The organism is Oerskovia merdavium, assembly GCF_014836755.1.
In the GTDB taxonomy this organism is placed as follows: domain Bacteria; phylum Actinomycetota; class Actinomycetes; order Actinomycetales; family Cellulomonadaceae; genus Oerskovia; species Oerskovia merdavium.
In genome coordinates, this window is record NZ_JACSQF010000002.1 from 142,154 (window position 1) to 183,404 (window position 41,251).

The following is a 41,251-nucleotide window of genomic DNA, read 5'->3' on the forward strand; positions in this document are numbered from 1 at the left end:
TGAGCGCCCGCCGCTCAGACCGTCGACGCCTCGCGCGCGGCGACGATCCGCTCGCCGTTGGCCTCGGACCAGGCACGGATCGCGTCGACCGGGCCCAGGAGCGAGCGGCCCAGGTCCGTGAGCGAGTACTCGACGCGCGGGGGGACCTCGGCGTAGACGGTCCTCGTGACGATCCCGTCGCGCTCGAGAGAGCGCAGCGTCTGCGTGAGGACCTTGGGGGTCACGGCGCCGATCTTCTCGCGCAGCTCCCCGAACCGCAGCACGCCCGTCCGCAGCGCCATGAGGACGAGCAGCGTCCACTTGTCCCCGAGGCGTTCGACCACGAGCCGCGACGGGCAGGTGGGGGAGAAGACGTCGGGCACCTCGTCGACCGTTCCCACAGTATCCACAAGGTAATAATGGCACGTTGAAGTCATTGGTACCTGTTGGATACCGTCAGGATCCTCACGGCGCACCGGGCGTCGTCGGCGCCCCGTGGGGGCGGGTTCGAGGAGGCTCACATGAAGGTTCTGCTGACGGGCGGCACGGGATACATCGGGTCCGCGGTGCTCGCCGCGCTCGTGGCTCGCGGTCACGAGGTGACGGCCCTGGTCCGCAGCGAGGGGTCTGCACGCACGGTCGAGGCCGCGGGAGCGACGCCGGCCGTCGTCGACCTCACGGACACCACGGTGGTCGCCACGCTCCTCGCGGACGCCGACGCCGCGGTCCACGCCGCGGCTGCGAGCGACGGCTCGAGCCCCACGATCGACGCCTCGGTCGTCGACGCGGTCCTCGCCACGTTCGACGGCACGGCCAGGCCGTTCGTCCACACGAGCGGGATCTGGGTCTACGGGAGCGGGGACGCGATCGACGAGGGCTCGCCCCTGGACCCGCCCGCGATCGTCGCATGGCGCCTCCCGATCGAGGAGCGGCTCCTCGCGGCCACGGCCCAGGGGCGCGTGGTCGGGTCGGTCGTGGTCCCCGGCGTCGTCTACGGCCACGGTGCGGGTATCCCGGGGATCGTCGCGGGTGCGCCGCGCCGCGAGGGGCCCGACGGCGCATCCCTCACCCTCGTGGGCAGCGGCACCCAGCACTGGGCGACGGTCCACGTCGACGACCTCGCCGAGCTCTACGTGCTCGCGGTCGAGCGAGGCCTGACCGGCCGCCTCCTCGGCACGACCGACGAGCCTGCCTCCGTCACCGACCTCACGCGTGCGGCGAGCCGGGCCGCGGGGCTGGGCGGCGCCGTCGGGCCGGAGAGCGACGACGCGACCCGCGAGCGCCTCGGCGCCCCCTTCGCCGACGCGCTGCTCCTCGACCAGCGGGTCGCGCCCGAGACGCGTGCGCGCTCCCTGGGCTGGAGCCCGCGCCGCCCGTCCCTCGTCGAGGAGCTCGAGACAGGGAGCTACGCGCCTGCAGCGTCTCCGCGCTGAGCGCGGGCGTCCACGCGGCGTTCATCCGATCGTCGCGCGGACGCCCGGCCGGGGACACCGTGACGCTGGACGCCGGGGCTAGTGTCGCGAGCGACAAGACACCGGACCACCGGAAAGGGCACCACGACGATGACCCTCACCCTCACGCTCGTCCGCCACGGGCAGACCGTCCTCAACGCACGCCGACACCTCCAGGGGGCGTGCGACTCCCCGCTCACGCGCACCGGGCGAGCCGGGGTGCGCGTGACCGCGCAGCACCTCGCACGCCACGACTTCGACACCGCGTACTCCTCGCCCCAGGGCCGTGCGGTCCTCACGGCCATGGAGATCCTGCGCCACCACCCCGACCTGCCCATCACGGTCGACGCCGACCTGCGCGAGCTGTCGTTCGGCTCGTTCGAGCGGCGACCCGAGCACGAGCTCGACGGGGTCGTGCCGTGGTCGGTGCTCGTGCCCGCGGTGCTCGCGGGCACGCACCCCGGGGTCGGCGGGGGAGAGCCGGGAGCCGAGTTCATGGCACGGGTGCGCGGGGTGTTCGGGCGCATCGTCGCCGCGCACGACGACGCCTCAGGGCCGGGGGCGGGCCGAGACCGGAACGTGCTCGTCGTCGGGCACGGGCTGACGCTCGGTGCCTACCTCGCGACGATCGACCCGACCGGGCTGGCGGCGCTGCCGAACGCCTCGGTCTCGACCGTCGAGGTCACCGACGGCGTCGCGCGCGTCGTGGCCGTGGGCGTCGACGTCGCGGGGCACGGCGCGGTCGCGGCGCGTCCCGCGCCCGTCTCGGCCTGAGGCCCACGCCCGGCGGCACCGTTCAGCCGGGTGAAGTGCTTGCGCGCAGTCGGTCGGATCCAGCCCCTCGTGGCACCCTGGAGTATTCGGCTCATCGCGACGCACTGGGGGAGTGGTGCTGTGACGACAAGAAACGAGACCGACGGAGATCTCGAGGCGGTGCTCGACGCCGTCCTGCGCGGCGACGGGCCACAGCCCGTCGGTCGCTACGCGCTCGACGTCCCGGCGGGGAAGTGGTGGTGGTCGGACGAGCTGTTCGCGATGCACGGGTTCGTCCCGGGCGAGGTCGTCCCGACGACCGAGCTCATGCTCGCGCACAAGCACCCGGACGACCTGTCGCGCGTGCAGGGGGTGCTCGCCGAGGTGACCAGCCGTGGGACGCCGTTCAGCTGTACCCACCGGATCATCGACGCCCACGGCCGCACCAGGACCCTGGGCGTGGTGGGGCAGGGCGACCTCGACCCCGGTACGGGAGCCGTCACCCGGGTCACGGGGTACTTCATGGACCTGACGGAGACTCACGGTGCGCGCGTCCGGGAGGAGGCCTCGGCGGCGATCCGGGCGTCGGCCTCGCACCGGGCCGCGATCGAGCAGGCCAAGGGCGCGGTCATGGTCCTCTACGGCCTGAGCGAGGACGAGGCGTTCGCGCTGCTGCGCGACCACTCGAGCATCACGAACGAGCCCGTGCGGTCGATCGCTGCTCGACTGATCGCGAGCATGGCGGATCTCGGGGGGAGCACCGCGACGCGGGAGGACCTCGACGCGTTCTTCGCGCCGCCGACTCCGACGCTGCCTCCCGACGTCAGGCTCCCGACGGCGCCGCTCGCCGGGAGCGCGCCACGTCACCGAGGATCACGGCGAGCAGGACACCGTTCGAGATCCAGTTGATCGCGAGCGGGGAGAGCACCGGGTAGGTCGCGTAGAGCAGCCCGAGGGCGCCGACGCCTGCGACGTGAGGCAACGACCAGGATCCGCCGGTCGCGCGACGGAACAGGGTGTTGCCCGCCAGGTAGACCATGCCCGCGCCGCAGATCAGCCCGGCCGTCCACGGGTCGGCGTGGCCCGAACCCTCGTGACCGAGCGGGTGCAGCAGGACCAGCTCGTCGGCCACGGCCGTGAGCACGATCCCGACCACGAGCAGGTACGGCACGTAGGTGTACGCGGTCTGGGCGATCATCCCGGTCGACGCCGACCCGGCGAAGTACGCGGTCGCGCGCCGTTCCGAACGGTCGAAGTACAGCAACCACATGAGCACGGTCGAGGCGAACGCCGCGAGGAACGCGAGGACCACGGTCGCGGTCAGCTCCAGGTCGCCGAACCCGGTGCCCGTGACGATGATCGACTCGCCCAGGCTGATGATGATGAACAGGCCGACGCGCTCGGCCATGTGCTCGCCGCGCACGACCCACGTCGAGGGGTCGGTGGGGCCCAGCACGGGTACCCGGAAGAGCGCTCGCGGCCCCGAGTAGTCGACGAGCACCGCGACGATCCACAGGATCAGGCGCCACGAGTCGTCGGGCACCAGGGCGCCCGCGACCCAGAAGACGCCCGAGGTGACCTGCCACACCGTGATGCGCACGAAGTTCGTGCCGTTCTCGGGCCAGTGCCGGTGGAGCGCGTAGGTCGTCCAGGCCGAGCGCCCCACCTGGATCGCGACGAACGTCAGTGCGAACAGCAGGGCCTTGTCGCCGAACGCCTCCGGGATGGCGCTCGACATGAGCAGACCCAGCAGCATGAGCACGAGGAGCATGGTCCGCACCGGAAGGCGCTCGGGGTCGAGCCAGTTGGTGACCCACGTGGTGTCGATCCACAGGTACCAGACCGCGGCCCCCAGGATGAGCGTCTGGACCAGGGTGGTGCCGTCGGGGTGGGCGATGAGCGAGTGCGAGAGCTGGGTGACGGCGAACACGAACACGAGGTCGAAGAACAGCTCGATGTAGCCGACCTTGTCCGAGTCGTGCCCGTGCCCGTGACGCAGGACGTCGGTGCGCATGCCCCACGTGCCCGGCCTGCGGGCGTCGGGCCGGCGGGTGCTGGGAGCGCTCATGGGCGCGATCCTCGCACGCCGGGCGAGCGGCGGCGCGCGCTCACTCGACGGTGAACGCCTTGCCCGGCCAGTAGGCCCACTCCTCGAAGTCCGCGACGCGGCCGTCGTCCGCGAAGCGCAGGATCCACAGGTCCCGGTACTCCTGAGGTGAGGGGCCGCCGTAGCGGACCTCGAGCCGCACCACGGCCGTCGTGCCCTCGACCGCGACGGGCGCGGCCGTCAGGGTGAACGTCTCCCCGGAGTCGACGAGCCAGAAGTCCCGGATCTCGCCGTGACCGTGCAGGGGCTCGTCGTAGGGCGAGCGAGCGTAGCGGGCGTCCTCGGTGAACAGGGTCTCGACGGCGCGCAGGTCCTCCTCGCGCCAGGCCGCCTCGTACGCGGCGACCCAGGTCATGACGGCCTCGTGGTCCATGCGTGCCTCCGCTCGTCGGTCCCTCGACCGTAGTCCGGGCCGCGCGCGCCCGCATTCGCCTGGTCGTGCGGGCTCCGCCCCCGGCACAATGGCTCTCGGCGGGCACGATCGTCGCGACGCACGCACGCCACCCGACGACAAGGAGGCCCGGCATGGTCGGCACGGCAGCGGTCCTGGGCATGACGGCGGTCGCCCTGGGCATGGTCCTGACCCCCGGACCCAACATGGTCTACCTGGTCTCGCGCAGCATCAGCCAGGGGTGGCAGGCGGGCATGGTCTCGCTCGCGGGGACCGCGGCCGGGTTCGTGGTCTACATGACCCTGGCGAACGTGGGCCTCGCAGCGGTCTTCGTCGTGGTGCCGTGGCTGTACGTCGGCCTGAAGGTCGCGGGCGCGTGCTACCTCCTCTATCTCGCGTGGAGGACGCTGCGCCCGGGTGGGCGCTCTCCGTTCGAGGCGCAGGACCTCCCGCGCGACTCGCGCGCGACCCTCTTCCGCATGGGCCTGCTCACGAACCTGCTCAACCCCAAGGCCGCGATCATGTACCTCGCGCTCATCCCGCAGTTCATCGACCCGACCGCAGGCAGCGTCATGGGGCAGGGGTTCGTGCTGGGCGGCGTGCAGATCGGGGTGAGCGTGCTCGTCAACGCGGGGATCGTGCTGGCCGCGGGCAGCATCGCGGTGTTCTTGCGCTCGCGCCCCACGTGGATGCGCTGGCAGCGGCGCGCGACCGGCACGCTGCTGGGCGCGGTGGGGGTCAAGCTCGCGATGGACGCGCCTGCCCCGGCGACGGCATGAGGACGCGCCGCGACCGCTCCGTCCTCGTACTCCGCGGACCTCTACGGCCCGTAGGGCGGCGCGCCGATCGTCTCGCTCGCCCACGAGGCGACGTCGTCGGGCGTCCGGGCGACAGAGGGGCGGGTCGCCCAGGTCGAGCGGGTCGGCGGCAGGGACCGGTTGGTCCCCTCACGGAGTGGCACGCCCGCCGCGAGGCCCGACGGCGCCGCTCACCGCACAGGTCGGCCTCACCCGGGTCCTGACCGGGGGAGAGGCGTGGTGACGTGCGGGTGGTGCGCTCCGCCGTCGGGCCGAGGCCCGTGCCCTGACGACGATCCGCGGGCGCTGGTACGGTCGGCGCGCAGCCGGCACCGTCGCGGGCTCGGGGGCTGGAGGGGCACGAGATGGAAGAGGCCGATCGGGGGATGTGGACCCGGCTCGCGGTCCTTGCGGTCGTGGTGCTGGGGGCGGCCGTGTGGTGGACGACCTCCGACGCTGCGCTCGTGGCCCGCGGAGGTGAGGAGCTCGATCTGATGTACGACTACTCGTCGCTCGAGGAGCTGGCGGTCGAGACCACGGACGTCGCCGTCGTCGAACCGACCGGGGAGACCTGGACCGAGCACGTCAGCGAGGCTCCCTTCGTCGTGACCGAGCTCAGGGTCGTGAGCTCGGACGACGGCCCGCTGGTCGCCGACGACCTCATCACGATCCGTCAGGACGACGGGCGCTATGTCAACGCCGCGCCCGTCCCGCGCGCGGGGGAGCGCTACGTGATCTTCCTCGACCGGTCCGAGAGCGATCCGGGCGGGACGAGGTACGGGATCGTCGGCGCTCAGGCGGTATGGCACCTCGACGGTGCGCGGGGCAAGCTCACGACGCCGAAGAGCTCCTTGCCGCGACGGGTGACGGTGTCAGGTTCTGAGGGTGGGCTGCGCGTCTCGTCGCGGTAGCGGTTCGCGCAGGGACCGCGACCCCAGAGCGAGCAGCGGTGCCGCGAGCGTCGCCCCGGCGACGAAGAGAGCGACGCCCGTCCACCCCGCGTGCACCCATGCGACGCCCCCGAGCCAGCCGAGCAGGCTCGACGCCGTGTAGTAGAAGACGTTGTAGAGCGACGTCGCCTGCGCCCGCCCCACGACTGCCCGGTGCCCCACCCACCCCGACGCGACCGCGTGCGCCCCGAAGAAGGCCGCGGTCAGGACCACGAGGCCCAGCAGGATCACGGGCAGCTGCGGGGCGAGAGTCAGGAGCGCGCCTGCGCTCATCGTGGCCCCCGCCGCGACCAGGACGCGGCGGCGCCCCCACCGGACCGTGAGGCTTCCCGCGAGCCTCGACGACACCGTCCCGCCCAGGTAGGCGAAGAACACGAGCGACGTGACCGCGGGCGACAGCAGGTACGGCAGGGCCTCGAGGCGGAACCCGAGGTAGTTGTAGGTCGTCACGAACCCTCCGATGACCAGGGCGCCGTTGGCGTACAGGACGAGCAGGCCGCGGTCGCGCAGGTTCGCGATCACCAGCGCGCCCACCTCGCGCAGGCTCGCTCCGCCCGGCGAGAAGCCCCGTGCGCGGGGCACGAGCAGCACGAACGCCACGGTCGCGACCGCGCACAGCGCCGACACGGCTGCCAGGCCCGGTCGCCAGCCCGCCGCCTCGGCGACCGCGACCGCGATCACCCGCCCACCGAGCCCGCCCACCGACGCCCCACCGACGAACAGCCCCGCGACCACGGCCGTGTGCGCGGCGTGGACCTCCTCGTGCAGGAGCGTGACGGCCAGCGCGGGCACCCCGCCCAGCGCGACCCCCTCGAGGAAGCGGCCCGCGACGAGCAGCTCGGTCGTGGGCGCGAACGGGACCAGGACACCCAGGGCGCTCGCGGCCACGAGCGCGGCCCGCACGGCGCGCACGCGTCCGACGCGGTCGGCGACCACGGACCAGGGCAGGACCGCGAGCGCGAGGCCGAGCGTCGCGGCGGAGACCGTGAGCGAGGCCGTCGGGGCCGAGACCCCGAGGCCCGCCGCGACCGCTGGGAGGATGCCCTGCGGCGAGTAGAGCTGCGCGAACGTCGCGACCCCTGCGCACACGAGCGCCACGACCGTCCGGCGGTATCCCCGGGAGCCGCGCCGGTGGCCTGCCCACGCTGCGGGCGGGAGAAGGGCGGGCGCCAGGGTCGTGGTCATGCGCCCGACGCTAGGAAGCGCCGACTCTTGCGTCCAATGCATGTGTGGCCGTCAACGCATACGCTCAGCGCATGGATGCCGCCCTGGACGAGCAGACCCGCCGCCTCCTGCCCCTGCTGCCCGCGTTCGTCGCGGTCGCCGAGGTCGAGCAGGTGACCCTCGCCGCCGCGATGCTGCGGGCCCCGCAACCCACCGTGTCCCGGGCGGTCGCCCGGGTCGGAGAGGTGCTGGGCGTCCCCGTCGTCGAGCGGCACGGACGCGGCATCCGCCTGACCGACGCGGGCCGCGCCCTGCTGCCCCACGCACGCCAGGCGCTCGCGGCCCTCGGTGCGGGCGTCGACGCGGTCCGATCGTCCGAGGCGCTCGCGCGCGGCACCCTGTCGGTCGCGTTCCAGACGTCCCTGGGCGAGTCCGTGGTCCCCGCGCTCATCAAGGAGTTCCTCACGGGGCACCCTGCGGTCCGCTTCACCATGAACCAGGGCGCGCGCCGGACGTGCCTCGATGCGCTCGCCGCGGGCGAGGCGGACATCGCCCTGGTCTCGCGCCTCGTGCCGGCCCCGACCGGTCTCGACACCCTCACGCTCTTCCAGGAGCCGCTGGTCCTCATGGTCCCGGCGGGGCACGAGCTCGCGGGGAGGACGGGGGCCACGCTGCGTGACGCGGCGCGCTCGACGTTCATCACGCTCAAGCACGGGTACGGCCTGCGCGGGACGGTCGACGCGCTGTGCGCCGCAGCGGGCGTGCGCCCGACCATCGGGTTCGAGGGCGAGGACCTGCACACCGTCCGGGGGCTCGTGGCCGCGGGACTGGGAGTGAGCGTCCTGCCGCCCGCGCGTCACCCCGTGCACGAGGGCGTCGAGCTCCGCCTCGACGAGCCCGTCACGACGCGCGACATCGGCGCGGCGTGGTCGCCGCAGAACACGTCGCCCACGCTGGCCGCGTTCGTCGCGATGCTCCGCGCGGGGACGCCGGTCGCAGGGGTGGGGGTCGTGGGGGCGCGGGCGGTCGGGGCGCCCGACGGCGGAGCGCCCTCGCGCTGAGGCCTCGCCGTGGTCCCCGGCCGCGGAGGTCGTTCCCGGGTGAACTGCCGGGTGTGATCCGCGTCGCTCCCAGTGTCGGAGGGCAAGAACGACGGGCCGCGCGACATGATGTGGGTGACGGGTGACGCCACCGCGGGCCCGCGACGATGCCTCGAAGGAGTACCGCCCATGACTTCCCTGCGCCGCCTCGCCCCCGCCGTCTCGCTCGTCGCGCTCCTCGCGCTCACCGCGTGCGGCACCGACACCGACTCGGGCGGCACGACGCCCACCGAGGAGAGCAGCAGCGCCGAGGAGACCACGCCGGCCGAGGAGACGCCCGAGGCTCTGCCCGACGCAGCCGACCTGACGATCGAGGCGGGGGCCAACGGCGTCGACCTGCCCGACGGGATCGACGCGCCCTCGAACGGTGGCACGGGGGCGGCCTGGACCGCCGAGGACGGCTACCTGTACGTCGTGACGTTCGGGTCGAGCACGTGCCCGACCGTCGCCGAGGGCGAGGCGACCCTCGAGGGGAGCGACGTCGTCGTGACCTTCGAGAAGGTCGAGGACAACAAGCCCTGCACCATGGACATGCGCGCCTGGACCACGGTCGTCAAGGCGCCCGAGGGCGTCGACGAGTCGGCCGACGTGACCGTGAAGCTGGACGAGGCCGGGTCGGTCGTGCTGACCCCGCGCGCCGCAGCGGGCCAGGTCGGCGAGGCCGCGTGGGTCGAGCAGTCCTGACCTCCTGACGGCGCCGGCGGGCGGCACGGGCCGCCGCCCGTGAAGTTCGCGTGAAAGGGCTGGGCGCGGGGCCTCGAACGAGGTCCCGGCCCAGCCCGACCCGTTACCGTTGCCGGGTGAAGACGCCCTCCCGCCGCACGTCAGCGCTGTCCGCTGCGACGCTCGCCCTCGCCCTGCTGCTCGGCGCGTGCGCCCCCTCGCCCAAGGTGCAGAGCCCCGCACAGACTGCGTCGTCGGGTTCGACGGGAACCGGGGAGGAGGTGCCCGCAGAGCTCGCCGAGTTCTACGGCCAGACCCTCCAGTGGGAGGACTGCGGTGGCGGGTTCGAGTGCACGACCGCGATCGCACCGCTGAGCTGGAAGGACCCCGAGCAGGGCACGATCGAGCTCGCGCTCAAGCGGCTGCCGGCCGAGGGCGAGAAGATCGGGTCGCTGCTGACGAACCCCGGGGGGCCGGGCGGCTCGGGCGTCGAGTACATCACGAGCGCCGCCGCCGGGATCGGGGAGCCCGTGCGCGAGGCCTACGACCTGATCGGGTTCGACCCGCGCGGCGTCGGGTCCTCGACGCCCGTGGTCTGCCTCGACGACGCGGCCAAGGACGAGTCGCTCTCTCGCTCGTTCGAGGACAGCGACGAGGGGCGCGCCGCGATGGCCGCCGACCTCAAGGCATGGGCCGATGCGTGCGCCCAGAACACCGGAGACCTCCTGGGCAACGTCGACACCCAGAGCGCCGCGCGCGACATGGACATGCTGCGCGCGGTCCTGGGGGACTCGACGCTCAACTACCTCGGCTTCTCCTACGGGACCCAGCTCGGCGCCACCTACGCGGGCCTGTACCCGGAGAAGGTCGGGCGCATGGTGCTCGACGGCGCGATCGACACCACGCTGTCCTCCGACGAGATCGGGGCGCAGCAGGCCGTCGGCTTCGAGAACGCCCTGCGCGCCTACGTCGAGGACTGCCAGGGCGGCAAGGACTGCCCGCTCACGGGGACCGTCGACGACGGCATGGCGCAGATCCGCGCGTTCCTGGACCAGGTCGGCGAGCGGCCCCTCAAGACGAGCAGCGACCGACGCCTGACGCAGACGCTCGCGTTCTACGGGATCGCGCTGCCGCTCTACAACAACGAGAACTGGTACGCGCTGACGGCCGCCCTCGACGCCGCGATCAACGGCAACGACGGCACCATGCTGCTGAGCTTCGCGGACCTCTACAACAGCCGCAACACCGACGGGACCTTCAGCGACAACTCGGCCGAGGCCTTCCGGGCCGTCAACTGCCTCGACGCGCGCGGCAACCCCGACCCCGAGTTCATGAAGGAGCAGGCCGCCCAGATCGAGGAGGCCGCCCCGACCATGGGCTCGTTCTTCACCTACGGCGGCATGGCGTGCGTCGACTGGGCCTACCCGGTCGCGGACCAGGAGTTCGACCTGCACGCCGAAGGTGCTGCGCCCATCGTCGTGATCGGGACCACGAACGACCCCGCGACCCCCTACGTCTGGGCCGAGGGCCTGGCCAAGGCGCTCGACTCGGGCGTGCTGCTCACGTGGGAGGGCGAGGGGCACACGGCCTACGGCCGCTCGAACGCGTGCCTCGAGGACGCGGTGGACGCGTACCTGGTCGACGGGAAGGTCCCCGAGGACGGGAAGGTCTGCTGAGTGCTGGCGGCGTCCGGCGGCGGGTACGACGGGCTCGGGGGGCGTCCCCTGCGGCTCCGGCGGGCTCTGACGGGCGCCGGGAGGAGCCTGCCCGACGCCGTCGCGGAGGTCGGTTTGTCTCGACGCCCTCGCGTTGGGTACAGTAGCGACGCTTGCTGAAACGGAGCGCCGCAAGGCGAGACGTCCGGTACGCGCCGCCTTAGCTCAGTCGGTAGAGCGTCTCACTCGTAATGAGAAGGTCAACAGTTCGATTCTGTTAGGCGGCTCAGACAGGAAGGCCCGGAACCTCAACGGTTCCGGGCCTTCTGCGTTGTCCGGACAGGTGCTCTGGACCTGCTCGGGGCTACAGGCAGCCGCCCGCGACCCGGGTGACCGCAGCAGTACCTGGCGACGCCTGCCTGGCGACGTCTCGCCGGAGATCTCTCGACGCCGAGGTCCGTGAGGCCGCCGAAGCCTGGACGGAGGCGTCGCGCTGACGGACAGGGCGGCCCCGGCCCGACCCTCGCGAGCCACCACCTAGGCTTGTCCCATGTTCACCTTCGGCCGTCGTCGCCCCGTCACCTACGTCCTGGGCCAGCCGGTCAAGAGCTTCCCGGAGATCGCTCCCCAGGTCGAGCGCGGCAACATCCTGCGCATCACAGAGATCGGCGAGCCGGTCCTGCACACCCCGTGCCGTGAGGTGACCGAGTTCGGCACGCCCGAGCTCGCGCAGCTCGTCGACGACATGTTCACGACGATGTTCGTCGCGGAGGGGGTGGGCCTCGCGGGGCCGCAGGTCGGGGTGGACCTCCGGATCTTCGTCTACGACGTCGAGGACGAGAACGAGGACCGCCACGTCGGGCACGTCGTCAACCCCGTGCTCGAGGTCTTCGACGGCCCGGGTGACGAGATCGAGGAGAGCGACGAGGGCTGCCTCTCGATCCCCGGCGCCTACTCGCCGCTGGCCCGCCCCGTGAAGGCGACCGTCCGCGGGTTCGACCAGCACGGCAACCCCGTCGAGCTCACGGGCACGCACTTCTTCGGCCGTGCCCTCCAGCACGAGGCCCAGCACCTCGACGGCACCCTCTACTTCGACCACCTGGCGCCCGCCGCCCAGGAGGCCGTGATCGCCGAGATGCACCAGGAACGCCCCGGCATCCTGGAGGAGCGCCGCGAGCTGTCCGACGCCCTGGGCAAGGCTCCCGCCGAGTACCCGGCCGAGCCTCTGCGCTGAGAGCTGCCCGTCCGGGCGGGCCTCCGCCCAGGTCGCTCGGCCGGCCGGACCGGGCCGGTCGAACCCGAACGCACGGGAGCCCCCGCCCGGGGCCGCAGCAGAGGGCTCTGCGGACGGCTCCCAGGCGGGGGCTCCCGTGCGTTCGGTGGGTCAGCCGCGCTGCACGCGACGGCCGACGAGCACCGCGCCGACGCCGGCGGCGAGCAGGGCTGCGGCACCGGCGGCGATCAGCATCGCGTTCGAGCCGGTGGCGGCCAGGCCGTCCTCCTTCTCCGCGGAGACCGAGTTCGACACGAGCGCGGCACCCTCGAGGTTCACCGGGTCGGCGGCGTCGGACACGGGGACCTCGGTCGTCTCGCGGGGGACGGTGATGGGCTCGTCGGGCTCGCCGTCTGCGGCCGGGGGCGTGGTGACCTCGTCCGGGCCCTTGGGGGTCCCAGGGACGGCGGGGCTCTCCTCGTCGGTCGGGAGCTCGGCGCCCGGGACCACGGGGACCAGCGGGGTGCCAGGCGTCTCGGGAGTCGTCTTGTCGGTCGTGCAGACGGGCTTCTGCCCGCCCTCTCCGAAGTGCTCGTCGTACTCGGCGACCTGGACCCAGGTCACGCAGTAGCCGTCGGGGAACGCGGTGGCGGCACCGTTGAAGTCGTAGAAGCTCGTGCCGATGTACTTGCCGGACGGCCGGTTGTTGAGCGACTCGAAGTGGGTGCCGAAGCTCCGGGACCCGGTCCCGTCGAGTGCCGTCGCTCGGTAGTTCACGTGACCGCCGTCGACGTAGGTCGTGCCCGTCGGCAGCGTCACGCCCGCGGCGGTCACGGTGTACGGGGTCGGGGCGTCGGAGCCGCCGGCGAACGCGATCGCGGGGGTGGCCGCGAGGATCGCTGTCGTCAGGAGTGCGACGGGTACTGCGCGCATCAAGGAGGACCTTTCCGGGGGGTGGGGTGCCCTCGGCTCAGGGGGTTCGAGCGGGGCTGGCCAGATACTGAACTGGACGGTTGTTCAGTTCACCGTACTCTTCCGACATGCCTGTCTCCACTACCCAAACCGGACATGTGAGCGTTAAAGGTACCGCTCACCCGGGTGAATGTGGAAGCGCTGCCAAACTGTTGGCAACCCTTCTGGTCCGGGGGCTTCCTGGCCCTCGACACGGCGCTCGCCGCTCCCGCGCTGCCGCCTCGTCCGGGGCCCGCGCTCCGACGTCGGGCTCGGTGTCCGTGGGCCTTGCCCGGTTCAGGTGGACGCCGCTCTAGGGCAGGGGGGACCGGCCTGCGCGCACGAGCGTCGAGGCGGTCGTGCGCCCCACGCGCGACGCGTCAGAGCGTCGCCAACCACTGCACGACGGCGGCGCTCACCGCCGCGTGGTCGTTCCGCACGTCGTGCGCCCCGGGCAGGCGCACCTGCGTGACAGGGCCGGGGATCGCCGCGACGTGCTCGTCGAACTCCTCGGGCGAGCCGAACGGGTCGGTCGTGCCCGACACGAACAGCACGGGCACCGTGAGCTGCGCGAAGTGGTCGACGCGCAGCTTGTCAGGCTTGCCCGGCGGGTGCAGGGGATAGCTCAGCAGCACGAGCCCGGCCGCGGGCAGGCCCTCGGCCACGGCGATCGAGCACATGCGCCCGCCGTATGACCGGCCGCCGAGCACGAGCCGGTCCGGCGCGAAGCCCTCCTCGGCAGCGAAGCGCCCGGCCTCCTCGACCAGGTGCGCGACGGCGACCGGCGCGCGGTCGGGCATGCGCTTCCCGGCGATCCGGTACGGGAAGTCGACCCGTCGAACGGGCAGCGGCGCGACGGCCTCCTCGACCGCGACGAGCGTCGGGTGGTCGCGACCGGCTCCGGCCCCCGGGGTGAGGAGGAGCCCGCCGACCGCTGGAGCTGGTGATCGCGTCATGGGTCCAGTCTCGCAGCGGCGGACAGGCCGGCGCCGAGCATGCGGTTGCCGTTCCTCGACCATGCGGTTGTCGTCCGGTTCCTGGGGATTCCGGACGACAACCGCATGCTCGGCCAGAAGGGCGGGGTCCGGGCGACCTTGAGGTGCCGACGAGCACGAGGTTCCGTGCCATCGAGCACGAAGTTGCGGTCGCTGACGTGCTCATTTCGACCGCAACCTCGTGCTCGGCACCGGAGAGGGCGCGCAACCTCGTGCTCGGCACCCGGCAGGCGGCTACAGCCCCGCGAGGAGCTCCTGCATCTCCGCGATCTCGGCCTCCTGCGCGTCGATGATGGCCTGCGCCAGCTCGCGCGCCTCGGGGTTCTCACCGTCGGCGAGCTCGGCCTCGGCCATGTCGACCGCGCCCTGGTGGTGCGCGATCATGCCCTCGAGGAACAGCCGCGAGACGGTCGCAGCGTCGGCGTCCTCGAGCGCCTGGATCTCCTCGTCGGTGAGCATCCCGTCCATGGAGTGGCCCGAGTGGTCGCCCGACGCCTCGGCGCCCCACTCCTCGAGGAACCCGTTCATGCGCTCGATCTCCGGCGCCTGTGCGCCCTCGATGCGCGTCGCGAGGTCGACGACCGCGGGGTCGACGCCGTCGGTGCCGAGCACGATCCGCGACATCACGAGCGCCTGCTCGTGGTGCGGGCTCATCATCTGCGCGAACATCACGTCCGCGTCGTTCGCCGATGCGCCGGCGTCCGCGCCCGGTGTGCCCTGCGAGGTGTTCTCGCCCATGTCGTGGCCCTCCATGTCTCCTGCCGTGCCGTCGCGGGCGTCGGAGCAGCCCGCGAGGAGCAGCGTCGAGCCGAGCGTCAGGCCGATCGTGGCCCTGGTCAGGATGTGCTTGTTCATCGTTCGTCCCTCAGGTGTGTCGGTGTGCCGCGAGTCCTCGCGGCGGTGATGGCGTGCTGCGGCCCGCGAGGGGCCGAGCTCCTATCTCCGACTGATCCCGAGCGCGACGAGCGACGGCGGGCGCAGCGCCCACCCGAGCCGCCACCAGGGCACGACGACGCGCGCGAGGTGCGTGGCGCCGTCGGGCATGCGGCGCCACAGCGCAGGGCCTGCGAGCGACACGAGCGCGACGAGCACCATGAGGCACATCGCCTCGAGCTCGCCGTGCCCCGTGCCCGACGGCGTGCCCTCCTCCGCGTCGACGTCGCCCGCTGCGTGGCTCATCGCGCGGTCGGCGGTGTGGCTCGCCGGGCCCGCCACGCCTGCCGCGACGGAGGGCGTCGTGCCGTGCGCCACGGGGCTGCCCGACATCTGGTGCATCCCGACGAACCCGCCGAGCAGCACCAGCATCCCGAGCAGCACCGCGGACCGCCGGACGGGGCCGGAGGTTCGCGGTGGCCGCAGGGCGGAGGGCAGGACGGGCACGAGGATCAGGACGCTGCCACGCGAGCCGGGTCGAGGTCCAACCTGCGCAGGAGCTGCGCGTTGAGGGCCACGATCACGGTCGACAGGGACATGAGCAGTGCACCCACGGCCATGGGCATGACGAACCCGACCGGGGCCAGGACGCCCGCCGCGAGCGGCACGGACACCAGGTTGTACCCCGCGGCCCACCACAGGTTCTGCTTCATCTTGCGGTAGCTCGCCCGGGACAGCTCGATCACGGACAGGACCGAGCGGGGGTCGTCGCTCGCGAGGACGACCCCGGCCGACGCGATGGCCACGTCGGTGCCCGCGCCGATCGCGATCCCCACGTCCGCCTGGGCGAGCGCCGGGGCGTCGTTGACGCCGTCGCCCACCATCGCGACCTTGTGCCCACGGTCCTGGAGCTCGGAGACCTTGGCCCCCTTGTCGCCCGGGCGGACCCCGGCGAAGACCTCGTCGATACCGAGCTCGTCCGCGACCGACTGCGCCACGGCCTGTGCGTCACCCGTGATCATGACGACGCGGATGCCGCGCCGGTGCAGCGCGTCGATCGCCTCGCGGGACTCGGGCCGGATCTCGTCGGCCAGGGCGAACGCGCCCAGGATCTCGGCACCGTCCGCAGACCCGGCGGCTGCCTCGTCCGAGAGGGCGAGCGCGTGCAGGACCGTCGCGCCCTCGCTCTCCCACGCGGCGGCGTCGGGCAGGGGAGACAGGCCGTGCTCGCGCAGGAGCGAGGGGCCGCCGACCGCGATGCGACGACCGTCCACCAGGCCCGAGACACCCACGGCCGTCGAGGACCTGAAGTCCTCGGCGCGCGGGACCCGCACCCCCCTGTCCGCGGCGGCGCCCACGATCGCACGCGCCAGCGGGTGCTGCGAGTCGGCCTCCACGGCCGCGGCCAGCGCGAGCAGGTCGTCCTCGCTGCCCGACGCGGCCCTCAGGTGCGTCACGACGGGCTCGCCCCTGGTCAGGGTGCCGGTCTTGTCGAACAGGACGGCGTCGACCGTGCGCATCTGCTCGAGCGCCATGCGGTCCTTGACGAGCACGCCCGCCTTGGCCGCGCGCTCGGTCGAGATGGACACCACGAGCGGGATCGCGAGGCCCAGCGCGTGGGGGCACGCGATGACCAGGACCGTGATCGTCCGGATCAGGGCGTTCTCCGGGGTGCCCCAGATGCTCCACGCGACCAGGGTCAGCACCGCGGCGCCGAGCGCGAACCAGAAGAGCCAGCCCGCGGCGCGGTCGGCGAGGCGCTGGGCGTGCGAGGACGAGGCCTGGGCCTCGGCCACGAGGCGCTGGATGCCCGCGAGGGCCGTGTCGTCGCCGACCGCGTCGACCTTGACGCGCAGCGCCTGGTCGGTCGCGACCGTGCCGGCCACGACGTGGTCGCCGACCGTCCGGCGCACCGGGCGCGACTCGCCCGTGATCATGGACTCGTCGACGTCCGCGGTGCCCTCGGAGACCACGCCGTCGGCGGGCACGCGCCCGCCAGGGCGCACGACGACGACGTCGCCCACCGCGAGGTCCGTCGGGGACACCGTGGTCACCTGGCCGTCGTCGCCCACGCGCTCGGCCTCGTCGGGCAGCAGGGCCGCGAGCGACTCGAGGGCCGACGACGACTGCGCGAGCGAGCGCATCTCGATCCAGTGGCCCAGCAGCATGATGACGACCAGGAGCGCGAGCTCCCACCAGAAGTCGAGCTCGTGCGACAGGATCCCCAGGCTCGCGCCCCACGACGACACGAACGCGACCGTGATCGCGAGCGCGATGAGCAGCATCATCCCGGGCTTGCGGGCCTTGAGCTCGTCGACCGCGCCCGTGAGGAACGGCCTGCCGCCCCAGACGAACATGATCGTGCCGAGGACCGGCGAGACCCAGGCGATACCCGGGACGTCGGGCAGCGAGTAGCCGATGATCGACGCGAACATCTCGCTCGCGAGGACCGTGGGGACCGCGAGGGCCAGCATGATCCAGAACAGGCGGCGGAACATCGCGACGTGGCCCGAGTGGCCGCCGTGTCCCGCGTGGTCGCCGTGTCCCGCGTGGGCCGAGTGGTCCATGCCGGGCATCGCGGCCATGTCGTGGCCGGCGTGGTTCGCGTGGGCCGAGTGGTCGCCGTGGCTCGCGTGCGCCATGTCGTGGTCGGAGTGCGCGTCGTGGTGCTCGTGCCCCGGCGCCGTGACCGCCGCGGTGTGCGCGGTGTGGCCGACCTGGGGTGCCTGGCCCGGGCGGGCCCGGTCCGGTCGGCCGTCCCCTGGGTGGTCGTGACCGGAGTGGCCACCGTGCTCGTCGTGGTCCATGGGATTCATCGTCCCGTCCTTCCTCGTATCGCGCCGGGCGAGCCTTCGCTCGGCTATACCCCCCTGGGGTATCGACAACTCACGATCTTGCCGCAGCATTCCCGGTCCGTCAAGAGGGGACGGCGCGTCGTCCGCGCGCGACGCTCGCGGGGGCGTCCTAGCCTGGACGGACCGACGACGGGCGGAGCCGCCATGACCCTGGTCCTTCACGACGAGCTCTTCGACGCACAGCTCGTCCGCGCGCTCGCCTACGTCGCGCAGGGCGGCGCGGAGGTCGGCGAGTGCATCGAGACGGCCCGGCGCATCTCGCACAGCGACGGCGACCGGTGGTACGACGAGTGGTCGGCGACCGCTGCCCGGGTCGAGAAGACGGCTGAGGAGAGCGACATCGCGGGCCACACCGCGAGCGCCCGCCGGGCCTACCTCCGCGCTTCGAACTACTACCGGACGGCCGGCCTCTTCCTCATGGGGGCACCCGTCGACGACAGGTTCCGGGAGAGCGCGCGCCGGCAGACCGACACGTTCCGCAAGGGGGCCGCGCTGCTCGACCTGCCCCCCCGACGTGCTCGAGATCCCGTTCGAGGACGGCACGCTGCCCGGGTACTTCTACCGGGCGTCCGACGACGGGCGTCGACGCCCCACGGTCCTCCTCGTCGACGGCTACGACGGCACGGCCGAGGAGCTCTACTTCGCGAACGCGGTCGCGGCGCTCGAGCGAGGGTACGACGTCCTCGCGTTCGACGGTCCGGGGCAGGGCAGCGTGATCCTCGACCAGGGGATCCCGTTCCGGCCGGACTGGGAGACCGTGGTCACCGCGGTGGTCGACCACGCGCTGACCCTGGCCGAGGTGGACCCGCAGCGGATCGTCGTGCACGGTTGGAGCTTCGGCGGGTACCTCGCGCCGCGGGCCGCGTCGGGAGAGCACCGGCTCGCGGCCTGCATCGCCGACAGCGGACCGTACGACCTGTACGACACGGTCACCTCGAGGTTCCCGGCGCTCCTCGCCGGACACCTCGAGGACGACCACGGGGCTGCCCTCAAGGTCGTCGAGGCCACGTTGCACCAGCTCCTGAAGAAGACCTCGGCAGGGTGGGCGCTGCGCCGGAACCTGTGGGTGCACGGCGTCGACGACCCCATGGAGCTCATCAGGATGACGCGCGACTACACGATGCGCGGGCGCGAGCACCTGATCGAGTGCCCGACGCTGGTCTGCCGCACGGTCGGCGACGACCTCTCCGTGTCCGCGCGGACCCTGGCCGAGAACCTCGGCTGCCCCACCGAGTACGTCGAGCTCGGCCCCGAGGAGGACGTCACGGGTCACTGCGAGATGACGGGCCGGGCCGTGTTCCACCAGCGCGCGTACGACTGGCTCGACGAGACGCTCGGGTACGACGGCGAGCCGTCCGCCCCATGACGGCGCTCGACGACCGGGACCCTCTTCGTCGCGACCACCGGGGCGGCATCCAGCAGATCCTGCGCTGACCTCCTGCCGGTTGCCCGCTGCCGACTGCCGGTGGCCGGTTGCCCGCTGCCGACCACCGACCACCGACTGCCGACTGCCGAGCACGAGGTTGCGGCCGCTACCCGCCCGAGAACGACCGCAACCTCGTGCTCGGCACCCAGATGACCGGAGCGCACGAGCCATCACCCCACGATTCATAGCCTCCGCATAGGTTCGTGACAGCACGACCCCAGAGCCGCTCCCTACCGTCGCCCTCATTGACCGTCGCGCCCTCGTGCGCGCAGGACGTGAGGGAGAACATGGGCAAGCTGCTCAGACGCACGAGCACCAGGACGCGGGTGATCGCCGGGGCGCTCGCGCTGGCGCTCGTGGCCGGTGCCGTCTACTGGTTCGTGCTCCGCCAACCCTCGTCGGCCGCCGCCGCACCCGAGGCGACCACGCAGTCGGTCGCCGCGAGCCTCAGCACGGTCCAGCAGAGCGTCACGACGACCGCGACCCTGACCCCGAGCGTCCAGGAGGAGGTGTCGTTCGCCGGGTCGGGCACCGTGACGGCCGTCGACGTGCAGGCAGGCGACACGGTCGAGGCGGGCCAGGCGCTCGCGACGATCGACACCCTGCAGCTCGACGCCGCGGTCCTGTCCGCGAAGGCCGACCTCGCCGAGGCGCAGGCGACGCTCGCCGACAGCCAGGACTCGTCCGACGGCTCGGCCGCCGACCTCGCGCGCATCAGCGCGGACCAGGCGCAGGTCGAGGTCGCGCAGTCAGCGGTCACCGCGGCCGAGGCGGCGCTCGCGGGCGCGACGCTCACGGCCCCTGCCGCGGGTCTCGTGACCGAGGTCAACGTGTCGGTGGGGCAGGCCGTCACGGGCTCGACGACGTCGAGCACGTCCGGTTCCGGTGCGGACTCCGGCACCACGGGCGGAGCCGGCGGGTCCGCCCCGGGGGCGACGAGCAGCACCACGACCACCTCGTCGGGCGCGGCCTTCGTGATCGTGGGCACCGACGCCTGGGAGGCGACGGCCACGGTGGGCGACTCCGACCTGCCCCACCTCGCGGTCGGCAACCAGGTCGAGCTCACGGTCGACGGGCTCGAGGACACGGTCTTCGGCACGGTCGCGACGATCGGTCTGCTGCCCTCGACGTCGTCGGGCACCGCGACGTACCCGGTCACGATCTCCGTGACGGGCTCGCCCGAGGGCCTGCACGACGGTGTGACCGCAGACGCCGAGATCATCTACGAGCGCCGCACCGACGTGCTCACGGTCCCGAGCGCCGCGGTGCGCACGGTCGACGGCGAGTCGGTCGTCACGCAGGCGGGCGAGGACGGCGAGGAGGTCACGACGGTCGTGACGGTCGGCGAGACGACCGGGAGCCTGGTCGAGATCACGAGCGGCCTCGAGGAGGGCGACGAGGTCCTGGTCCAGGTCGTGCAGCGCACCGAGACCGGCACGGGCGGCGAGTCGGGCCAGACCGGGCAGATGCCCGGCGGCGGGGACTTCGACCCGAGCCAGGTCCCCGAGGGCTTCGACCCCAGCCAGATGGGTGGCCCGGGCGGCCAGGGCGGGGGACAGCGCAATGGCTGACCTCGCAGGCCCGACGACGGCGCCCACCCTGGGCGCCCCGGCCCACGCCCGCGAGGGCGAGCCTCGGGCGGCCGGGCGTGCCGCCGACGAGCGGGGCCCGGTCATCGAGCTGCACGCCGCGGGCAAGACGTACCGCACGGGCACGGTCGAGTTCGAGGCGCTGCGCGGCGTGGACCTCGCGATCCACCAGGGGGAGTACGTCGCGATCATGGGCCCCTCGGGGTCCGGCAAGTCGACGCTCATGAACATCCTGGGCTGTCTCGACGTCCTCACGACCGGGCAGTACCGCCTCGCGGGCGACGACGTGGGCGACCTGGACGAGGAGGACCTGGCCGCGATCCGCAACCATCAGATCGGCTTCGTGTTCCAGCAGTTCCACCTGCTGCCTTCGCTGTCGGCGTGGCGCAACGTCGAGCTGCCGCTGACCTACCGGCGCGTCGCGCCCGACGAGCGTCGCGCGCGGGCGACCGCCGCGCTCGAACGCGTGGGCCTGGGCGACCGGCTCGCGAACCGGCCCGGCGAGCTCTCGGGCGGCCAGCAGCAGCGCGTCGCCGTGGCCCGCGCGCTCGTGGGCGAACCGGCGATGATCCTCGCGGACGAGCCGACCGGGAACCTCGACTCGGCCTCGACCGAGGACGTCCTGGGGCTGTTCGACGACCTGCACGCGCAGGGCCGCACGATCGTCCTCATCACGCACGAGCTCGAGGTCGCCGAGCGGGCGCGCCGGATCGTGCGCGTCCGCGACGGGCTCATCCAGAGCGACACCCTGACGTCGGGGGTGGCCGCATGACCTGGCGCGAGACCCTCCTCACGGGCTGGACCGCGGTCCGGTCGCACGCGATGCGTTCGCTCCTGACGATCCTGGGGATCCTCATCGGGATCGCCGCGGTGATCCTCACGATCGGGCTCGGGCTCGGGACGCAGAAGGACGTGAGCGAGCAGATCAGCGCGCTCGGTTCGAACCTCCTGATCGTCACGCCCGGGTCCAGCACGGACAGCGAGGGGATGCGCGGCGGCTTCGGTTCCGGCGCGACCCTCACGCGCTCCGACGCCGAGGCGCTCGCCTCGGACGTCAACGCGCCCGACGTCGCCGGGGTCGCCCCCGAGAAGATGTCGTCGCTCTCGGTCGAGACGAGCGAGACCAACTGGACCACCCAGGTCATCGGCACGACCGAGGACTGGACCGACGTCCGGGCGCGCGAGCTCGCCCTGGGTGAGTTCTTCACCGCGGAGGACGAGGCCGACCAGGCCGCGGTCGTGGTGCTGGGCGCCGAGACCGCGACCGAGCTGTTCGGGTCGCCCGACGCCGTCGGGCGCAGCGTCACGATCGAGGGCACGGTCTTCTCGGTCGTCGGTGTCCTGGCCGAGGCCGGGGCCGACTCGTCGAGCGACCTCGACGACATGGCCGTCATCCCGCTGAGCACCGCGGCGAACCAGGTCATGGGTGGCACCACGCGGTCGTCGGTCTCGACCATCTACCTCAAGGCGGCCTCCGAGGACGTCCTGTCCGCGGCCTACCAGGAGGCCGAGGCCGTGCTGCTCAACCTGCACGGCATCACCGACGCCGACTCGGCGGACTTCTCGATCAACAGCCAGGACGCCCTGGTGTCCACGGCGACGTCGGTCTACCGGACGCTCACGGTCCTGCTCACGGGGATCGCGGCGCTCTCGCTGCTCGTCGGCGGGATCGGCGTCATGAACATCATGCTCGTGTCCGTCACCGAGCGGACCCGGGAGATCGGGCTCCGCAAGGCGTTGGGCGCGCCACCGTGGGCGATCCGCCGTCAGTTCCTGGTCGAGGCCTCGATCCTCGGGCTCGCGGGAGGCGTGATCGGCGCGGCCCTGGGCATCGTCGCGGCCAAGGTCCTGCCGGGGGTGCTGGGCACCTCGATCGTGGTGCTGCCCGCCGCGGTCGTCGGGTCCATCGCGATCGCCCTCGTGATCGGCGTCGTGTTCGGCGTGTACCCCGCGGTCCGGGCTGCGCGGCTCGCGCCCATCGACGCGCTGCGCTCGGAGTGACCGTGCTCCCGCCCGCGCGACGACCGTCCGTCCCCCATCCCGGTGCCCGACAGGCACCACCCTGTCCGTCCGTCCCGCGCACCGTCGCGGAGCCGTCGAGGAGAGACTCATGACCACCACCGCACCCGTCCGCCCGAGCCCCGCGTCCCGGCCGGCGCGCGCGCGCCGCCTGCTCGCCGTCCCCGCGGCCCTCCTGGGCGCGAGCCTGCTGCTGAGCGCCTGCTCGAGCGGCGACACGGAAGGGGCCTCGGACGCCGAGAGCACCGCCACCGACAGCGCCCAGAGCGGAGCGGGCCGGGGAGGCCAGGGCAGCCAGAGCGGTCCTCGGGGCGTCTCGGGGGAGATCGCGGCGATCTCCGACGGCGTGCTCCAGGTCCAGTCCTCCGACTCACAGACCGCGGTCGCGTACTCCGCCGACACGACGGTCTCGCGGACCACGACCACGTCGCTCGACGCCGTGACCGAGGGGTCGTGCGTGGTCGTGGTCACGGGGAGCGCCGACGGCTCGGCAGCGGCCGCTGCCACGAGCGTGGCCGTGACCGCGCCGGTCGACGGTGAGTGCTCGGGCGGGTTCGGCGGGGGCGGTCAACGCCCCTCGGGCGATGCTCCGGTAGGGGAGGACGCTGCGGGCGACGCGGGGGATCGCCCCGAGCGCCCGGAGGGCGCCCCGACCGACCTGCCCACGGACATGCCCGACGGCGCCGATCGCCCGAGCGGAGGCGGGTTCGGCGGGATCGTGGTCGGGAAGGTCACGGCCGTGGCCGGCACCGAGATCACGGTCGAGTCGAGCGGCTCGTCCGGGCCGGGCGCGGGCGACGGGGCGAACGACGCGTCGACCGCCGAGCCGACGAGCTCGACCGTGACCGTGGACGCCTCGACCACCTACACGACGACCGCGGCGGCGGACGCATCGGCGCTCGCCGTCGGGCTGTGCGTGAGCGTCGGGACGCAACCGGGCACGTCCGACGGATCGTCCGACGAGTCCACGTCCGGGACGGCGACCGACACGTCGGGCACCGTGACCGCGGCGACCCTGACCCTGTCCGACCCCGTCGACGGCGAGTGCTCGACGGGCTTCGGCGGCATGGGCCAGGGCGGCCCCGGGCAGGGCGGCGGCCGCGGCGGGCAGGACACGTCGAGCGAGAACGGGAGCGACGATGCGTGAGAGGGAGCGGCGTACCCGCCGGGCCGACCGGGGCGCGACGGAGCAGGGCATGACCGACCAGGACACGACGGCCGCGACGTCGGCGACCGCGACGGCCGGTGAGCCGGTGCGGACCCCGGCCTCGGTGCGCCGTGCGGCCAGGCGTCGCCGCAAGCTCGTCGTGTCGGGGGTCTCGGCCGTCGTGGTCGTGAGCCTCGTCGGCGCGGGGGCGGCGTTCGCCGCGAACCGCGGGAGCGAGGGGACCTATCGGACCGCGACCGCGACCACGGGCGAGGTCACCCAGACCGTCGACGCCGCCGGGACGGTCGCGTCGGCCGCGCGGGCCGACGCCGCGTTCTCGGTCGCCGGCACCGTCGCGACGGTGGCCGTCGGCGTGGGGGACACCGTGAGTGCGGGCGACGTGCTCGCGACCCTCGACCTCACCGAGCTCGAGGACGCGGTCGAGTCCGCGCAGGAGACCCTCGCGCGGGCCGAGCAGACGCTCGAGGACGACCTGGCGTCGCAGACGTCGTCGAGCAGCACGTCGGCCACCTCGACCGGTGCGACCGCTTCCTCGGGTGCCGCCGCCTCGACCACCCCGTCCTCGAGTGCGTCCACGTCCACCGGTACGCCCGGGGTGACGCAGGCCGTCGCGAGGACGTCGGGGGCGTCGACGGTGACGCAGGTCGTCGCGACCACGACACCGTCGGCGACGTCGCCCTCGGCGGGCAGCACGTCGACCTCGGCCGAGGTGGCGCAGGCGCTCGAGGCCGTCGAGCTCGCTCAGCAGGCGCTGCTCGACGGTTACGACGCCGCGACCGCGGCGCTCGAGACGAGCTCGACGAGCGTCGTCGGCTCGCAGGAGGCGTGCGCCGCGTTCCTCGCCGCGACCGCCGAGGACCTCGCGTCCGCGGCCGCCGACCCCGAGGACGACGCGCCCGACGGTGTCGACCTCGCCGCCGCGCTCACCACGTGCCAGGACGCCATCACGGCGACCCTCGGCGCGCAGAGCGACGTCGACGGCGCGCAGCACTCTCTGCTCGAGCTCGCTGCCCAGCTCGACGCCGCGATCCAGAAGGCGCAGGACGCCCTGGCGGCGGACCAGTCGGGCGGCTCCGGGGAGCAGACCCCGGGTGGCAGCGGCAGCGGGACCGGTGACGGCAGCGGAGGAACCGCGGGCACGCCGTCGGGCCCCTCCGGCAGCGACGGGTCGGCGGGCGGCAGCAGCGGTGCCGGCGGCGCGACGGGTCCGAGCGGCACGGGAAGCAGCGGGACGGGCAGCACCACGGGCCCCACGACGGGGGGCAGCTCGACCGGCGGGTCGAAGGTCGCGTCGGCCCAGCAGGTCCTGGCAGACCGTGCCGCGATCGACCTCGCCGAGGCCCAGGTCGCGATCGCCCAGGCCGACGCGCAGCGCTCGACCCTGACGAGCCCGATCGCGGGCACGGTCGCGCAGGTCGCGCTCGCGGTGGGTGACGAGGTCGAGGCGTCGTCGACCTCCGCGGTCGTCACGGTCCTGGGGGTCGACGGTTACGTCGTCGAGACCACGGTGCCGCTGACCGCGGTGGCGAGCCTCGCCGTCGGGCAGGAGACGGTCGTGACCGTGTCCGACGACCCGACCGTGCGCACGGGCACGGTCAGCAGCATCGGGGTGCTCAGCACGAGCACGTCCTCGACCCCCGAGTACCCAGTGACGATCGCGCTCGACCCGCAGGACGACACCCTCTACGAGGGGTCGTCGGCGCAGGCGTCGATCACGGTCGCGGGCGGCACGGACGTGCTCGTCGTCCCGACGTCGGCCGTGCGGGCGACGGGGACCGCGCGCACCGTCGCGGTCCTGCGCGACGGGAAGGTGACGGACGTGACCGTGGAGGTCGGCGCCGTCGGGCAGGAGACCACCGAGATCACCTCGGGGCTCGAGGCGGGCGACGAGGTGGTCCTCGCGGACCTGTCCCAGGAGATCGTGACCGACGAGGAGACCTCGACCGGACTCTCGGGCCTCGGGGACAGCGGTACCACGCAGCAGCGCGGCCAGATGCCGAGCGGCGGCGGAGGTCAGTTCCCCGCCGGGGGGACGGGAGGCCCGCCGAGCCGGGGCTAGGTGGCGGTCACTGCGCCGGGGGGCACGGGTGTCACTGCGCCGCAGGCGCGGTTGTCACTGCGCCGAGGGCACGCTCGTCACTGCGCCGCAGGCACGCTCGTCACAGTGGTCAGGAGGAATGCCGAGTCCTCGAGCGCGGTGACGGCGTGCCGCTCGTGCGTGAGCACGCGCAGCTCGCCCGTCCCGACCTCCTCGTCGCCACCCAGCGCGGTGACCCGCACGCGCCCGCGCAGGACCTGGATGCTCGCGGCCGGGGGAGCGTTGTGCTCGCCCAGCTCGATGCCCGCGAGGATCGCGATGATGGTCTGGCGCAGGACGCCGTCGTGCAGCACGACCTCCGCGCTGCGGCCGTTGTCGCCGTCGCGGGCGCGCGTGAGGTGCGCGTCGGTGAGCAGCTCGAGGTTCGTCATGGGGGCTTCCGATCGGGTGGGGGACGGGTGGCGGGGGCTCTCCCATCATGGCCGCAGGGCGTCCGGTTCGCCCGGTGTGCGCGCGTGCCCGACGGCGCCGCGCACCTCGCGCGCACACCGCACCAGGACGTCCATCGAGCCGTGCTCAGCACTGCCGACCAGGTTGTGACGGCGGTCACTCGACGCACTACCGGCGTGCGCCCGGGCGGCGGGTACCTGAAACTGGGTGGATGCACGCTCCCACCTTCGTCGACGTCTGGCAGCTCCTCGACGACGCCGACCGAGCACGACTGGCCGAGATCGACGAGACGCAGAGCGAGATCCTGACCTTCCTGCGGACGACGCCCATCGAGGACGTCGACGCGCCCATGTTCTCCGAGCTCCAGGTCGAGCGGCTGCGGGTCTACCGGGGCGCGCTCGAGCGCTCGGGAGCCGCGGAGGAGGACACCGAGGACGCTGCGTCGGCCTAGCCGACCGCGAACCGGCGACCCCGCTGACCGCGGTCAGAACCCGAGCGGTCGGTCGTAGTACACGTTCAACCGCACCTCGTCCCCCGTCACGGTGACGTCGGAGCAGACGCGGCGCGCGGTGATCCAGCTGCGTCCGGTGCACGTCTGGCCCGCGGGGGCTGCACTCGCGGCGAGGTCGGCGGGTGACTGCCCCGGCGGGCCGGACAGGGTCAGCTCGCGCCAGCAGCCACCCGAACCGCACCCCATCCCGTCGGTCGTGATCGTGACACCCTGCGGGAGCGCGGGGACCGCGGAGGCGGGCGGGATCCCTCCCTCGTCGGACTCGGCCAGGAGGATCGCCCCTGCCTCGTAGGTCAGCGCGAGGCCCACGAGCGTGACGCACGCGACGACGACGGCCTTGGTCCGGGACACCTGAGCAGCGTAGGGCGCGGTCCCCGACGACTGCGTGAGGGCCGGCTCGGTCAGGCGGTCGAGGCGCCGGGCCAATGGGGCGAGCGCCCCCGCCCGCGGCGAGCGTGTCCGCCTGCGCCCGCTCCTGGTGCGCGGGAGAGTAGGGGGCATGCAGATCCTCTCCTCGATCGCGACGGCGCTGTTCACGGCCGTCGCGACGATCGTCATGGTCCTCCTGCTCGCGGCCACGGCCCGCAGGGTCCTGGGCGTTCCGGTCGGGTGGATCCGGTCGATCCTCATGACGATCTTCGTGGTCTCGATCGGGTCGTGGGGGCTCACCGAGGGGTTCCAGCAGCTCGGGGTGCAGGAGGCCGACGGGTCGCTCACGGTCCATCCCGGGGTCGTGCTCGTGATCATCGTCCTCGCGTGGGCGTGGTCGTTCGTGATCGGCCTCGGGCTGCTGCTCGTCCTGGAGCTCCTGGTGCCCACGGGCAGCATCCCGACGCCCTGGCGCGCGGTCGTCGAGCTGCGCCGCGGGTCCAGGGACATGTGGCGGTACGCCCAGATCATGGGGATCATGCTCCGGCACGGGCTCGGCGGGTTCTTCGGCCGCGGGGCGCGCCGACGCAGCCACCAGCGGACCACGGACTCCGAGGAACGGGCCGTGGCGCGCGAGCTGCGGGCAGCGCTGAGCGACGCGGGCGTGACGTTCGTGAAGCTCGGCCAGATGCTCTCGACGCGTGCCGACCTGCTGCCCGCGGTGTACGTCGAGGAGCTGGCCCGGCTCCAGAGCCAGGTCCCGCCCGCCCCCTGGGCGCAGATCGAGGCCATGGTCGCGCGGTCGATCGGCGCCCCCGTCGACACGGTGTTCGCGCACTTCGACCCCGACCCGATCGCGTCGGCCTCGGTCGGTCAGGTGCACTGCGCGACGCTCCTCGACGGCCGGGAGGTGGTCGTCAAGGTCCAGCGGCCCGGGGCGCGGTCTCAGGTCCTGGGCGACCTGCGGATCGTGCTGCGGATCGCCCGCCGGCTCCAGCGCGACACGTCGTGGGGTCCGTCGCTGGGCATCATGGACCTCGCCGAGGGCTTCGCGGCCTCGTTGCGCGAGGAGCTCGACTACACGACCGAGCTCGAGAACACGCTCAACGTGCAGGGCGCTCTCGCGACGATCAGGCGTTCGCGGCGGCACCCGCTGCCGGGCGTGCACCAGGTCGAGGACCCCGACGCGAACGTGCCCCTCGTCGAGATCCCTCGCGTCTACCCCGAGCTGTCGAGCTCGACGCTCCTCGTCATGGACCGCCTCGACGGGGTCCCGGTGGGGGACGCGGCCGAGCTGCTCACGACGTTCGACGACGACACGCGCCACGACATCGCGGCCCGCCTCCTGCGCGTCACGCTCGACCAGATCGTCGTGACCGGCGTCTTCCACGCCGACCTGCACCCCGGCAACGTCCTGCTGCGCGACGACGGCTCGCTCGGCCTGCTCGACTTCGGCTCGGTGGGCCGGCTCGACGAGGCCGAGCGTGTCGCGCTCGCTGCCGTGCTGCTCGCGGTCGAGGCCGACGACTCGATCGCGGCGACCGACGCGCTCATCGAGCTCCTCGACCAGCCCGAGAGCTTCGACGAACGCCGCTTCGAGCGTGCGGTCGGCCAGCTCATCCTGCGGTTCCGCGGCGGAGGGACGGCGAACAGCGGCTCGCTGTTCGCGTCGATGGTGCGTCTCGTGAACGACGCCGGCATGGGTGTGCCGCCACAGGTCGCCGCGGCGTTCCGCACCATCGCGTCGCTCGACGGGACGCTGCACCTGCTCTCGCCCTCGTTCGAGCTGGTGTCCTCGGCCCGCGACGAGGGTGAGGAGCTGCTGCGCAACATGGTGAGCCTGCGCAAGATCCGGGCCAAGGCCGGGTCGCAGCTCCTGGCCTTCGCCCCCTCGATCGAACGCCTGCCCCGGCGCCTCAACAAGATCACGTCGGACCTCGAGTCGGGGAAGTTCACGGTCAACGTCCGGGCCTTCTCCGACCCCGGTGACCGGAAGTTCGTCACGAGCCTCGTGCAGCAGGTCATCTCGACCATCATCGCTGCGGCGAGCGTCGTCGGCGGGGTGTTCCTCCTGATCGCCGAGAACGGGCCTCAGCTCACGAACGACCTGAGCTGGTACTCGGTCTTCGGCGCCGTGATGCTGTTCGTCGGGGCGGTGCTCAGCATCCGGGTCCTGATCTACGCGTTCCGCGGTGCGCCGGGGGACCGGGGCTGGTAGCGGTGCCGCTCCCAGGGCTCTGCCGGAGGCGAGAAACCGTGCCGACAGGTCCCCGGGCCGCTACCGTGCGCTCATGTCCCGCCGCGAGCTCGTCGTCCTCGGCACCGCCAGCCAGGTACCCACCCGGACGCGCAACCACAACGGCTACGTCCTGTTCTGGGACGACGAGGCCGTCCTGTTCGATCCGGGCGAGGGGACGCAGCGGCAGATGCTCCGTGCAGGGGTGTCGGCGACGGACCTGACGCGGATCGCGATCACGCACCTGCACGGCGACCACAGCCTGGGGCTGGCCGGCGTCGTGCAGCGGATCAGCCTGGACGGCGTGCCGCACACGATCCCGGTGTCGTTCCCGGCGTCGGGCGCGGCGTGGGTCGACCACCTGATCGACGCGACGTCGTACCACCACCGCGCGGACCTGGAGCTCCAGCCGCTGGCCGAGGACGGGGTCGTCTGGCCCGTGCGACCGGAGCAGGGCTTCACGCTGCGCGCCGAGCGGCTCGAGCACGGTGTCGAGGCGTTCGGCTACCGGCTCGACGAGCCCGACGGCCGGCGCATGGTGCCCGCGCTCCTCGCCGCGGCCGGCGTCGCGGGCCCCACGATCGGGGTGCTCCAGCGCGAGGGGACGGTGGTCACGGGCGACGGGCGGACCGTCCGGCTCGAGGACGTGAGCGCCCGGCGCCGGGGGCAGTCGTTCGCGTTCGTCATGGACACGCGACTGTGCGACGCGGTGTTCTCGCTCGCGCGCGGGGTCGACCTGCTCGTGATCGAGTCGACCTTCCTCGACCGGGACCGCGAGCTCGCGCACGCGTTCGGTCACCTGACAGCGCTGCAGGCCGCCACGGTCGCGGCCGAGTGCGGCGTCCGGTCGCTCGTCCTCACGCACTTCTCGCAGCGCTACCAGGACGCGGGGGAGTTCTGGGCCGAGGCCAGGACCGTGTTCGACGGCGAGCTCACGGTCGCCGAGGACCTCGACCGGGTGCAGGTCCCGCCGCGCGTGCACTGAACGGTGGCGCGGTGCCCAGGTCGGACGCGGGGTGCCTCCCGTGGCACCCGCTACCCTCGGACGGTGCCCGACCAGCCTGGAGCCCCCGACGACGACCGCACGCCCCGCCGTATCGGCTGGGGGTGGTTGGCCCTGTCGGTGCTGGCCGCGGTCGCGGCGTTCCTGGCCGTCGCGGTCCAGGTGCGGCGGTGCGTCGAGGACCCGTCCGGTGGCGAGGCCCTCTGCACGACGGGCCCGGCGCTCGGGACCGGCGGCTGGATGGTCGGTCTCGCGGGGGCGTGCCTGGCGGTCTACGCGTTCCGCCGGGCGTTCGCCCGCCGCTAGCCCCGAGCGCCGCTGCCTGTCGTGCGTCGAGCACGAGGTTGCGGTCGCCCTGTCCGTTCTCACGACCGCGACCTCGTGCTCGACCGCGCGGAACCTCGTGCTCGGCACCCGGTCCCCGAGCGACCCGTCAGTGCCTCCCGCTACCGTCGCTCGCATGGCTGATCGCGCGCACGGCAACCCCACCCCGCCCACCGACTCGTCGGTCGACCGGGAGGACTGGTACGGACGCGACCTCGACGGCGAGGTGTTCGAGCGAGTGGCGTTCGGCGACTGCGACTTCTCGGAGATCACGACGACCGGCGCCACGTTCACGGAGTGCACGTTCCGCAAAGTGCGCTTCAACGCGTCGACCCACACGGACTCGGCCTTCGCGAACTGCACGTTCTCGCGCTGCTCGTTCTTCGACACCACGTTCACGCGCTGCAAGACGGTCGGTTCGGTCTTCACCGAGTGCGGCTTCGACCTCATGAAGGTCGTGGGCGGCAACTGGTCGTTCGTGGGCCTCCCCGGTGCGGACCTGCGCAGCGCGACGCTGACCGGCGCGCGGTTCCGCGAGGCAGACCTGACGGGCGCGCGCTGCCAGGGCGCCGTCCTGCGGGACCTCGACCTGTCCGGCGCCTGGCTGCACAAGGCCGACTTCACGGGGACGGACCTGCGAGGCAGCGACCTCCGTTCGCTCGACCCCCTGTCGAGCACGGTGCAGGGCGCGATCGTCGATCCTGCTCAGGCGCTCGTCCTCGCCGAGTCCCTGGGGCTGGACGTCCGGACGCACTGAGCGATCGCCCCCAGGTCGCAGAGGCGTACTGAGAGTCACGTCACGGTCACGTCATGATCGCGTCCGAGGCGTGTCTCTCTTCGTGACGGGCACCTCGTGGCAGGCACGGGGCGCCCCCGATCGTGCGCCCGGCGTCACCGGGACGCCGGAGGGACACCCATGGCGACGACGAGCGAGAAGAACCTCGAGGCACTGGCCGACGAGGAGCTCGTCGACGCCGTGCGCCGGGGCTCGCGGGACGCCTACGGGGTGCTGTGGACCCGGCACGCGGGTGCCGGTCGCGGTGCTGCCCGTCGGGTCACGTCGTCGTTCGACCCGGACGACCTGGTCCAGGAGTCGTTCGCGCGCATCCTGAAGGCGATCCAGGGCGGGCACGGGCCGACCGGCCCGTTCCGGCCCTACCTCTACCAGACGGTCCGCAGCGTCGCGATCTCCTGGTCGCACGCGCCGAACCCGATCGCGGTGGACGAGGTCCCGGAGGTCGTCGACCCGGTCGACATCGCCGACGGCGTGATCGAGGGCTCGGTCACCGTCACGGCGTTCAAGGCGCTTCCCGAGCGGTGGCAGGCCGTGCTCTGGTACACCGAGGTCGAGGGTATGGACCCGCGGGAGGTCGCACCGTTGCTCGGCCTGAGCGCGGGGTCGGTCTCCGCGCTCGCGTACCGCGCGCGCGAGGGCCTGCGCCGGTCCTGGCTCCAGGCGCACGTCAACACGGCCGGCGTCCCCGCCGAGTGCCGGTGGGCCGTCGAGCAGATGGGCGACTACAACCGGGGTGCCTTGAGCGCGCGCCAGAAGGACCGGTTCGAGGAGCACCTGACGGGGTGCCTGTCGTGCTCGATCCTCGTCGAGGAGGTCGACCAGGTCGCCTCCCGCCTGGGCCTGCTCCTGGTCCCGCTGGTCCTGGGGGTCCCGGCGGTCCTGGGCGGAGGCTCGTTCGCGCTGGGCGGCGCGGCGAGCGCCGCGCCGGTGGGGGCGTTCGTCGGCCCGACGGCGGAGCTCGCCTCCCCGGCTCCCGCCGGCTCGGGCGGAGCGTCGGGTGGACCCGGCCCGCTCGGCGCGGCGACGTCCGGAGCCGGTGCGACCGGCGGTGGCTTCTCGAGCGGGCTCGTCCTCGCACTGGTCGGTGCGGGCGTCGCGGTCGCGACCGGTGTGCTGGTCGTCGCGCAGCCGTGGGCAGCAGCGCCACCAGCGGTCGCCGAACAGCTCGCCGCCCAGGGCGACTCGCCAGGATCGGCCGACGGGGCGACCACCGTCATCCCTGGGACGACCGACCCCGCGGACATCCCGGACAGCGGGGCGGCCGAGCCCCCCGCGACGGGCACGCCGGAGGCGGGCGCCGGCCCGTCCGGCGGGGCAGCGTCGTCGGGGTCCTCGGGGACGAACCTCTCGCCTCCGCCGGGCACCCAGGTCGGGCCCGAGGCACCTGTCGTCCCGGCACCGCCCGTCGTCACCGAGCCGCCCGACCCCGTCGAGCCGGTGGACCCCGTCGACCCGGTGGACCCGGTGGACCCCGCCGACGTCCCGCCCGTCGCGCCGACCCTCGTCGCCCCGGCGCCGGGCGAGCTGGTCTTCCTGCCCGAGCTCTCGGGCACCGGGGAGGCCGGCGCGACCGTCACCCTGAGCGGTACCGACCTGTCCGGGGCGTCCTCGGTCCTGGCCACCGCGGACGTCTCGCCGGCCGGGACGTGGCGCGCGACGCCGTCGGGCAGCGGAGGAGGCTGGGACAGCCTCACCGTGACCCAGGAGCGTGGCGGGCTGACCTCTGAGCCGACCACCGTCCAGGGCCCGTTCACGTTCGCGCTGCCGTCGATCCTCACGCCCGCCGACGGGTCCGTCCTGTCCTGGGCGCCGTCGGTCGACGTCCGGATCGAGGGGCGTGCCGGGCTGACCCTGCAGGTCTTCGTGGACGGTGACGCCACGGGCAACCTGCACGGCGCGACCGGCCGCCCGCTCGACCGCGTGGTGTCGGGGCTCGAGCCCGGCGAGCACTCGATCGGGCTGCGCTACGTCCGGGCGGCCGGCGGCAGCGTGGTCGAGGCGGGGCCGACCGTGACGTCGAGGTTCACGATCACCGGTTGACCCGCCTCAGGACTCCCCGGCGGGGCGACGCACGACCGTCACGGGGCACGACGCGTACTCGACGACCTGTCGGCTGACCGAGCCGAGCAGCAGCCGGTCGAACCCGCCCGTGCCACGGTTGCCCACGACCAGGCGCTCCGCACCGTGGGACGCCTCGATCAGGCCCTTGGCCGGGTGCGCGTGCACCACGCTGCGGCGCAAGCGGTCCTCCGGGAGGTCCGCGCCCGCGGCCTCGAGGGCACGGTCGAGCTGCTCGCCCGCGAACTTCTCGTAGTCGTCGATCGGCGGGGTCCAGCCCCACGAGTCCGGCAACGGGGCGAGCGTGACGATCTGCCAGCAGAACACGGCGTCGAGCACGGCGCCCGTACGGCGGGCGACCTCGAGCCCGTGGCGCAGCGCGTGCACCGAGGTGCGCGAGCCGTCCACGCCCACGACGACGCGCGGCACGTCGCCGTCCGCCTCGGGAGCATCGCCGTCCTCGCTCGACCGCACGACCGTGACCGGGACCTCGATGGCGCCCTGCACGACGGCCGAGGACACCGATCCCAGCACCAGTCGCCCCAGGCGTCCCAGCCCTCGGCTGCCGACCACGAGCATCTCGGCGTGCTCGGCCCGGGCCAGCAGAGTGGCTGCGGGCGAACCCTGGACCTGCTCGGCGTGCGTGATCGCCTCGATGCCGGTCCGGTGCCGGGCCTCGTCCAGGAGGGTCAGGACCTGCTCCTGCTTGAGGTCCGCGAGGTGGCTGAAGTCTGAGGGCTCCGACGGGCGCGGACCGTCCTGCCACGAGGGCTCCCACGCGAGGACCGCGGTGAGCGGCACCCCTCGTGAGCCTGCCTCGGCGAGGGCCCAGTCGAGGGCCTCCTGCGACTGGACCGACCCGTCCACACCGACGACCACGTCACGCATCGACGTCACCTGCTCTCTTGCTCGACGACCGTCCAGTGCGACTGTGCACCGTCCGCACCACCCATCTTGGTCGTTCCCGGCAGCCACGTCACGCCTGGGCGTGTCTGCTTGATCACGCCACGGCGTCAGTACCGCGCGACGGGCTCGGACGAGTCAGAACCGCGGCCCGTCGTCACCGTGGAGGAGGTTGCGGATCGGTGCCGTGGAGATGTCCAGGCGGTCCACGAGGTCGGTCGGGCCGGACACGATCACGGCCCGGTCGCCGATCGGCACGTACACCGCGACCGTCCCCCGGACCGCGACCCGCACGCACGGGTGCGAGACGTCGTCGAGCACGAAGGCCGTGCGCTGCAGCGCGGCGAGGTCTACCTCCTCGACGATCGCTCGCATGGCCGAGCGGTAGTCCTGGTAGGCGTCGGCGAAGTCCGCGCCGGTCGGGCCCTCGGCCCCCTCGGGGACGTCGTTGTGCAGGGGCGAGGCCAGCGCCCCGCTGAGCGCGGCGCGCACGATGTCGTCGATCTGCTCGGGGTCCTCCGTGCCGACGCGGAGGGTCTCGACGTCGACCGCCTCGCCCACGAACGACACGTAGGCGCGCAGGAACCGCTCCTCGGTGGGGTCGCGGTCGTCGCCCGTCCCGGTGACGGTCTCCTCCTCGAGGTCCAGCCCCCACGTGAGCGGGTCGGAGATCTCGCCCACCACGCCGCTGAAGCGCGCGAAACGGGCGACGATCTGCTCCCACGACTCATGGGCGCCTGCTGGTTCGTCCGGCTTGTGCATCGTCCTCCCTCGGACTGGCGGGTGCCCCTGCCACGAGACTGCCCTCGCGGTGCTCCCGGGTCAACGATGCTGTCGGCGCGCCGGGAGCGCACGTCGGGGACCGGGTGAGTCCACCGGCCGGGACGCGTGGTCCGCCCGCCGGGACGTCCTCGTGGGCTGCGCGGACGCGTGCCAGTCTCGGGGGCATGACCCAGCGGAGCACGCGACCTGAGCGGCGTCCGGCAGGACGTCGACGACGCCGCGGCCCCGGCTGGGTCCCCGACCAGCACGGCGCGTGGGCGATGCTCGCGGTGCCGCTGCTGGTCGGCGTCGTGCTCGGCGGTCCGGCCTGGGTGCACGTGCCGCTCGCCGTCCTGTGGTTCGTGGGGTACTTCGCGTTCTTCGCCGCGGGCCTGTGGCTCAAGTCGCGCTTCAAGGCGCGCTACCTGCCGCCCGTGCGGGCGTACGGGATCGCGACGGTCGTCCCAGCCGTCGCGGTCCTGGTCCTGCGGCCCGACCTCCTGGTCTGGGTACCGCTGTTCCTCCCCCTGCTCGGGGTGAGCCTGTGGAGCTCGTACCGGCGGCGCGAGCGCTCGCTCCTCAACGACGGGGCCACGGTGCTCGCGGCATGCCTCATGCTGCCGGTCGCGTTCGCGGCGGGGACGGGTCCGGCGCCGGACCTGTGGCCGGGGATCTCCCTGCCCGACGGCGTCACGGGCCTCGGCGGGATCGGCTGGCCCCAGGTGTGGGGCGTCTTCGTCCTCGTGCTGGCGTACTTCGCGGGGACGATCCTCTACGTGAAGACGCTCATCCGGGAGCGAGGCGAGCGCTCCTACCTGGTCGCGTCGGCCGTCTACCACGTGGCCGCCGGGGTCGTCGTGAGCGTGGCGCTCGCAGCGGCCGGGCTCGCGTGGTGGCCCGCGGCGCTGCTGTTCGCCGGCCTGACGGTCCGGTCGGTGTGGGTGCCGAGGACCGACGCCAAGCCGTTGCAGTTCGGGATGGGAGAGGTCGCCGCGAGCGTTCTCGTCCTGGTGGTCGCGCTCTGGCTGCCCTCGACCCTCTCGGTCGCGGGGGCCGCCTGACCTCGTCCGACGCCCCCGGGAGACGAGGGCACCCGGGGCGCGGCGCCGTCGGGCAGGGGGCTCGGAAGAGCCTCCTCGGCCGCCCGCCGGCGCTCGGCCGAAAGGTCACGGAGCGACCCCCTCGTCACGCCCCTGGCGAACAAGGGCATATCCGTGGGGTCGGCCCCGTTGGTCACGGATAGAGTCGTTGCGGTCAGGCCTGAGCACCACCGGTGCGGGTGTACGCCGCTCGTGAGGAGCAGCACATGTTCGAGAGATTTACCGACCGAGCCCGTCGGGTCGTCGTCCTTGCCCAAGAAGAGGCACGGATGCTCAACCACAACTACATCGGCACCGAGCACATCCTGCTCGGCCTCATCCACGAGGGAGAGGGAGTCGCAGCCAAGGCGCTGGAGTCCCTGAACATCTCCCTCGACGGTGTGCGCTCGCAGGTCACCGAGATCATCGGCGAGGGCCAGCAGGCCCCCAGCGGGCACATCCCGTTCACGCCGCGCGCCAAGAAGGTCCTGGAGCTCTCGCTCCGCGAGGCCCTTCAGCTCGGCCACAACTACATCGGCACCGAGCACATCCTGCTCGGGCTCATCCGTGAGGGAGAGGGTGTCGCAGCCCAGGTCCTCACCAAGATGGGCGCCGACCTCAACCGCGTGCGCCAGCAGGTCATCCAGCTGTTGTCCGGGTACCAGGGCAAGGAGCCCGTCGCTGCGGGCGGCCCCGCCGAGGGCCAGCCGTCCGGCTCGGCCGTGCTCGACCAGTTCGGCCGCAACCTCACGCAGGCCGCACGCGAGGGCAAGCTCGACCCGGTCATCGGACGCACCTCGGAGATCGAGCGCGTCATGCAGGTCCTGTCGCGCCGTACCAAGAACAACCCTGTCCTCATCGGCGAGCCCGGTGTCGGCAAGACCGCCGTCGTCGAGGGCCTCGCCCAGGACATCGTCCGCGGCGACGTGCCGGAGACGCTCAAGGACAAGCAGCTCTACACGCTGGACCTCGGCGCCCTGGTCGCCGGTTCCCGCTACCGCGGTGACTTCGAGGAGCGCCTGAAGAAGGTCCTCAAGGAGATCCGCACGCGCGGCGACATCATCCTGTTCATCGACGAGATCCACACGCTCGTCGGTGCGGGTGCCGCCGAGGGCGCGATCGACGCGGCGAGCATCCTCAAGCCGATGCTGGCCCGCGGCGAGCTGCAGACCATCGGTGCGACCACGCTCGACGAGTACCGCAAGCACATCGAGAAGGACCCGGCCCTGGAGCGTCGCTTCCAGCCGATCCTCGTCTCGGAGCCGAGCCTGCCGCACGCGATCGAGATCCTCAAGGGTCTGCGCGACCGCTACGAGGCGCACCACCGCGTGTCCATCACGGACGCCGCACTGGTGGCCGCCGCGACGCTGGCCGACCGCTACATCAACGACCGGTACCTGCCGGACAAGGCGATCGACCTGGTCGACGAGGCCGGTGCGCGCCTGCGCATCCGTCGCATGACCGCCCCGCCCGAGCTCAAGGAGCTCGACGAGAAGATCGGCGAGGCGCGTCGCGACAAGGAGTCCGCGATCGACGAGCAGGACTTCGAGAAGGCCGCGCGTCTGCGCGACACCGAGAAGCAGCTCACGCAGCAGCGCGCGGACAAGGAGAAGGCCTGGAAGGCCGGAGACCTGGACACCGTCGCCGAGGTGGACGAGGACCTGATCGCCGAGGTCCTGGCCATGTCGACCGGCATCCCGGTCCTCAAGCTGACCGAGCAGGAGTCCGCTCGCCTGCTGAAGATGGAGGACGAGCTGCACAAGCGCGTCGTCGGCCAGGAGACCGCCATCAAGGCGCTCTCCCAGGCGATCCGCCGCACGCGTGCAGGCCTCAAGGACCCCAAGCGTCCGGGTGGCTCGTTCATCTTCGCCGGCCCCACGGGTGTCGGTAAGACCGAGCTGGCCAAGGCGCTCGCCGAGTTCCTCTTCGGGGACGAGGACGCGCTCATCCAGCTCGACATGTCCGAGTTCTCGGAGAAGCACACGGTCTCGCGTCTCTTCGGCTCGCCCCCCGGCTACGTCGGTTACGACGAGGGTGGCCAGCTGACGGAGAAGGTCCGTCGCCGTCCGTTCTCCGTGGTCCTGTTCGACGAGGTGGAGAAGGCGCACGCCGACATCTTCAACTCGCTCCTGCAGATCCTCGAGGACGGTCGCCTGACCGACTCGCAGGGCCGCGTGGTCGACTTCAAGAACACCGTCATCATCATGACCACGAACCTCGGTACGCGGGACATCGCCAAGGGTCTCCAGACCGGCTTCAACGCCGGCGGCGACCTGGTGACGAGCTACGACCGCATGAAGGCCAAGGTCAACGACGAGCTGAAGCAGCACTTCCGCCCGGAGTTCCTCAACCGCGTCGACGACGTGGTGGTCTTCCCGCAGCTCTCGCAGAAGGAGATCGTCCAGATCGTCGACCTCATGGTCGCCAAGCTGGACAAGCGCCTGCAGGACAAGGACATGGGCATCGAGCTCACGGACGCAGCCAAGGCGCTGCTCGCCGAGAAGGGCTACGACCCGGTCCTGGGTGCTCGTCCGCTGCGTCGCGCGATCCAGCGCGACATCGAGGACGTGCTCTCCGAGAAGATCCTGTTCGGCGAGCTCAAGGCTGGCCAGGTCGTCCTGGTCGACGCCGAGGGCGAAGGCCTGCTGGGCGAGTTCACGTTCCGGGGCGTCTCCAAGGACGACCACGAGCGTGGCCCGGTGAGCGTGGCCGCGACCGCGGCGCTCAACGCGCCGACGGGCATCTCCACGGCAGACCTCCCGCCGACCGGCGAGCTGCGAGCCGGCGCCGAGTGATCCTCCCGGCAGCCACCGGCTGTCGATCCCCGGTCGTCTGACGCCGACCGGACGAAGGGCCCTGATCCACACGGATCGGGGCCCTTCGTCGTCCCGGTGGCCGGTCGGCCGTGCCCCGAGCCCCGGGTGCGCGACGGGATCTAGTCGTGCCCCGCGAGCGAGGCGAGCGCGGTGCGCCAGAGCTCCTCGGAGTGCTCGACCGCCTCGGGGGTGTCGTTGTTGTCCTGCCGGATCGTCACGCGTGTGCCCTTGGGGTCCGGAGCGAGCGTGATCGCGACCTCGTGGTGGTTCTCCGGGACGTCGGGTGCGCCGCTCGCGGGGGAGAAGTGCGTGAAGCGCAGCGTCCTGGGGCGGTCGACCTCGAGGACCGTGCCGTGGTCCTCGAAGTGCTTGCCCTGGTACTGGCCCTCGAACGTGATGGTGCTGCCCGGCTGGTAGTCCGTCTCCACGTTCGCGCCCAGCATCCAGGTCGCGGACGGGTGGACCAGCTCGGCCCACACCCTCTCGGGGCGGGCGGCGATGTGGATCGAGGCGGTGGCGACGAGTCCGGTCATGGGACCTCTCCTCCTTGAGCGGTTTCCCTCGACCGTAGCGCCCTGCCCGGCGGTCGGCGCGGGCGGCGTGGCAGAAACCGAACGGGCGGATGGTCACCGAGCGTGCAGTTCGGGCTGTGAGTGGCTGCTGGGAACGACCCGAACTGCACGTTCGGCGTGGCTCAGAGGGCACTCGGGAACGGCCCCGCCAGGACGTCGCGGACCAGGGCGACGACTTCGGCTGGTCGACGGAGCTGCGCCCGGTCGACGACGAGAACCGTCCACCCGCACCGACGGAGCGCGTTGAGGCGAGCACGGTCCCGACGGATGCGGTCGGGAGAGTCGTGGTGCGCGCCGTCGTACTCGAGGGCGACCCTCAGGTGCGGCCACGCGAGGTCGACGCGCGCAACGAACCGACCGGTCGCGTCGCGCACCACGTACTGGGTCACGGGCCGCGGCAACCCTGCGAGGACGAGAGTCAGCCGGAGCGTGCTCTCTCGCGGAGATTCCGCTCCCGCGTCGCACAACGCGAGCACGTGCGGTACGCGGCGGACTCCCCGTGCCCCACGGTGCTCGACCGCCGCCGTGCGGACCTCCTCGGCCGAGACCCGGGAGAGTCTGAGCAGCGCGTCGATCAGCGGTACCGCCACGTCGAGCGGTTCGAGCCGGGCCAGGTCGATCATCGTCCGCACGGGGGACGTGACCCGTCCGAACCCGTTCCGGCGCCACACGTCGTCCGGCCCGAAGGTGGCTGAACGCATCGCCACCTGGGGGCGTGACCTGACCCGACGGGGGGTCGGGACCGCCATCTCGACCGGGTCGTCGGCGTCAGCCTGACGAGCGCCCCAGCACCACGCCGCGCTGCGACCACAGACGACGGTGTCGCTTCCCAGGGCCGCCCGGGCGCCGAGGATCATCGTGCCGTGGTCGAGGGGCTCGGTGGCGGCGATGTGAACACCGCGCAGGAGGCGGCGGTAGCCCGGCCCGCGGAGCTTCGCGGGTGTCGTCAGCGACAGGGCGGTGTCCCGCCGGAACGGATCGCTGCGCAAAGGTCGAGGAAGTGGAGAGGTAGGCATCGCGCAGTCTTGCGCGTACGGCGACTCGGGCCGGCAGGTCTGCTCCTAGCCCTGTGGGGAGCGGGGCACGGGCGTGTCCTGTGGACGGTGCAAGCGGGGGCCGCCGAGGGGTCTTCCCTCCGAGCGTGCAGTTCGGGCTGTGCGTGAACTCCCGGTGCAGCCCGAACTGCACGCTCGACGAGTCTCGGCCCCGCCCCGGCCCCCGCAGCGCCGGCACCC

39 protein-coding genes and 1 tRNA gene (1 of these 40 only partly in view) are annotated in these 41,251 nt (G+C 72.9%); 25 read left to right on the forward strand and 15 right to left on the reverse strand.

All coding sequences use genetic code 11. The features are described from left to right. Positions 1-3: the 3' end of a DNA polymerase III subunit delta' gene (locus H9641_RS02760; protein WP_191800812.1), read on the forward strand. The gene continues 1,134 nt to the left of window position 1, outside the view; 3 of the gene's 1,137 nt are visible here — the last part of the coding sequence; its start codon lies beyond the left edge, outside the window; the stop codon is at positions 1-3. An 11-nt stretch (positions 4-14) separates the two neighbouring features. On the opposite strand, the gene H9641_RS02765 is transcribed toward H9641_RS02760, so the two are convergent. Next, positions 15-389 (reverse strand): winged helix-turn-helix transcriptional regulator, encoded by a 375-nt coding sequence (locus H9641_RS02765; protein WP_318244351.1) that lies wholly within the window; start codon positions 387-389, stop codon positions 15-17. A 111-nt stretch (positions 390-500) separates the two neighbouring features. Here H9641_RS02765 and H9641_RS02770 point away from each other — a divergent pair, with 111 nt between their 5' ends. The 3 genes from H9641_RS02770 to H9641_RS02780 all read left to right on the forward strand — a co-directional run bounded on the left by H9641_RS02770 (position 501) and on the right by H9641_RS02780 (position 3,092). After that, positions 501-1,412, forward strand: a complete 912-nt coding sequence (locus H9641_RS02770) for an NAD-dependent epimerase/dehydratase family protein (RefSeq protein ID WP_191800816.1) — start codon at positions 501-503, stop codon at positions 1,410-1,412. Positions 1,413-1,541: 129 nt separating this feature from the next. Further along, a complete protein-coding gene (locus H9641_RS02775) occupies positions 1,542-2,204 on the forward strand; it encodes a histidine phosphatase family protein (protein ID WP_191800818.1) in 663 nt (220 codons plus the stop codon). 120 nt (positions 2,205-2,324) lie between these two features. Then, positions 2,325-3,092: a PAS and ANTAR domain-containing protein gene (locus H9641_RS02780; protein ID WP_191800820.1), complete on the forward strand. Its 768-nt coding sequence runs from the start codon at positions 2,325-2,327 to the stop codon at positions 3,090-3,092. On the opposite strand, the gene H9641_RS02785 is transcribed toward H9641_RS02780, so the two are convergent. Together H9641_RS02785 and H9641_RS02790 are read right to left on the reverse strand one after the other, a co-directional pair. Further along, complete coding sequence (locus H9641_RS02785) at positions 3,007-4,251, reverse strand: low temperature requirement protein A (protein WP_191800822.1); 1,245 nt, start codon at positions 4,249-4,251, stop codon at positions 3,007-3,009. The genes H9641_RS02780 and H9641_RS02785 overlap by 86 nt on opposite strands. 40 nt (positions 4,252-4,291) lie before the next feature. Then, the gene (locus H9641_RS02790; RefSeq protein ID WP_191800824.1) at positions 4,292-4,663 is read right to left on the reverse strand and encodes a YybH family protein; all 372 of its coding nucleotides are present in this window, start codon (positions 4,661-4,663) and stop codon (positions 4,292-4,294) included. A 152-nt stretch (positions 4,664-4,815) separates the two neighbouring features. On the opposite strand from H9641_RS02790, the gene H9641_RS02795 reads away from it, so the two are divergent. Together H9641_RS02795 and H9641_RS02800 are read left to right on the forward strand one after the other, a co-directional pair. Next, entirely contained in the window at positions 4,816-5,460 is a 645-nt protein-coding gene (locus H9641_RS02795) for a LysE family translocator (protein WP_056649407.1), read from the forward strand. Between the two features lie 383 nt (positions 5,461-5,843). Continuing rightward, entirely contained in the window at positions 5,844-6,389 is a 546-nt protein-coding gene (locus H9641_RS02800; protein WP_191800826.1) for a hypothetical protein, read from the forward strand. Here the strand turns inward: H9641_RS02800 and H9641_RS02805 are convergent. Then, on the reverse strand, positions 6,351-7,613 hold the full coding sequence (locus H9641_RS02805; RefSeq protein ID WP_191800828.1) for an MFS transporter: 1,263 nt from the start codon (positions 7,611-7,613) through the stop codon (positions 6,351-6,353). The two genes, H9641_RS02800 and H9641_RS02805, sit on opposite strands and share 39 nt — an antisense overlap. Positions 7,614-7,684: 71 nt before the next feature. On the opposite strand from H9641_RS02805, the gene H9641_RS02810 reads away from it, so the two are divergent. The 5 genes from H9641_RS02810 (at position 7,685) to def (ending at position 12,244) form a co-directional block, all read left to right on the forward strand. After that, positions 7,685-8,653 carry a LysR family transcriptional regulator gene (locus H9641_RS02810; RefSeq protein ID WP_225219871.1) on the forward strand — a complete coding sequence of 323 codons (969 nt, stop codon included), beginning with the start codon at positions 7,685-7,687 and terminating at the stop codon, positions 8,651-8,653. A gap of 168 nt (positions 8,654-8,821) precedes the next feature. Next, positions 8,822-9,376, forward strand: coding sequence for a hypothetical protein (locus H9641_RS02815; protein WP_191800830.1), 555 nt, complete (start codon positions 8,822-8,824; stop codon positions 9,374-9,376). A 116-nt stretch (positions 9,377-9,492) separates the two neighbouring features. Beyond that, entirely contained in the window at positions 9,493-11,031 is a 1,539-nt protein-coding gene (locus tag H9641_RS02820) for an alpha/beta hydrolase (protein ID WP_191800832.1), read from the forward strand. A 193-nt stretch (positions 11,032-11,224) separates the two neighbouring features. Continuing rightward, positions 11,225-11,297, forward strand: a tRNA-Thr gene (locus tag H9641_RS02825). 263 nt (positions 11,298-11,560) lie between these two features. After that, complete coding sequence (def, locus tag H9641_RS02830) at positions 11,561-12,244, forward strand: peptide deformylase (RefSeq protein ID WP_056763018.1); 684 nt, start codon at positions 11,561-11,563, stop codon at positions 12,242-12,244. Between the two features lie 150 nt (positions 12,245-12,394). On the opposite strand, the gene H9641_RS02835 is transcribed toward def, so the two are convergent. The 5 genes from H9641_RS02835 to H9641_RS02855 form a co-directional block, all read right to left on the reverse strand. Further along, a complete protein-coding gene (locus H9641_RS02835) occupies positions 12,395-13,156 on the reverse strand; it encodes a hypothetical protein (protein WP_191800834.1) in 762 nt (253 codons plus the stop codon). Positions 13,157-13,554: 398 nt separating this feature from the next. Further along, positions 13,555-14,130, reverse strand: coding sequence for an alpha/beta hydrolase family protein (locus H9641_RS02840; protein ID WP_191800836.1), 576 nt, complete (start codon positions 14,128-14,130; stop codon positions 13,555-13,557). Between the two features lie 273 nt (positions 14,131-14,403). Continuing rightward, a complete protein-coding gene (locus tag H9641_RS02845) occupies positions 14,404-15,024 on the reverse strand; it encodes a DUF305 domain-containing protein (RefSeq protein ID WP_191800838.1) in 621 nt (206 codons plus the stop codon). Between the two features lie 81 nt (positions 15,025-15,105). Further along, positions 15,106-15,549 carry a hypothetical protein gene (locus H9641_RS02850; protein ID WP_191800840.1) on the reverse strand — a complete coding sequence of 148 codons (444 nt, stop codon included), beginning with the start codon at positions 15,547-15,549 and terminating at the stop codon, positions 15,106-15,108. Positions 15,550-15,554: 5 nt separating this feature from the next. Continuing rightward, positions 15,555-17,849 (reverse strand): heavy metal translocating P-type ATPase, encoded by a 2,295-nt coding sequence (locus tag H9641_RS02855; RefSeq protein ID WP_404821919.1) that lies wholly within the window; start codon positions 17,847-17,849, stop codon positions 15,555-15,557. A gap of 562 nt (positions 17,850-18,411) precedes the next feature. On the opposite strand from H9641_RS02855, the gene H9641_RS02860 reads away from it, so the two are divergent. The 6 genes from H9641_RS02860 to H9641_RS02885 all read left to right on the forward strand — a co-directional run bounded on the left by H9641_RS02860 (position 18,412) and on the right by H9641_RS02885 (position 26,158). After that, the gene (locus H9641_RS02860) at positions 18,412-19,263 is read left to right on the forward strand and encodes an alpha/beta hydrolase family protein (protein WP_191800841.1); all 852 of its coding nucleotides are present in this window, start codon (positions 18,412-18,414) and stop codon (positions 19,261-19,263) included. 305 nt (positions 19,264-19,568) lie between these two features. Continuing rightward, positions 19,569-20,894 carry an efflux RND transporter periplasmic adaptor subunit gene (locus H9641_RS02865; RefSeq protein WP_225219872.1) on the forward strand — a complete coding sequence of 442 codons (1,326 nt, stop codon included), beginning with the start codon at positions 19,569-19,571 and terminating at the stop codon, positions 20,892-20,894. Continuing rightward, complete coding sequence (locus H9641_RS02870) at positions 20,887-21,684, forward strand: ABC transporter ATP-binding protein (RefSeq protein ID WP_191800843.1); 798 nt, start codon at positions 20,887-20,889, stop codon at positions 21,682-21,684. Before H9641_RS02865 ends, H9641_RS02870 begins: the two co-directional genes overlap by 8 nt. Next, positions 21,681-22,913 (forward strand): ABC transporter permease, encoded by a 1,233-nt coding sequence (locus H9641_RS02875; RefSeq protein WP_191800845.1) that lies wholly within the window; start codon positions 21,681-21,683, stop codon positions 22,911-22,913. Before H9641_RS02870 ends, H9641_RS02875 begins: the two co-directional genes overlap by 4 nt. Positions 22,914-23,022: 109 nt before the next feature. After that, complete coding sequence (locus tag H9641_RS02880; RefSeq protein WP_191800847.1) at positions 23,023-24,078, forward strand: hypothetical protein; 1,056 nt, start codon at positions 23,023-23,025, stop codon at positions 24,076-24,078. A gap of 49 nt (positions 24,079-24,127) precedes the next feature. Then, a complete protein-coding gene (locus H9641_RS02885) occupies positions 24,128-26,158 on the forward strand; it encodes an HlyD family efflux transporter periplasmic adaptor subunit (protein ID WP_191800849.1) in 2,031 nt (676 codons plus the stop codon). Positions 26,159-26,235: 77 nt separating this feature from the next. On the opposite strand, the gene H9641_RS02890 is transcribed toward H9641_RS02885, so the two are convergent. Continuing rightward, positions 26,236-26,568 (reverse strand): cupin domain-containing protein, encoded by a 333-nt coding sequence (locus tag H9641_RS02890; RefSeq protein ID WP_056649451.1) that lies wholly within the window; start codon positions 26,566-26,568, stop codon positions 26,236-26,238. A gap of 230 nt (positions 26,569-26,798) precedes the next feature. Here H9641_RS02890 and H9641_RS02895 point away from each other — a divergent pair, with 230 nt between their 5' ends. After that, positions 26,799-27,038: a hypothetical protein gene (locus H9641_RS02895; RefSeq protein WP_056649455.1), complete on the forward strand. Its 240-nt coding sequence runs from the start codon at positions 26,799-26,801 to the stop codon at positions 27,036-27,038. A gap of 33 nt (positions 27,039-27,071) precedes the next feature. On the opposite strand, the gene H9641_RS02900 is transcribed toward H9641_RS02895, so the two are convergent. Then, positions 27,072-27,599 (reverse strand): hypothetical protein, encoded by a 528-nt coding sequence (locus tag H9641_RS02900; RefSeq protein ID WP_191800851.1) that lies wholly within the window; start codon positions 27,597-27,599, stop codon positions 27,072-27,074. On the opposite strand from H9641_RS02900, the gene H9641_RS02905 reads away from it, so the two are divergent. From H9641_RS02905 to H9641_RS02925, 5 genes are all read left to right on the forward strand, one after another. Beyond that, the gene (locus H9641_RS02905) at positions 27,598-29,685 is read left to right on the forward strand and encodes an ABC1 kinase family protein (RefSeq protein WP_191800853.1); all 2,088 of its coding nucleotides are present in this window, start codon (positions 27,598-27,600) and stop codon (positions 29,683-29,685) included. The two genes, H9641_RS02900 and H9641_RS02905, sit on opposite strands and share 2 nt — an antisense overlap. Before the next feature lie 73 nt (positions 29,686-29,758). Next, complete coding sequence (locus H9641_RS02910; protein WP_191800855.1) at positions 29,759-30,688, forward strand: ribonuclease Z; 930 nt, start codon at positions 29,759-29,761, stop codon at positions 30,686-30,688. Between the two features lie 63 nt (positions 30,689-30,751). After that, entirely contained in the window at positions 30,752-31,012 is a 261-nt protein-coding gene (locus H9641_RS02915) for a hypothetical protein (RefSeq protein ID WP_191800857.1), read from the forward strand. A gap of 154 nt (positions 31,013-31,166) precedes the next feature. Then, entirely contained in the window at positions 31,167-31,787 is a 621-nt protein-coding gene (locus H9641_RS02920; protein ID WP_191800859.1) for a pentapeptide repeat-containing protein, read from the forward strand. A gap of 159 nt (positions 31,788-31,946) precedes the next feature. Beyond that, positions 31,947-33,866, forward strand: a complete 1,920-nt coding sequence (locus tag H9641_RS02925; RefSeq protein WP_191800861.1) for a sigma-70 family RNA polymerase sigma factor — start codon at positions 31,947-31,949, stop codon at positions 33,864-33,866. Positions 33,867-33,872: 6 nt separating this feature from the next. Here H9641_RS02925 and H9641_RS02930 read toward each other — a convergent pair whose 3' ends face one another. Then, the gene (locus tag H9641_RS02930; protein WP_191800863.1) at positions 33,873-34,772 is read right to left on the reverse strand and encodes a universal stress protein; all 900 of its coding nucleotides are present in this window, start codon (positions 34,770-34,772) and stop codon (positions 33,873-33,875) included. 153 nt (positions 34,773-34,925) lie between these two features. Continuing rightward, positions 34,926-35,549 carry a hypothetical protein gene (locus H9641_RS02935; protein ID WP_191800865.1) on the reverse strand — a complete coding sequence of 208 codons (624 nt, stop codon included), beginning with the start codon at positions 35,547-35,549 and terminating at the stop codon, positions 34,926-34,928. Positions 35,550-35,734: 185 nt separating this feature from the next. On the opposite strand from H9641_RS02935, the gene H9641_RS02940 reads away from it, so the two are divergent. Both H9641_RS02940 and H9641_RS02945 read left to right on the forward strand, forming a co-directional pair. Further along, the gene (locus H9641_RS02940) at positions 35,735-36,610 is read left to right on the forward strand and encodes a YwiC-like family protein (protein WP_191800867.1); all 876 of its coding nucleotides are present in this window, start codon (positions 35,735-35,737) and stop codon (positions 36,608-36,610) included. 245 nt (positions 36,611-36,855) lie between these two features. Next, positions 36,856-39,423, forward strand: a complete 2,568-nt coding sequence (locus H9641_RS02945; RefSeq protein ID WP_191800869.1) for an ATP-dependent Clp protease ATP-binding subunit — start codon at positions 36,856-36,858, stop codon at positions 39,421-39,423. A gap of 140 nt (positions 39,424-39,563) precedes the next feature. On the opposite strand, the gene H9641_RS02950 is transcribed toward H9641_RS02945, so the two are convergent. After that, on the reverse strand, positions 39,564-39,977 hold the full coding sequence (locus H9641_RS02950) for an SRPBCC family protein (protein ID WP_191800871.1): 414 nt from the start codon (positions 39,975-39,977) through the stop codon (positions 39,564-39,566). A gap of 161 nt (positions 39,978-40,138) precedes the next feature. Beyond that, entirely contained in the window at positions 40,139-40,717 is a 579-nt protein-coding gene (locus tag H9641_RS02955; RefSeq protein ID WP_191800873.1) for an endonuclease domain-containing protein, read from the reverse strand. Between the last annotated feature and the right edge of the window lie 534 nt (positions 40,718-41,251).

What these genes read in the sequence shown, in the direction of transcription:
- H9641_RS02945 (WP_191800869.1), top strand. Translation starts at nt 36,856, where the DNA reads ATGTTCGAGAGATTTACCGACCGAGCCCGTCGGGTCGTCGTCCTTGCC.
- H9641_RS02925 (WP_191800861.1), top strand. Translation starts at nt 31,947, where the DNA reads ATGGCGACGACGAGCGAGAAGAACCTCGAGGCACTGGCCGACGAGGAG.
- H9641_RS02940 (WP_191800867.1), top strand. Translation starts at nt 35,735, where the DNA reads ATGACCCAGCGGAGCACGCGACCTGAGCGGCGTCCGGCAGGACGTCGA.
- H9641_RS02800 (WP_191800826.1), top strand. Translation starts at nt 5,844, where the DNA reads ATGGAAGAGGCCGATCGGGGGATGTGGACCCGGCTCGCGGTCCTTGCG.
- H9641_RS02770 (WP_191800816.1), top strand. Translation starts at nt 501, where the DNA reads ATGAAGGTTCTGCTGACGGGCGGCACGGGATACATCGGGTCCGCGGTG.
- H9641_RS02815 (WP_191800830.1), top strand. Translation starts at nt 8,822, where the DNA reads ATGACTTCCCTGCGCCGCCTCGCCCCCGCCGTCTCGCTCGTCGCGCTC.
- H9641_RS02810 (WP_225219871.1), top strand. Translation starts at nt 7,685, where the DNA reads ATGGATGCCGCCCTGGACGAGCAGACCCGCCGCCTCCTGCCCCTGCTG.
- H9641_RS02775 (WP_191800818.1), top strand. Translation starts at nt 1,542, where the DNA reads ATGACCCTCACCCTCACGCTCGTCCGCCACGGGCAGACCGTCCTCAAC.
- H9641_RS02805 (WP_191800828.1), bottom strand. Translation starts at nt 7,613, where the DNA reads ATGACCACGACCCTGGCGCCCGCCCTTCTCCCGCCCGCAGCGTGGGCA.
- H9641_RS02930 (WP_191800863.1), bottom strand. Translation starts at nt 34,772, where the DNA reads ATGCGTGACGTGGTCGTCGGTGTGGACGGGTCGGTCCAGTCGCAGGAG.
- H9641_RS02795 (WP_056649407.1), top strand. Translation starts at nt 4,816, where the DNA reads ATGGTCGGCACGGCAGCGGTCCTGGGCATGACGGCGGTCGCCCTGGGC.
- H9641_RS02785 (WP_191800822.1), bottom strand. Translation starts at nt 4,251, where the DNA reads ATGAGCGCTCCCAGCACCCGCCGGCCCGACGCCCGCAGGCCGGGCACG.
- H9641_RS02880 (WP_191800847.1), top strand. Translation starts at nt 23,023, where the DNA reads ATGACCACCACCGCACCCGTCCGCCCGAGCCCCGCGTCCCGGCCGGCG.
- H9641_RS02790 (WP_191800824.1), bottom strand. Translation starts at nt 4,663, where the DNA reads ATGGACCACGAGGCCGTCATGACCTGGGTCGCCGCGTACGAGGCGGCC.
- H9641_RS02870 (WP_191800843.1), top strand. Translation starts at nt 20,887, where the DNA reads ATGGCTGACCTCGCAGGCCCGACGACGGCGCCCACCCTGGGCGCCCCG.
- def (WP_056763018.1), top strand. Translation starts at nt 11,561, where the DNA reads ATGTTCACCTTCGGCCGTCGTCGCCCCGTCACCTACGTCCTGGGCCAG.
- H9641_RS02935 (WP_191800865.1), bottom strand. Translation starts at nt 35,549, where the DNA reads ATGCACAAGCCGGACGAACCAGCAGGCGCCCATGAGTCGTGGGAGCAG.
- H9641_RS02875 (WP_191800845.1), top strand. Translation starts at nt 21,681, where the DNA reads ATGACCTGGCGCGAGACCCTCCTCACGGGCTGGACCGCGGTCCGGTCG.
- H9641_RS02840 (WP_191800836.1), bottom strand. Translation starts at nt 14,130, where the DNA reads ATGACGCGATCACCAGCTCCAGCGGTCGGCGGGCTCCTCCTCACCCCG.
- H9641_RS02910 (WP_191800855.1), top strand. Translation starts at nt 29,759, where the DNA reads ATGTCCCGCCGCGAGCTCGTCGTCCTCGGCACCGCCAGCCAGGTACCC.
- H9641_RS02885 (WP_191800849.1), top strand. Translation starts at nt 24,128, where the DNA reads ATGACCGACCAGGACACGACGGCCGCGACGTCGGCGACCGCGACGGCC.
- H9641_RS02950 (WP_191800871.1), bottom strand. Translation starts at nt 39,977, where the DNA reads ATGACCGGACTCGTCGCCACCGCCTCGATCCACATCGCCGCCCGCCCC.
- H9641_RS02900 (WP_191800851.1), bottom strand. Translation starts at nt 27,599, where the DNA reads ATGCCCCCTACTCTCCCGCGCACCAGGAGCGGGCGCAGGCGGACACGC.
- H9641_RS02890 (WP_056649451.1), bottom strand. Translation starts at nt 26,568, where the DNA reads ATGACGAACCTCGAGCTGCTCACCGACGCGCACCTCACGCGCGCCCGC.
- H9641_RS02905 (WP_191800853.1), top strand. Translation starts at nt 27,598, where the DNA reads ATGCAGATCCTCTCCTCGATCGCGACGGCGCTGTTCACGGCCGTCGCG.
- H9641_RS02845 (WP_191800838.1), bottom strand. Translation starts at nt 15,024, where the DNA reads ATGAACAAGCACATCCTGACCAGGGCCACGATCGGCCTGACGCTCGGC.
- H9641_RS02955 (WP_191800873.1), bottom strand. Translation starts at nt 40,717, where the DNA reads ATGCGTTCAGCCACCTTCGGGCCGGACGACGTGTGGCGCCGGAACGGG.
- H9641_RS02920 (WP_191800859.1), top strand. Translation starts at nt 31,167, where the DNA reads ATGGCTGATCGCGCGCACGGCAACCCCACCCCGCCCACCGACTCGTCG.
- H9641_RS02895 (WP_056649455.1), top strand. Translation starts at nt 26,799, where the DNA reads ATGCACGCTCCCACCTTCGTCGACGTCTGGCAGCTCCTCGACGACGCC.
- H9641_RS02855 (WP_404821919.1), bottom strand. Translation starts at nt 17,849, where the DNA reads ATGGACCACGACGAGCACGGTGGCCACTCCGGTCACGACCACCCAGGG.
- H9641_RS02835 (WP_191800834.1), bottom strand. Translation starts at nt 13,156, where the DNA reads ATGCGCGCAGTACCCGTCGCACTCCTGACGACAGCGATCCTCGCGGCC.